This window comes from Pseudomonas sp. 9.2(2024), assembly GCF_039695385.1.
Lineage (GTDB): Bacteria > Pseudomonadota > Gammaproteobacteria > Pseudomonadales > Pseudomonadaceae > Aquipseudomonas > Aquipseudomonas paraglycinae.
This window is the reverse complement of the sequence record NZ_CP155585.1, coordinates 3,610,410-3,668,080: the sequence shown is the minus strand read 5'-3', so window position 1 is coordinate 3,668,080 and position 57,671 is coordinate 3,610,410. Positions and strand designations below refer to the sequence as shown.

Here is a 57,671-nt window from a genome sequence, read left to right as displayed (position 1 = left end):
GCCCGGTCAGCCAATAGCGGCTGATGCGGTAGGCGCCGGTTTCGTTGACCAGCACATAGGCGTCATCGGGGCCGAGCGTCACGCCGTTTGCGAATTCCAGTTTGTCGAGCAGCACGACGGTTTTGCCGGTCTGGAAGTCATAACGCAGCAGGCGTCCGTCGCCGCCATGCTCGATGATCGCTTCGCCATCGTGGCCGTAACCCCAGCGACTCGTGGCATCGCTGAAGTAGGCGTAATGCCCGGACTTGTCGATGGCCACGTCATCGGTGAAACCGAACGGCAAGCCATTGGCCTCGGTGGTCAGCGCCACCAGTTGACCCTGCGCATCGAGCGACAGCAAACCCTTGACCCCGTCGGCGATCACCAGCAAACCGTTGGGATGCCGCGCCAGCCCCAGCGGCCGGCCGCCGGTATCCGCCAGCACCTTGCGCTGCTGACCGTCGAGACTGGTGCGCAGCAGGCGTCCGTCGTGCAGCCCGGTGATCAGAAAGTCGTTTTCCAGCAGCAGCGCTTCCGGGCCTTCGATGTTGCTCGGGCCGACTTGCGCCGCACCCTTGAGCCGCTGATTGTCAGCGTACTGGCCTTCGGTCAGCGAGGGCGCCGGTTGCGGCGTCCAGGCCACGGGCTCGACCTTGGTCGGCATCAACAACAAAAAGGCCAGAACGCCGACAATCAGCAGCAACAGCAGATAACGCCATCTCACACGTGGGCTCCCGCGAGAGCGAGGTGCCGGGTCGCCATGTCACGCAGGGCCAGCATCGAAGCCGCCGATTCGCGCTCGATGCGAGGCTTGAGCAGCAAGTGGTTGGCAATGCGCAGGCCAATGCCCTCGAACTGATAATCGAGGGTTCGCACAAACCGAGTGGCATCGTTGTGCGCCGAGCATTCATAGGTCAGCCGCAACGACAGACCCTGATCACTTTGGGCCCGGGCACACCAGCGCCGGCCCGGCAGGTATTCGGTGACCTCCCAGCGCAAATGCCCCTCACGCCCGCCAGCGTGAATGTCCTCGTCGAATCGCGCACCGGCATGTAGCGCACCGCTGGGGCCGTCGATCTTCAGTGAAGACGGGTGCCACTCCGGCCAGCGACTGACGGTGGCGGCGTAAGCGAGGACGGCGATCGGATCGCCGGCAATGTCGACGGTGTGCTGCATGCGGGTCATCGGCGTTCTCGAATCGGTCAGAGGGGCGGTTTCCGGCTCCCAGTAGAGGGTGCCGAACAGGTAGTCCATCAGCGGAAAAACGATATTGAAATTACGCTCCTGCATGCGCTCGCGACGGTGATGCAGCTCGTGCAGACGGCGCATCTGGCGGATCCACGGCAGGCGGGTCAGCGGGTTCTGCGGCGGCAGATGCTCGCAGGCGTGAAACACTTCATAGGTCAGGTAACCGAACACCATGCAGCCGCCGAACAGCCCGGCCACATTGCCGTTGATCTGCGCGAACAGCCACCACAGGGGCAGGGTGATCACCAGCGTGTGCAGCACGATCAGCCAGGCGGGGAACAGAATCACCCGCCAGTCGCGGGCGCCGTCGTAGGTCATGTGGCCGGGGGTGAAAAAGCTGTGATGGTCGCCGGCATGTCGGGCGTAGAACATCCGCGCGAAGCTCTTTTTATGATGGCCGAGGTGGCGGTGAACCATGTACACGCCGAAATTGAAGAACAGCAGGGTCAGCGGCACGGTCAGCCATTCCAGCGGTTGCACCTGGTGCACGCTGCTCCAGAACGCGCCGATGGCCAGCACGCCGAACAGCAGCACGAACGCACCGTGCAGCCACGGGTTGTAGCGGGGATGGATCGCCGCACGGTAGCGGCTGCGAAAAGCCTCGGTGGTCTGCCTCACTGCGGTCACCTGCGGATATTGTCGTTATCCCGGCAGCGTAGCCGATCCCGCCGTTTGTGCAGGGCCAACCTTCAGGTCACAAGTGCCATGCTCCGGTGCATAGCGGCCGTCAGCTCAACGGGTTCCAGCGCTGCGACCAGTCGTCATCGGCCCTGATCACCTCGCGCAGCAGGTCGAACGCCTGTTGCAGGATCGCCGAGTCACGGTCGCGGGAGTAGACGAGGTAGGTCGGGTAGCCGAATTCCGGGGCTTTGGTCACCGGCTCCAGCGCGCCGCTTTCCAGGTAGGTGCGCACGACCCGGGTCCGGAAATAGCCGCTGCCGCCGTTCTCGAGAATGTATTGCAGGGCCAGCGGGCCGAGGTTGAAGCTCAGGGCGGCCTTGGCCTTTTCCGGCAGGGCGGCGTCGTGCTGGCGGCGGAAGTCCGGGCCCCAATCGATGTACACGTAGGGGGCAGGGCGGCCGGGCGTGGTCACCAGAATCAGTTTCTCCTCCAGCACCTGCTCGACCTGCAGTCCTGGCCAGTATTCCGGTTGATAGACCAGCGCGGCATCGAGTACGCCTAGTTCGAGCTGGCGCAGCAGGTTTTCGCCGTCGCGGATGTCCATGCGCAAGGCGTGGCCGGGGATTTTCTCTCGCAGCTCGGCAGCCCAACTGAGCATCAATGGGTTGCACAGGCTGACCTCGCCGCCGATGTGCAGCACGTTGTGATAGCCCTCGGGCAAGGGCAGGTCGCGGCGCGCGGCTTCCCAGGTCTGCACCAGCTGATTGGCGTAGACCACAAAGGCCTCGCCGTTGGCGGTCAGCCGCGCACCGGCGCGGTTGCGCACGAACAGCGTGCTGCCCAGCTGGCTTTCGAGTTTCTGGACGCGGGCGGTGATTGCCGTTTGCGTGACGAACAGCTTTTCCGCCGCCGCGGCGAGGCTGCCGTGGCGGACGATTTCCAGAAAGGTGCGGGCGAGGTCGATGTCCATGGGCGGGCCGGTGGTTGAGGTGCGCGCATTGTAAGGCAAAAGCGCCCTCACCCTAGCCCTCTCCCCGAGGGAGAGGGGATCGACCGAGTTGTCTTGCGCTATACATCGACCTGAAAGACCGAGTCGATTATGGATTCAAAGCAGATATTCCAAGTCGATGTATCTCGTCAATATCCCCGGATCAGTTCCCTCTCCTGGGGGAGAGGGCTAGGGTGAGGGGAAAAACAGGCACCGCCGATCAACTGACCAGATCGGTCTCAACCACCCGCGCCCATTCCTCCACCAACCGCGCCGGCGTACAGCAAGTCTTTCGCTTGTACACAAAGTTGCGGCACTTCTCGGCAAACTGATTGCGGTTGTACAGCATGTCTTCCTGCATCTCCTGCAACTCGGCTTCGCGGCACTGACGAATCAACACATGATCGACCCGCAACTTACGCTCCCGCACCGCTGCATAAGTCGGATCGCTCAGCACACTGTTGGCCCGTTGCAGCAGCCACAGCGAGAACTCGTCCGGGCAGCGCGGGCCGATTTCCTGAACCATGCCCAGTTGCAGCGCCTGCGCAGCGCTGACCGGCAGGCAGGCCTGGGTCAATTGTTCCGCCATGGCCGGGCCGACGGCGCGGGGCAGGCTGTAAGTCCAGTATTCCGAGCCGTACAGGCCCATGCTCTTGTAATGCGGGTTGAGCACGATGTCAGCACGGGCGAACACGATGTCAGCCGCCAGGGCGAGCATCACACCGCCAGCGCCGGCATTGCCGGTAACCCCGCTGACCACCAGTTGCCGTGCGCTGAGCAATTCTTCGCACACATCATCGATGGCCTGGATATTGGCCCAGGCTTCGGCACCCGGATCTTCGGCGGCCTGGATCACGTTCAGATGCACGCCATTGGAAAAACTGCCGCGTCCACCCTTGATCAACAGCACCTGAGTGTCGCGTGATTTGGCCCAACGCAGCGCCTCGACCATGCGCCGGCATTGCTCGGTGCTCATCGCGCCGTTGTAGAACTCCAGCGTCAACTCGCCGACCCGGCCTGACTCGCGATAACGGATCGGCTGATACGGCTCGTCGCTGAACGGTGCGTTGGCAATCGACCAGTCCAGCACCGGCACGTGCGCCAGTTTTCCGGCCAGCACATGCCGCGCCGGACGCTTGAAGGTTTCTTCGCCCGATTGCGGTTTGCGTCGCAGCGAGCCGATCCACAGGCTGTGATCACCGGTCGCCACCAAGACCGCGTCGTCGTGTACCGCGAGAATCTCGCCGGGCATGCCGGTGCGCTGATCGAGGTGCGCGTCGTACACGTAATACTTCCCGCCGGCGAGGCTGGCAAGTACGCCGGGCTGGCCGTCCGCCGCGTCGATGCAGCGCTTGATGAAGCGCGAACAGTCGTGCCAGCTGAAGGTGCGGTCGTCCTGTTTCATGTTCGGCTGCAAGCGCCCGCGCACTGTCGGATCGTTGTAATCCAGCGCCACCGGCTCGAAGCCGTCGATGAATTTCTCCACCACTTCACGGATGCAACGGATCGCCGCGTCGCTGACCCGACCGTTGTACAGCTCGGATTTACGCAGGCCCGTTGGCAAGTTGAATTCAAAGGTGGCCCAGACCGGGCCGGCGTCCATTTCCTCTACCGCTTGCAGGGCGGTCACGCCCCAGGACGGCAGCTCGCGCATGATCGCCCAGTCCAGTGCGCTGGCACCGCGATCGCCGACGATGCCGGGGTGAATGATCACCACCGGACGCTGCGGATTGCTCCACAGCGCGTGGGGAACGCGATCCTTGAGGAACGGACAGATCACCAGGTCAGCGCCGCTGTTTTCGATCTGCTCGCACACGGCGGCTTCATCGGTGAACAGCACCACGCTGGGTGAATGCCCGGCCTGACGCAGTTCCAGCCAGGCGCGTTGGGTCAGGCCGTTGAACGCCGACGATAGAAGAATGATGTTGAGTGATCGCATGATTGCTCTTCCTTGAAAGGTCAGCCGCAGGCTCCCGGTGAGCCGTCCGTGGCTATCGATGGAGGCGCAAGGTTAGAGACTGGCGTGGGGGGCGCCACTGATCGAGATCAACGTTGTGTCAGCCAATGTTGCCGTGCCGACGGCGTGCCTTATTCTCAAAGGTTTGTTGATCCTGATTTTTTATTACTTCAAATGTCTCAGGCGCTATAGCACAGTCGCACCCCTGATCACCGCCGGAAGATCCCGGCGTATCCATGGATTTTCGCAGCGGGTGGAGCCCGTTTTCAGGGAGTAAGGCATGGGGAGTCACAACCCGCATTACCAGGTCATCGGGCAAATGTTCCAAAAGGACTACCGATGGTTGTGCGCAGCGGTCAGCCGTACCCTCGGCTGCCCGCATAGTGCACAGGATATTGCTTCGGAAACTTTTCTTCGGGTCCTGGCGCTGCCCGATCCGCTGGCGATTCGCGAACCCCGCGCGCTGCTGACCACGATTGCCCGGCGGCTGGTCTATGAAGGCTGGCGCCGGCAGGATCTGGAGCGCGCTTACCTGCAAAGCCTGGCAATGGCGCCGGAACCGGTGCATCCGTCGCCCGAGGAACGGGAGTTGGTGATCGAAACGCTGCTGGCGGTGGATCGCTTGCTCAATGGTTTGTCGGCCAAGGCCAAGGCTGCGTTTCTCTATCACCAGCTCGACGGCCTGACCTACAGCGAAATCGGCGAACGCCTCGGCGTGTCCACCAGCCGCGTGCAGCAATACATGGTCGAAGCGTTCAAGCGTTGCTATCAGGCGATGCAGGCATGAGGCCGGACGAAACGCTGATCGACGAAGCCGCGCAATGGATGGCACTGCTGCAATCGGGGCACGTCAGCTTGCAGGAGCGTGCGGCCTTCGACGCCTGGCGCACGGCGGATCCACGGCATCAGCAGATCATCGAGCAAATGGGTGGCGGGCTGAATCTGCTGCGCCATTCGAACCTGCGCGGCTTGCCGCGTGAGAGTGTGCTGCACAGCTTGAATGCACCGTCCAGTCGATGCCGATTCCTCAGTGGCAGTTTGAGTGTGCTCGGTATCGCGGTGCTGGCCGGTTTGCTCGGTCGACGTTATGGCTGGTTGCCCGAGGCTGGCGAGTTGTCGACCGGTACCAGCGAGCGTCGGGAATTCACGCTGGAGGATGGCAGCGCTCTGACCCTCAATGCCCGCAGCCGCGTGGTGCCGCGCTTCAACAATCTCGAACGTTTGCTGGACTTGCGCAGCGGTGAGCTGCTGATCGATGTGGCGAAAAATCTGGCCCGACCGTTTGTGGTCGAAACCGAGCACGGGCGGATGCGTGCGCTCGGGACCAAGTTCCTGGTGCAGCGCGGTGACGATTCAACGCGGCTGGTGATGCTGCATTCACAGGTCGAAGTGGTCACCGCCAGCGGCGCGCGGCAAGTGGTGGAGGCGGGCGAAAGTCTACTGTTCAACAGGCAGGAAATCCTCGCGCTGGAACGCAGCAAAGGACAGGAAAGTGCCTGGGTGCAAGGGCGGCTTGAAGTGCGTGATCGCCCTTTGAGCGAAGTCATCGACAGCCTGCGCAGCTACCGTCGCGGCATCCTGCACCTGAGCCCCGAGGTCGCCGGTTTGCGCCTCAGCGGTCTCTATCCACTGGACGACAGCGACCGCACGCTGCAACTGCTGGAGCGTTCGCTGCCGATCCGCGTCACCTGGCACAACCCGTACTGGGTCAGCATCGAAGCACGGTTATAAATCCATAACTTCCCGGTCTATCCGTCCCCCTATAAAAAGCGCCGGCCCGCTGCTCATTCCCTGCAGACGCCTTCAACAGGGAAGCCCCTCGATGTTCTCATTCAAACAACAACAATTGTCCCGCCTGACGCTGGCCATCGTGCTGGCGGCGGGCATTGTCCCGACCACCGTTCTGGCACAAGACGCCGCCACTCAGGTGTTTACCTTCGACATTGCCGCAGGCGCTCTCGACGAGGTGCTGCTGGACATCTCGCGGCAGACCGGCGTGCCGATTTCCTTCAGTCAGAATCTGGTGCAGGGCAAGCGCAGCAGTGCGGTGCGCGGCGCATTGGGTGGCCGTCAGGCGGTAGAGAAAGCACTGATCGGCAGCGGCCTGCAAGTCGAGCAGGGCAGCCAGGGCCTGAGCATTCGCCCCGCTGATGCGCCGGGCGTCGCGCCGGTCAAGGCGGCTGCCGTGGCGCCCGCCAGCAGCGCCGATTACCGAATGGAAAAAGTCACCGTCACCGGCTCGCGGATCGCCCGGGCGCAGAGCGATGGTGCGACGCCGGTCAACGTCATCACCCACGAAGAAATGGAAGCGCGCGGCTACAAGAACGTCTACGACGCCCTCGCCACGCAAACCCAGAACACCGGCATGACCCAGGGCGAAGACTACGGCAACACCTGGCAACCGGCCGCCAGCGCCCTCAACCTGCGCGGTCTCGGGCCCAACCACACGCTGGTGCTGATCAATGGCCGGCGGGTCGCCGATTACCCGACGCCATACGACGGCAAGGTCAACTTCACCAACCTTGCGAACATTCCGTCGGCGATCATCGACCGCATCGAAGTGCTCAGCAGCGGCGCGTCGGCGATCTACGGTTCGGACGCGATTGCCGGGGTGGTGAACATCATCCTCAAGGACAAAATGAATGGCGTCGACGTCAATCTCAAGGGCGGCACCAGCGAGCGCGGCGGCGGTGACAACCAGCGTTTGCAGATCAGCGGCGGCGGCAGTTGGGGCGACTTCGACGGTTTGTTCGGACTTGAACTGACCAACCGCGATCCGATCTGGGCCGATGATCGCGGCTTCATGCAGAGCGGACCGCTGGCGGATGTCGGCTACCGTCGCGACCTGACCAACAATCGCTATCTGGGGCCAGGTTGCGGCGCCTATCAGGGCACGTTCGACAACAAGCTGTTCAACAGCGGCGGACGTTGCCGCACCGACCAGATGTACAACGATTACTGGACGGTGCAGACGCAAAAGGAAAACTACGACGGCTACACCCGTGGCACCTGGCATTTCAGCGACAGCGGCCAGGTCTTCGCCGATCTGATGTACGGCCTCGATCACATCCAGAACAACACCCGTGGCCCGAGCTTCACTTCGCCGGATTTCATCAACCAGAACAGCGGCAATCTGGAGCGTTGGTATCGACGCTTCGGCGAAGAGGAAATCGGTGGGCGCACCAGCAACAACAGCAAGTGGCGCGACACCTCCTGGACCGGCACCCTGGGCCTTTCGGACAAGATCGCCGACACCGGGTGGAACTATGAACTGGCGGCCAACCGATCCGAGTACAAAAGCGTTCGCACCACGCGTTACACGCCGCTGTCGTCGATCCAGGATTTCTACCTCGGTCCGCAACTGGGCACCCGCGACGGTTACCCGGTGTTCGCGCCGGATGCCTCGCGCCTCGACCGGCCCCTGACAACCCAGGAATGGGAGAAGTTTCGCGGCAACCTGACGCAGAGCAGCAAGTCGGTGTCCACGAGTTACAACGCTTCGGTCAACGGCGATTTGTTTGACCTGCCGGCCGGCCCGGTGGGATTCGCCGGGGTGCTGGAGGCGGGCAAGCAGGAATATCGCATCGACCCGGATGACAGCCTCAATGACGGCAGTTTCTACGGCGTGTCCCCGGCGCAAAGCTCCGGCGGCTCGCGCAAGCGTTACGCGGCCGGTGGCGAGTTCAGCATTCCTGTCACCGACACGGTGCTGGCCACAGCGGCAGGGCGCTGGGACCAATACAAATTCAGCGGCCGCACCGAACAACAGAAAACCTACAACCTCGGCCTGGAATGGCGGCCGGTGAACAGCCTTTTGGTGCGCGGCAGCTACGGCACCAGTTTCCGCGCCCCGGACCTGAACTACATCTATCAGTCCGACAGCAACGGCTACTACCCGGCACAGATCGACTATTACGGTTGCAGCCAGGGCGTGGAGGGCGCCTGTGACCGTGGGCGCGTCGATTACACCCAGAGCGGCACGGCGGATCTGGAATCCGAACGCGGCAAATCCTGGACCTACGGTTTCGTCTGGTCGCCGTCGCGCAATTTCGATTTCTCCACCGATTTCTGGCGAGTGGAGATCGATGACCTGCTGACCACCGTCGACGAAAACCGCCTGTTGCAGCAAGAGAACGAATGCCGCAATGGCACCCAGGACATCAACTCGGCCAACTGCCAGTCGACCCTGGCACGCGTCGATCGCAATCCCGGCAATGCCGCCGTCGATCCCAATCAGTTGCAGCGGGTGCGGGTGAACGCGATCAACGCCGCCAGCGAACGGGTCAGCGGTCTGGACTTCAAGAGCAACATCCGCTGGGGCGCCGGGCAGTACGGCGCGTTCAGTTCGGCGCTGGGCTACACCCTGGTGCTCTCGCATTACTACAAGGAATCGGACGAAGCACCGACCCAGGACTGGCGCACCTCGCGCACCAACTACGACTGGCGCAGCAAGGTCAACGCCAGCCTGACCTGGGATTACCAGAAGGCCACGGCAACGCTGATGGGGATTCGTTACGGCTCGGTCACCAACGGCGCGGGCGACGGGCGCCTGTCGCCGTGGACGGTGTTCAACGCCAGTGCACGGTACAAACTCAACGACCGGGCGAGTGTCGGGCTGACCGTGAACAACGTGCTCAATCAGGTCAAGCATGACGACTCGGCGGGCTGGCCGTATTACCCGACCGGCAACTACGACCCGTACGGGCGCCAGTGGTGGCTGGATGTGAGTTATCACTTCGGCAGTTGAGGACGGAATGGCGTCAGGCAGCGTCCTACGGAAGTTGCCGGACTTTGGGCGAAAACGGGGATATTTCCGACGACTTTTTAAGGTTGGCCGTCGGAAGCGTGATCTATAGCATCGGCGATGACATTGAAGTCGTTAACGGCCTTATCACTCAGGCCTCTGATAATGGATTGATCATGCGAACTGCACACCTCGAATACGAAACGCCTGCTTATTCCGCTCGCCATCAGTGGCGCGATGATCGTGCCAGGTGCCCCATGGAGGATGTCGCCTTGCCCAGCGCAAAAATGCCCCGGTTGGCGGGTTTGAAGAAAGTCGAGGGCAAGCCTGTCGAATTGCTCGTGCATGGCCGGAACATCGGTGATGACGCCCTGCTGATTATTCAGCTTACCGATGAGGGTTTCGAGCTGAACGACGTCGTCGACATGCTTTCAACCTCCGAGCTTTATCAGCAAGGCGACATGGTCAAACTCATCACTGGCAAGTCGGTCAGAACGGTAAGGCGGCTGCTGAAGGAAGGCAAACCGGTACGGCTTGACCCGCAGCAGAGTGTCATCGCCTACCAATATGCATTGGTGCTGGAGTTAGCCATTCGGGCCTTCGGGGGGCAACCACGGGCGGAGGACTGGCTGCAGAAACCCTCTACCTATTTTTACGGTCATGTGCCGCTGGGATTGACCCTGCATCCATTGGGTTTTCAGATGGTGGAGCAGTATCTGAGTCAGCTTATCTACGGGGTTTACCCATGAACCCATTGCCGTGGGACGAGCATTGGTATGCGTGGCGGCTGGATCGCGAGGTTTATGGAGGGACGTGGGACAGCGGGATGGGGTCAAAGCTCAGAGGCGGTCGATGGAACATACCAGGACGACGCGTCGTCTACGCATCCGTCGATCCTTCCTCGGCCATTCTTGAGGTGGCAGCCAACCGCAGTTTTGATGCCCTGGACAGCGAACCTTATGTATTGACGTGCTTTGAGGTCATCAGCGACGCAAAGGTGAAAATCGTGCAGCCCGAAGAAGTGCCGAACCCTTACTGGCTGAGCCCTGCACGGCCGTCACCCAATCAGCGATTGTTTGCCGACGCTTTACTGGCTGAACATCCGTTTGTGCTGATTCCGTCGGCGGCAACCCGGCATTCGTGGAACTTGCTGGTGAGTTGTGACCTGGCAGAGGGGCAGTTCAAGATGGTCTCGCAGGAGCGGTTCAGCCTTGATACCCGACTGGTCAGGGAAATGGCGTTGGTCTGATGCAGCGTCATGCTGCATTTTGCATAACCTCAGCACCCAACGGTCTAAATCGCGCTCTATAAATCAACATCCGCCATCGCACATCCCTGCATAAACCAAAACGCAGGGATGGCTGTTCATGATCCATTTTTCACCCGTTAAATCCCCTTTGAGCCTGGCCTTGCTGCTGGCGATCAACACGTTGCCGGCCATCGCTGCCGACAGCACGGCCAACGAGCCGACCACCCAACTGCAACGGGTCGAAGTCACCGGCACCGCGATTCGCCGGGTCGATGCTGAAACCGCTGTGCCGGTCACCATTCTGCGGGTCGAGGAGTTGCAGAAGCAGGGCGTGACCACCACCGAAGAGCTGGTCAACCGCATCTCGGCCAACCAGTCTTCGGTGGGCTCCGGGCGCTCGGTGGGGTCGAGCAGCGGCGGGGCGTCTTACGCCGACCTGCGGGGAATCGGCCCGAACAAGACCCTGGTGCTGCTCAACGGTCGGCGCCTGAGCAACAACGCGACCAATGCGATAAATGGCTCCGGCGTCGATCTCAACACCATTCCGTTCGCCGCCATCGACCGGGTGGAAGTGCTGCGCGACGGCGCCTCGGCGCTGTACGGTACCGATGCCATCGGCGGGGTGATCAACTTCATCACCAAGACCAGCCTCACCGAAGGTCAGATCAGCACGAACTACGACACACCGACCCATTCCGGTGGCGGTGAAAGCCGCAACTTCAGCGGCAGCTGGGGTTTTGGTGATTTGCAGGACGATCGCTTCAATGTTTTCGGTGTCGTGAGTTATGACAAGCAACAACGGCTGGCCGCCGAAGATCGCGGTTATACCTACAACTACCAACCGGGGCGTGGTCTTGATTACACCTCCGGCACGGCATCGCCTGCCAACTGGAGCCAGGGCAGCAACGCCACCAACCCATTGGCCGGTTCCGGTTGCAATGCGCCGGGGCTGCTGTCGCGCAATGGTATCTGCCGCCAGAGCCTGTGGAACTACCTCGATCTGGTGCCGGAAACCGAGAAGACCTCGGCCTTCGCCAAAGCCACCGGCAAGCTGTCGGACGAACACAACGTCAGCCTCGAATACTTCTGGGCCCGCAACGAAAACCGGACGCAGATCGGGCCCGGCACTCTGATGGGCAATCAGGTCAATCCTGGCACCGCGTTCTATCCGGGGAACGGCATTACGCCCGGCCCGAGCGGTTTTGCCCTCGACCCGACGCAGCCAGTGGACGTGAACTGGCGTGAAACCGCCGTCGGTGCCCGTCAGCATGAAGATGACAACACCGGTCAGCGTCTGCTGTTGAGCTTCGACGGCACGCTGGTGGGGTGGGATTACAACCTCGGCGCGTCGTACAACCAGAACAAGGTGGTCAACACGATTCGCAGTGGTTATGTGAACGACCGCGCCGTCAGCCAGGGCATCGCCGACGGTGTGATCAACCCGTTCGGCCCGCAGACGGCTGCGGGTTCGGCGTTGCTGGCGGCCAATGAGGTAGACGGCGATTACGCGACGGCGGTGGGCCGGGTCAAGGCGATTGACGGGCGTATCAGCCGCGAGATCGGCGACTGGTTCGGTGCAGGGCCTTCGGCACTGGCGCTGGGCGGTGAGTACCGCAAGGAAGACTTCCATCAGGATTTCGCCGCGTTTGCCGGCGACGTGCAGAGCCTGGGTGTGGATCCCAACGGCAGTGTGCAAGGGGATCGTAGCGTCTCGGCGCAGTACGCCGAAGTCAACGTGCCGGTGCTCGACAGTCTTGAATTGTCCGCCGCCGTGCGCCACGACAAATACAGCGACTTCGGCAGCACCACCAATCCGAAATACTCGTTCCGCTTCCAGCCGTTCAAGGAGCTGGTGGTTCGCGGTGCCTACAGTGAAGGCTTCCGCGCGCCGTCGCTTTACGAGTTGTACAACCCGAACTTCACCACGTTCACCGTGGCCAATTACAACGACCCGCGGCTGTGTGCCGGTGGCAACCCGAGCAACGGCGGGATTGCCAACCGCGACTGCGCTCAGCAGTTCTATAGCCGGACCGGCGGCAACCAGGATCTGAGCCCGGAAACTGCGCGCAACGTCACCCTCGGTTTCGTTTATCAGCCATTTGATCGCCTGACCACCGGGCTGGATTTCTGGTGGATTGACATCGCCAACCAGATCGCCGAATTCCCTGAATCGGCGGTGTTCGAGAACCCGGAGCTGTACCCGGAGCGCCTGATTCGCAAGCCTGATGGTTCCATCGATCACATCGTCACCGGCCTGGCCAACCTCGGCAAGATCAAGACCAACGGCGTCGACGTGAGCTTCGACTATCGCCTGCCGAGCACACCGTACGGCGATTTCGGCATCGGTCTGCAAGGCACTTACGTCACTCGCTACGACTATCAGCAGCAGCTCAAGGGCGACTACATCGACAAGCTCGGCGATTTTCGTGGCGGCGACTTTGCCTCGGCCGGCGCCGTGGCTCGTTGGCGTCACAGCCTGACCGGCAGCTGGAACTACGGCCCGCTTGGCGCGAGCCTGACCAACCGCTACACCAGCGGTTACCACGACTCGGATCGCGAGACTCACGATTATGTCGGTTCGTACAACGTCTGGGACGTGGCCGGTACCTACACCTGGCGCAAGACCCTGGCGGTGACCCTCGGGGTGAAAAACCTGTTCGACCGCGAGCCGCCGTTCAGCAACCAGACCTACACGTTCCAGAGCGGCTACGACCCGAAATACGGCGACCCGTTTGGCCGCACGTTGTACACGCGGGTTAATTACAAGTTCTGAGAATGATCGGTCAGGGCGGGTTTTAGTAACACATCGTTCTAAACCCCGCCCTATAAAAAGGCCCGGCCTGTTGCACATCACAGTCAGGCAGGCACGTGGTGAAAGGATCTGCCCATGTTTTCCAGAGTCATTCTGTTCAGCGTCGGTCTGTTGCTGAGCCCGGCGCTGTTTGCCGCGCCACAACACGCCCTCACGGTCTACGGCGAAGCCCCGAAATACGCCCCGGACTTCCAGCACCTGGCCTACGCCAATCCCGACGCGCCCAAGGGTGGGACCTTGCGCCGCTCTTCGCTGGAGAGCGGCCCGTTCGATCACCTGATTCCCTACATCGACAAAGGCACCGGCGTTGCCGACATCGACGGCTGGCTCTACGCGCCGCTGGCCTATCGCAGCAAGGACGAGCCGTACAGTGTCTACGGCCTGGTCGCCCAACGGATGGAGCTGGACGCGGACCGGCGCTGGCTGCGTTTTTACTTGAACCCCAAGGCGCGGTTCGAGGACGGCACGCCGATCACCGCTGAAGACGTGCGCTACACCTTCGAGCTGTTCACCACTCAGGGCAGCCTCAAGTATCGCCAACAGTTTCGCGATGTCGCCGAGGTGCAGGTCGAGTCGCCGACCCAGGTGCGTTTCGTGTTCAAGAACAACGAGAGCCGTACCTTGCCGCTGGATCTGGCGACGTTGCCGGTGTTGCCCGAGCATTGGTGGCGTACACGCAATTTCGCCGATGGCGCAGGCTTCGAGATTCCACCGGGCAGCGGGCCGTACAAGGTCAGCGCGGTGGACGCCGGGCGCAGCGTGAAATTTCAGCGGATCAAGGACTGGTGGGGCAGGGTTCTGCCGATCACTCGCGGGCTCTACAACTTCGATCAATTGAGCGTGGAGTTCTTTGCCGACACGGACGTGTCGCGACAAGTGCTCAAGGCCGGTGGCTTTGATTACAACCGCGAGTTCTCCGCCACCAGTTACACCATCGGTTACGCCGGGGCGGCGCTGGAGCAGGGCAAGTTGCTGCGCGAACACCTCGCACCCGGCGCCGCGCAAGGTGCCCAGGGGTTTGCGTTCAATCTGCAGAAGCCGATGTTTCAGGATCGTCGGGTGCGGCAGGCGATTGCCATGCTCTGGGATTTCGAATGGAGCAACCGGCAGATGATGCGCAGCATGTACCTGCGTCAGCGCAGCTTCTTTTCCCACAGCGCGTTGTCGGCCACCGAACTGCCGGATGCCGAAGAACTGAAAATCCTCGAACCGTGGCGCGGCAAGATTCCCGATGAAGTCTTCAGCCAGGTGTTCGAGGCGCCGCGCACCGACGGCAGCGGCAACATCCGAGCGCAGCAGTTGCAGGCCCTGAAATTGCTGGAGTCCGCCGGCTGGAAACCCCGGGGCGATCAACTGGTGAATGCCGCCGGCGAGCCGTTGCAATTCACCTTTCTCAACGGCCAGAAGGGCTTCGAGCGTCTGCTGCTGCCGTTCAAGCGCAATCTGGCGCAGATTGGCATCGGTTTCGATATTCGTCAGGTCGACACCGCGCAATACACCAACCGCGTACGCAGCCGCGACTACGACATGATCGTCGTCGGTTACCCGGTGAGTCAGGCGCCGGGGCGCGAGCTGTTCAATTATTTCGGTTCCGACGGCGCCGATGATCCTGGCTCCAACAACTACATGGTGCTGCGCGATCCGGCGGTGGATGCGCTGCTCGAAGGCGTGGTCCAGGCCGACAACCGTGAAAGTCTGCTGCGCCACGCCCATGCTTTGGATCGGGTGTTGCAGTGGGGCTACTACTGGATTCCCAACTATTACCCGCCGGGGATTTCCACGGTGTGGTGGAACCGTTTCGGTCGCCCGACGATTGCGCCGCTGTACGACGCCGGCCTCGACACCTGGTGGGAAATCAGCCCGACCGCGCTGACCGCGACGCAAATGCAGCAACAGCAAAAGGAGTACGCCCATGTGGGGTTATAGCCTGCGGCGTCTGCTGCTGATCGTGCCAACCTTGCTGGCGATTCTGCTGGTGAACTTCGTGATCGTGCAGGCCGCGCCCGGTGGCCCGGTAGAGCAGGCCATCGCCCGATTGCAGGGGATCGGTGTCGGCGCGCCGGTGGGTGCCAGTCATGTTGAAAGCGTTGGCGGCGAGTCCCGCGCGACCCGTGGCCTGGACCCGAAACTGGTGGCCGAGATCGAGCGCCAGTACGGCTTCGACAAAAGTGCCGGTGAACGCTTGTGGCTGATGCTCAAGAGCTACGCGCAACTGGATTTCGGCAAGAGCTTCTTCCGTGGCGCGTCGGTGACCGAGCTGATCTGGCAGAAGCTGCCGGTGACCCTGTCGCTGGGTTTGTGGGCGACGCTGATCACTTATCTGGTATCGATTCCGCTGGGCATCCGCAAGGCGGTGCACAACGGCTCGGCGTTCGATGTCTGGAGCAGTGCGGCGATCATCATCGGCTACGCGATGCCGGGTTTTTTGTTTGCGCTGCTGCTGATCGTGGTGTTCGCCGGCGGTACGGCGCTGGACTGGTTTCCGGTGCGCGGGCTGGTCTCGGACAACTTCGCCGAGCTGTCGCTGTGGGGCAAGGTCGCCGATTACTTCTGGCATCTGGTGTTGCCGGTCAGTGCGCTGGTGATCGGCGGTTTTGCGACGCTGACGATCCTGACCAAGAACAGCTTTCTCAACGAGATCTCACGGTTGTACGTGGTCACGGCCCGGGCCAAGGGCCTGAGTGAACGACAGGTGTTGTACGGGCATGTGTTTCGCAACGCGATGCTGCTGGTGGTGGCCGGATTGCCTCAGGCGTTGGTCACGGTGTTTTTCGGCGGCTCATTGTTGATCGAAGTGATCTTCTCCCTCGACGGGCTCGGCCGCCTGAGCTACGAAGCGGCGGTGTCGCGGGATTACCCGGTGGTGTTCGGTTCGCTGTTCATTTTCACCCTGTTCGGGCTCTTGATAAAACTGCTGGGCGACCTGTGTTACACGCTGGTCGATCCGCGCATCGACTTCACCGCGAGGACTGCCTGATGCCGACGCTTTCTCCAATCGGACAGCGCCGGTGGGCGCGGTTCAAGGCTCATCGACGCGGCTGGTGGTCGTTGTGGCTGTTTCTCGCGCTGTTCGGCCTGAGCCTGGGCGGCGAACTGGTCGCCAATGACAAACCGTTGCTGGTGACGTATCAGGGCGAGTGGTATTTCCCGGCGTTCAAGCGCTACACCGAGCAGGATTTCGGCGGCGAGCTGCCGTTCCAGCCCGACTACCGCAGTGCCCAGGTGCGTGAATTGATCGAGGGGCAGGGCGGGCGGATGTGGTTTGCGCCGATCCCGTTCGGCTACGACACGGCCAACTACGACCTCACTGAACCGGCCCCGAGCCCGCCCACCGCTGAAAACTGGCTGGGCACCGACGATCAGGCGCGGGACGTGCTGGCGCGGGTGATATTCGGCACGCGGGTCTCGCTGTTGTTCGCCCTGGCGTTGACGGCGGTGAGCGCGTTGATCGGTATCGCCGCCGGTGCCTTGCAGGGCTATTACGGTGGTTGGGTCGACTTGCTCGGGCAGCGTCTGCTGGAGGTCTGGTCGGGGCTGCCGGTGCTCTATCTGCTGATCATTCTGTCGGGCTTCGTCGAGCCGAACTTCTGGTGGTTGCTGGGGATCATGGCCCTGTTTTCGTGGCTGAGTCTGGTGGACGTGGTGCGCGCCGAGTTCCTGCGCAGTCGGGGGCTCGAGTACGTGAAAGCGGCGCGGGCGCTGGGTGTCGGCGATGCACAGGTGATCGTGCGGCACATTCTGCCTAACGCCATGAGTGCGACGTTGACGTATCTGCCGTTCATTCTGACCGGGGCGATTGCGACGTTGTCGGCGCTGGATTTCCTCGGCTTCGGCATGCCCGCCGGCAGCGCTTCGCTGGGGGAACTGATCGGCCAGGGCAAAAACAATCTGCAAGCACCGTGGTTGGGGCTGACGGCATTTTTTGCCCTGGCGCTGATTCTTTCATTACTCGTATTCATCGGCGAAGCCTGCCGAGATGCCTTCGACCCCAGGACTTGATATGCGTGAACATCTGATCGAAATACGCGACCTGCGGGTGGCGTTCAAAGGGCAGGAAGTGGTGCATGGTATTGACCTCGACATTTGCCCGGGCGAATGCCTGGCGCTGGTAGGCGAGTCGGGTTCCGGCAAGTCGGTGACGGCCCACAGCATCCTGCAACTGCTGGATCCGGGCATCACGCAGATCGACGGCAGCATCCGTTATGGCGGCGAAGAATTGCTGGGGGTGCACGAGCGCTATCTGCGGCAACTGCGCGGCAACCGCATCGCGATGATTTTTCAGGAGCCGATGAGCTCTCTAAATCCGTTGCACAACATCGAGCGGCAACTCGGCGAAAGCCTGGCGCTGCACAAAGGCCTGGCGGGCGCGGCGGCGCGCAAACGGATTCTGGAACTGTTGGAACTGGTCGGCATTCAACGACCGCGCGAGCGGCTGAAGGCGTATCCGCATCAACTCTCCGGCGGGCAGCGGCAGCGGGTGATGATCGCCATGGCGCTGGCGTGCGAACCGCAGTTGCTGATCGCCGATGAGCCGACCACGGCCCTCGACGTCACAGTGCAACGCAAGATTCTGTTGCTGCTCAAGGAACTGCAACAGCGGTTGGGCATGGCGCTGCTGATCATCAGTCACGACCTGAATCTGGTGCGCACCATCGCCCAGCGAGTGGCGGTGATGCGCGCGGGCGAAATCGTTGAGCAGTCAAGCTGCGAGCAATTGTTTCGCGCGCCGCAGCATCCCTACAGCATCGAATTGCTCAACGCCGAACCCGGCGGCGCGGCGCTGTGCCGTGATGCGGCGGAGGATTTGCTCGAAGTTCGCGATCTGCATGTGCGTTTTCCGTTGGGTGGCGGATGGCTGCGGGCCAAGTCGTATCTGCACGCGGTCAATGGCATCGATCTGAACCTGCAGCGGGGCAAGACGCTGGGCATTGTCGGTGAGTCCGGATCGGGTAAATCCACGCTGGGTCAGGCGATCCTGCGCCTGATCGACGCCGACGGCAGCATCCGCTTCAAGGGTGAGTCGCTTGAGCAACTGAGCGGCAAACAATTGCGTCCGTTGCGCAAACGCCTGCAAGTGGTGTTTCAGGACCCGTTTGGTAGCCTTAGCCCGCGCTTGTGTGTGGAGCAGATCATTGCCGAAGGTTTGCAGGTGCACAGCGACTTGAATGCGCAGGCGCGCGAGCAGGCGGTGATCGATGTACTGAAGGAAGTCGGGCTCGATCCGGCGACGCGTCATCGCTATCCCCACGAGTTTTCCGGCGGGCAACGGCAACGCATCGCCATCGCTCGGGCGCTGGTGCTCAAGCCGGATCTGATTTTGCTGGATGAGCCGACCTCGGCGCTGGATCGCACGGTGCAGAAACAAATCGTCGCGCTATTGCGCCGGTTGCAGGAGGAGCACGGGCTGACCTATCTGTTCATCAGTCATGACCTGGCGGTGGTGCGGGCGCTGGCCCACGATCTGATCGTGATGAAGGATGGCGAGGTGGTGGAGCGTGGGGAAACGGCCGGGTTGTTTCATTCGGCCCGACACCCGTATACGCGGGAGCTGCTGGCTGCATCGTTTGTGACACCTATCACGGCAGAGACGGGCAGGCAGGAGGCCAGCCTTTCGCCCACAGGGCAGATCCGGTAAATTTCGCGGTTCCGCTCATACAAGGATGTAGATGATGGCAAAACCTGCCGCGCGCCTCAGCGATCTCAATGCCTGCCCGATCACTGGACACGGTACCAACCCCAGCACCAGCGGTTCACCCAATGTGAACATCAATGGCATGCCCGTGCTGCGAGTCGGTGATACCACCGCCTGCGGTGACTCGGTCACCGAGGGCATCGGCAACATCCTGATCAATGGCAAGCCAATCGCCTTTCTTGGTAGCGCCACAGCCCATGGTGGAATGATCATTACCGGCTCCGGCGACGTTTTCGTCGGCACGCAGGTCGGTTCCGCGCCTTTCAGCCCGATTGTCACCGTGCCAAAACACAGTGAACGCTTCCAGCTGGTGGACGAAACCACCGGCGAAGCAATTCCCGACATGCTCTATTGCATCGAAACCGGCGATGGACAGCGCCTGGTCGGCCATACCGACAACCATGGCAATGCTGCGAGGGTATTCACTGCCGATCCGACGTCCATTGTTGTTCAGTGGGGCAAGGAAGCGGCCGCCCATCTGGATGCCCTGGGCATCGACTATTAAGGAGGGTGACGCGTGGCTGCACCAAAGAAGAAACAGGCCCAGACCACTGAGCAGCATGCGACGACTCAGGTCACGGGAACGCTGGCCCAGGACTATGTGACGGTGGTGGGGGCTTCCTACATGTCGACGATAGAAAACTGGCGCGGGCAGAAGGGCAATAAAATGCGCTTCATCAATCAAGGCATCCGACAACTGACGAAGTATCCCGAAGGCACACCAAGTTTTTCGAAACAGCGCGTCTTTCTGATTTTCAAGGATGACTACCCGCAAAACCTGCTGGCGGCCTTGAAGCTGGTAGTCGAGCGCGATCATGGCGCGCAATACCGGGAACTGGATTCAATATCCGGCCTAGTGGATTTCATCTTTACCCGGCAACGTCGCGGCAGAGAAATCAAACAGCTCGATTTTTTCTCCCATGGCGTAGTGGGTGCAATCGAGCTGGGATACGAGCTGGATAAGCGTGAAAGTTACCGATTGCGTGATGCCCAGGCAAAAATGTTCAAGCCGGAAGCGTTTGCATACGGTGCAAAGATTCACTCTTATGCCTGTCGCACCGGGCTGGGCATCAACGCCGAGCGTTGGGTGCTCGAGGGCGAAGACCCTCACTATGAACTCAGCCTCGCGCAGATCATGGCTAACGCCACCCGGACAACCGTCATGGCGTTTCCGCGACGCAGCAATTACGACACGACTTATGGCACCAACGCGGAGCGGCAATCGGTGCCCGGCACGCGTCAGCGGATGGCCTCCGACAGGGAGGCGATGGAAAGCTACACCCGCAAGAATATCGAGTATCAACGAAAGCTTGCAGAACACCGCAAGACAGCGAAGAACCCGACGGCTGAGCTTCCAGATGAAAAGGCTCCGCAAAAACCCCTTTCAACGGTTACTGATGAGGAGCGCAAGTTGGTAGCACATGAGGACAGCCGCAGTTTTCACGAGAAAACCGTGGGTTATCCGCTGGATGCGTTGGGTGCGCATCGTGATGTCCGTTCCGGGGATACCCCCACGGGTGTGCCCGCTCACCTTCTTGAGTACAGACCCGCTTGAGCATGCTGCGTCTATCGAGAAAGAACAGCCTCCTGCTCATCTTGCTGGCGGTGTTCATCACTACGGTTTTTTTTTATTACAGCAAGGAAGATCAAATGTCCGCCAGGGTAATGATGTATTACGGCGACTGGAGCCCTGAAGAAACGCGCTTTGACGCGACACGATGGTTCAGCTCGGGAATGTATCGACCGCGTTTGATGGGGACGCCTTCCGCACAGAGTCCTGTCACCATGCTGCGCACCAGTCCTGATCCGTTGAGGGGCATTTCGAATGACGAGTTTCTGACCAAAGTGCTGGTTGCGATGGAGGAGCGTTATCCGAAGGTGGATACAGAGGGGCTGGTTCTCGATACACCTGATCTTCGTCGCCAGATCCGATATGCCTACAGCGCGTTCTCCGAACCGGACAGACCTGTGGACTCTTATTGGTTGTTCGTGACTGTAGGGGGCGACACGTTTGTCATCACGATTGACTGGGATGTCAACGACAAAAAGATGCTGACTGGGTCGATGGCTGAGCATCTGGCTGAAGGAAGTGAAGCGGCCATTGCGTTTCGAGATATTCAGCGAGAGCTGGAAAGAGCGCCGGGTTCAACACGTTGATGGTTAGAGAAATCATCGGTCTCTGGAAGCACGAATCCCGCCAGAGGCGGGATTCGTGAATTGCTTCCGGGCGTTTATGCCGGGAACAGCTCGGACAGTTTCATCGACAGCATCATGTCGCCTTCAACGCGCAGCTTGCCGCCCATGAAAGCCTGCATGCCGTCGGTTTCGCCGCTGACGATACCTTTCAGGGTTTCGCTGTCCAGCACCAGCGTGCAGTTGGCGTCCGGGTTTTCGCCTTCCTGGATGTCGCAGGTGCCGTCTTTGACGATCAGGGCGTATTGCTTGTCTTCGTCAGTGATGTTGAAACCGAAGACCAGATCCAGACCGGCAGCGGCGGCTGGGTTGAACTTGGCTTGCATTGCTTTTACGGCATCAGCTACGGAGGTCATGGTTCGATCCTTTTTGGTTGATTGCAGCAGGGTCACAGTAATCCGGACTCAGCGAAACGTGATGAGTTCCGGGGCCTTCAGCAGTTGCAAATGTGCATGACTGTTGAAGGAAGCCAGAGCCACCTCGCGACCGCGGAACTTCAGCTGGTTGAGCGAGGTGTTGACGATTTGCCAGTTCAGTTCAAAGGCCTGTCGGGCAGGCATTTGAGTAATGAGGTGGAGCAGGGCGGTGATGGTGCCACCGGAGGTGAACACCGCGATTTTCTGGGTGTTGTCAGCCTGTTCGAGAATCCGCTGCAGTCCGGCCTGTACCCGTTCGACGAAACCCACCCAGCTTTCCAGGCCCGGTGTGTCGTAGGTGCCGGCGAGCCAGCGCTCGATGATCAGGGCGAAGATGCGCTGGAATTCGCCACGGTTTTGCGCGGCGTTGCGCAGGATTTCCAGTGCTTCGGGCTCTTCCGGCAGCATGGCCGGGAGCAGGGCGCGGATCACGGCGTCGGCGTCGAATTCGTTGAAGGCCGAATCGATTTCCAGTGCCGGAACCGGCAGGCCGGCGGCGGCGAACTGTTCCAGCGCGCTGTTGGCCGTGTGTTGCTGGCGGCGCAGGTCGCCCGACAGGCAGCGGTCGAAGCTGATTCCGAGTTCGGCGAGATGGCGGCCGAGGATTTCTGCCTGGCGTACACCGGTCGGCGACAGGACGTCATAGTCGTCTGCACCGAAGGAGGCCTGGCCATGTCGAATCAAGTAGATGCTGCCCACGTCCGCGTCATCCCGGTACGTTGAAGGTTGTGGCGAGGTTATGGGGATGACGGTGAGCTGTCAATGAAAAAACATACGCTTGTTTGAAATGCCCGTTCCAGCCTTGTTGCCAGAGGTTTCACGGCTGGCCGACCGGCTGGTGCATGGGTATGCTGGAGCCAATTCCCGCGTGTGTTTCATGACCGCGCATCGTTTGAAGGAGTCACTGTGGAGTTTTTCACTGAATACGCCAGTTTCCTGGCCAAGACCGTGACGCTGGTCATCGCCATTCTGGTGGTGCTGGCGAGTTTTGCTGCGTTGCGCAGCAAGGGCCGGCGCAAATCCGCGGGCCAGTTGCAGGTCAGCAAGCTCAACGATTTCTATAAGGGCCTGCGTGAGCGGCTGGAGCAGACCCTGCTCGACAAGGATCAGCTCAAGGCCTTGCGCAAGGGCCAGGCCAAATCCGAGAAGAAACAGAAGAAGAAACCCGACGCCAAACCGCGTGTGTTCGTGCTGGACTTCGACGGCGACATCAAGGCTTCGGCCACCGAAAGCCTGCGCCACGAGATCACCGCGCTGCTGACCCTGGCCACGCCGAAGGACGAAGTGGTCCTGCGTCTGGAAAGCGGCGGCGGCATGGTCCACAGCTACGGTCTGGCCTCGTCGCAACTGGCCCGCGTTCGTGAAGCCGGCGTGCCGTTGACCGTGTGCATCGACAAGGTCGCGGCCAGCGGCGGCTACATGATGGCGTGCATCGGCGAGAAGATCATCAGTGCGCCGTTCGCCATCCTCGGCTCCATCGGCGTGGTGGCGCAGTTGCCCAACGTCAACCGCCTGCTGAAAAAGCATGACATCGATTTCGAAGTGCTGACCGCCGGCGAATACAAACGCACCCTCACTGTATTCGGCGAAAACACCGAGAAGGGCCGGGAGAAATTCCAGGAAGACCTGGACATCACCCACCAGCTGTTCAAGAACTTCGTCGCCCGTTATCGCCCGCAACTGGCGATCGACGAGGTCGCCACCGGCGAAGTCTGGCTGGGCATCGCGGCACTGGAAAATAAACTGGTCGACGAACTCAAGACCAGCGACGAATACCTGGCCGAGCGTGCCAAACAGTCCGAGGTCTATCACCTGCACTACGCCGAGCGTAAGAGCCTGCAGGAGCGCATCGGCATGGCGGCCAGCGGTTCGGTGGATCGCGTGTTGCTGAGCTGGTGGAGCCGGCTGACTCAGCAACGCTTCTGGTAAACACCTCACACGCTCGTGAGCAATCAAACTCGCGGGCGTGCTGCATTTTCAGCGGAAGAAAGTGCGGTACATAGATATTTTATAGTTGCGTATTGTTGTTGTTTTACAGGTTGATTCATCAACTAATCAAGCTGTATTGAAAGAGTCTGAAACTTTATTCTGGATGCCCCTTTCAGAAATAAAGTTGCTAAACATGGATGTTGAAAAGAGTAAATTGATCTTGCCAGTCATGACGCCCGCTCAACAGGGTGTTTTTTTTGAATTGTATGAAAAACAGATTCCTGACTGGTTGCTTAAATCTTCAGAAACCGTTCGAAACGATCTCTATGAAAGTTTCAAGGCCAGTTTCAAATCCCGTCATGCCGCACTTGAGCAATTGCGCGCACTGAAATCCCCGCAGAGTTTTTGTACGCCACTGCTGGCCAAAGCCATGGCTGAGAAACTGGGCGAACCTTTCGAGGTCGAAGGGGCGATTTTTCAACATGTACGCTCAAAGTCCAGCCTGTTGGGATTGCGCAGGAAACTGGTGCTGCCGATCAATCGTGATTTGCTGACCGCTGCCTGTGAAAATTTCGAATTGTCGGAAACTCTGGCCAGCACCTATCACGAGAGTTCATTGCTGTATATCCCGCAGCGGATAACCGGGCGAAACAATAAGGTGTTGTCGATACAACCTCACGAGTTTGCCAGACTTTGTCGTTATCTGGATCTCGGTAAGCAATATCAACAGCACGTGGGGGATTTCTTCGGCACTGATAGCCAAGTCGCCAGTTTGCAGGAATCGTCTGTTGCCTGTTCCAGAGACCAGTTTGATGTCGAGCGGCATATCGCTTACATGCGTGGCCATATCAGTCTGGATGTGTACCGCATGCTTGAGTCGGTCAAGAACTCGGATTCTTCAATCACACTGGGCAACAACACCCTGGGTTATCAAAGCCTTGAAATGCTTGAGGTGCAGCTCAGAGGGCCGATGTTCATCGGCCCGGTCAGCGAACATGCGGATGGCGATTACCGTTGTGTGATCTATATGCCTGGTGATCCCGATCATCCTCTCAAAGAGTATCCCAGTTTCCAGAAGTTCGAGGTCGAGTTGAGCGGGCGTTTACGCGGCTCGCAGTTTCGCAGTTTTTTCACGCGCTTCATCCCGATGAAGGATCGCTCGGTTTTCCTTAACGGACTCGATGTACGTTTGTTGAAAGCGCGACCGAACCAGTTTCCCGTTTCCACGACCTTCCTTCCGCTGACAGGGCTCGATCTCCAGGGTGACGCAAGACACAACCTGTTTCTCGCGATCTTCCAGCACCGCGCGGCGCAGGTTCGGGCCGATACTCGCCTGCTGGTAGTGCCGACGGATGATGAAGATGAGAAAACCCGCCTTGCCAGGCAAGAGTCCTATAAAGCCATCGGGCTGAATACGCTGTTGTTCTTTGTGTCCTTCGTGCCGGTTCTCGGCGAGGTCATTTGTGCCGTCGCCGGAATACAGTTGCTCGGTCAGATCTACGAGGGCATCGACAGTTGGGCCCACGGTGATCAGGAACATGCCACCGATTGCCTGTTCGACACGCTTGAGAATCTGATCCTCATGGCGGGTTTCGCTGCCGGCGGTGTCGCGGTGGGTAAGGCTTACACCGTCGTGCGCTCGTCAAGTTTCATGCAGGGACTACGGCGGGTACCAGTTGGGCCAATGTCTTATCGCCTGTGGAATCCGGACATGACGGCTTACCGCCAGCGCGAGTCTTTGCCGCGCAGTTTTGCTGCGGATGCGCAAGGGCTGGTATGGCGCGCAGACAACCGCTATTTGCCGCTGGGTGCCAATGCGTACGCGGTGCGTCCGGTTACCGGCACCGGTTTGTGGGAGGTCCATGATCCGCACTTGCCCGGGCGTTATTCACCATTGCTTGAGACCAATGGAGCTGGCGCCTGGCGTCATGACTCCGAATTGCCTCACGAGTGGAGTTCGTTGACCTTGTTCCGTCGCCTGGGTTTTCGTGAAGAAAAGATTTCAGACCCCCGTGCCTTGCAAGCCATTGCAGTAAGCGGGATCGGCCAGGCAGCCATGCGCAAACTGTTCGTTGAACGCGGCAAGCCTATGGCGATGCTCACGGACTCGGTGAGACGCTTTCGTGCCGACTCCGACGTCAGCCAGTTCATGACGCAAATTGATACGCCCGCATCTGCGCCGCTGGCGGATGCCGATCTGCAACTGTATTTGCTGACAGGAGCAGGTCGCTGGCCACAGGACATGGCAGTCATTGTGAAAGACATCTTTGGTAATGAAGTGACACGCTATGGCGCAGACGAGGCTGTCCGCCAGGTCAACCTCACAGAGGGCGCGCTGCGCAACGGCCAGTTTTATACCCCTGTTCTGGCAGCACTCAGCGACAGTGAGCGTTCACACTTGCTGGGCTCGGCCACTGTGGAGTCGAAAAATCAGATAGCGTTATTGGGCAAACATATTGCCGGGCTGGCGCCGCGGATGCGCATGGCGATGATGGACCGGTTGTTCCGGCGAAGCGACGTCTGTGAGCTTTCCAGAGGCGAGCCGATCATCAAGGCATTCCCGGGGCTTTCAGCCAGTGTCGCCGACGAACTGGTGCAACATGCCGATGCGCGTGAGTGGGCGCAGCTTGAATCCGGCACCGTACCGTTGCGTCTGGCCGAGGAAGCCAGGCGCTATCAGCAGGTCCAGCGATTGAATCGCGCGTACGAGGGGTTATATCTGGACGCCGCCAGTGGGCGCGATGCCGACATGCTGGTACTCGACACCTTGAGCCATTTGCCGGGCTGGCCGGGCGATGTATTTGTCGAAATTCTGGACTGGGGTGTGTATGCCGATCAGCGGGCCGTCGTTGGCCCGAGCGATGCCCCACACAAAGTGCTTGTCGAAGCCTATGCCGAGCGTTATCAGGTCCAGGATGCGCGCAGCAATAGCGTCTCCAGTCATCCGTCACGCGACCGTGCGAATTTTTTCCAGGCACTGTGGGAAAGCCTTCCGGCCCACAGTCGCAAGGCCATCGGCGTTGAAACGGACATCGACGGCACGGGCTTGCGGGAGAAAATCACCGCATTGGCGCTGCAGCGGCGCGAAGCCTTCGCCAAGGTGCTGGAAATTGCACCGGCACACTCGAGTTACCGCTCCCCGATGGGGCTGGCAGATCAGCGGATCGAACAGGTCACCGTCGAGCAATCGGCACCTTCAAGCCCTTCTCAGGGCGTTTCGCCCGCGCTCGTGCGTCGGGCGCAGGAGTTGTATCCGACTCAATCAACCGCACAGATCAAACGTTTTGTGACCTCTCTGGGCGCCGACGAAGTATTGGCTATCAGGTCGCTTGAACGGTTGCGCGAGCAATACAGGACGATGGTGGAAACCCTGGAGCGCTGGACCCACCGCGATACGTATTATCAGGGTGAGGAAGGTCCGAGGCTCAAGGTCCCCGCCCATAGCAAGGCGCGGGCAATGCAAGCCATTTTGCGCGCGTGGCGCAAGGAAACCCGTCACACGGCGCACTCGGGGCATCCGACCTACAGCCTGACGCTCGATGCGGTGCCGTTAGGGCAGATGCCGGTTCTTATCGGCGATTTTTCCCACATCACCGCGCTGGAAATGAGCGGCGTGGGCGCCAGTGCAGGTCTGAATACGTTTCTGCGCAATTTTCCCGGACTCAGGGTGCTGAACCTGTCAGGTAACGGACTGACACGCATCCCTGTCGCGATCGGGGACATGCCGGGGCTGACAGGTCTGGATCTGAGCAACAACCGTATCCGGCTTACTCAGCAGACGATTGTAGAGCTGGCCGGCAAGCATCACCTGCGCACACTGGATTTGGGCTTCAACCCCCTCCTGGGGCGTACTCCGGACGTCAGTGCAATGCGTAAATTGCGCCACTTGAGCCTGCGAAACACCGGCATCACCGAATGGCCCGGAAATACCGATGCGCTTGCGCATCTGGAATCTCTGGATCTGCGCAACAACAGGATTGTCGAGATCCCGACGTCCGTCTTCACCTCCCGCGCTGTACTGAATCGCGGCACTACGATCGATGGCAATCCGCTGTCGACCGAGAGCCTGCAAGCCATCGCTGCGTACCAACAGTCACAAGGCATAAGTCTGGGCGTCATCACCACCGAGTACACCAGCACCGCACGACTGGCCGGTGACCGGGAAGGGGCGGGATGGGTAAACGGCTTGCCGACGGTGGAGATCGGTCGGGCCAAGCAAGTGTTGTCGTCACTGTCGGCTGACCCGGATTCCCGGGATTTTTTTGAAGTGCTCATGCAACTGCGTGAAACGGCCGATTACTCCAGAACCCGCGAACAGCTCGGGCAGCGGGTATGGAATGTGCTGGAAGCGGCCTGTGAGGATGATTCGTTGCGTCGCGCGCTGTTTCGCATGGCCCGCACAGGCTGGGTCAGTGCGCCCAATGTTGCGGGACTGTTCAGCGATCTGGAGGTCAGGGTTCTGTGTTATCGGGCAGCGGCGGCGGCCCGCACCGGTACCCAGACACTCGAAGGCGATCTGGTTCGTCTCTTGCGCGGGCTGTTCCGGTTGCAGCAGGTAGAAAAACAGGCGTTGCTCGATATCGCGCGCCGATCCCGCGCAGGAACTTTCACTCAACGCCAGGCACTGGATATCAGCCTGATTTATCGGGTGCGACTGGCGCAGCGCCTGGCGTTGCCGGCACAACCCACAGAGCTGAATGTGCCACTGGATGCCGAGGTGACGGACGCGCAGATCGATCACGCCTATCTGGAGGTCGTCAGGGCCGAGCAGACGGCGCAACTCTCGGAGTCAGTCAGCAGGCAGGAGTTCTGGGCCGAGTATTTGCTGGCGACACGCCAGGATGCGTTTACCAGCGTTCTGGATCGCAGTGCTCACGCGTTCGCGCGCCTGGAAGCGCAGGTCGGACTGTCCCGTGAAGCAGCCAGTCAGCAAATGACGACGATCTTTGACAACTTCAGGAATGAAAGCCTGGAACTGCGCAAACAGCTGACCAATGCGGCGCTGGCGAGGCATCCGGGTTTGACGTTGCCGGTCACGCCGGGGCCCGGCAGACTGGGAACGAGAGAGGGATAAAGCAGCGACCTCGAGCCCGCCAATGCGGGCTCGAGGTAGACGTACGATCAGCGGCGACGGAACAGCGGCAGCGGTTCGTCAGTGGCGGCCTGATAGGTCACCGAGAAGTCCTTGAGGCTTTCAAGGGCGTCGTACGGGTCTTTGTCCGCGCGCAGGGCGAAGGCATCGAAACCGCAACGGCGCATGTAGAACAGCTGGTCGCGCAGTACGTCGCCAATCGCCCGCAGTTCACCTTTGAAACCGTAGCGGTCCCGCAGCAGGCGGGCGTTGGAGTAGTTGCGGCCATCGGTGAACGCCGGGAAGTTCAGGGCAATCACCTGGAACTCGTTCACGTCGTCACCGATTTCTTCGGCTTCTTCGTCGGCGTCCAGCCACACACCCAGACCGCCGTCGCGGGCCTTGAGCATGCGGGCGTGTTCACGCCACAGCTGCAGCGGGACGATCAGGTCGTCGCAGTTGCTGATTTCGTCGATGTTGAAATCCTTGGGCAGCAGGTGCCAGGTTTCGTCGACGACCTCGTTGTTCTTAATGATTCGCTGCATAGACGCGTTCCTTGAAGAGGTCGATGCCAATACGCTGGTAGGTGTCGATGAAACGCTCGTCTTCGGTGCGTTGTTCCACGTACACGTCGATCAGTTTGGAGATCACGTCCGGCATGTCTTCCTGAGCGAAAGACGGGCCGAGGATCTTGCCCAGGCTGGCGTCACGGCTGGCGCTGCCACCGAGCGAGACCTGGTAGAACTCTTCACCTTTCTTGTCCACGCCCAGAATGCCGATGTGGCCGACGTGGTGGTGACCGCAGGCGTTCATGCAACCGGAGATGTTCAGGTCCAGTTCACCGATGTCGAACAGATAGTCCAGGTCGTCGAAACGGCGCTGGATCGATTCGGCGATCGGGATCGACTTGGCGTTGGCCAGGGAGCAGAAATCACCGCCAGGGCAGCAGATGATGTCGGTCAGCAGGCCGATGTTCGGCGTGGCGAAGCCACCTTCACGCAGTTCGCCCCACAGGGTGAACAGCTGGCTCTGCTCGACGTCGGCCAGAATGATGTTCTGCTCGTGCGAGGTGCGCAGTTGGCCGAAGCTGTAGCGGTCCGCCAGATCGGCGACGGCGTCGAGCTGCTTGTCGGTGATGTCGCCCGGTGCAACGCCGGTCGGCTTCAAGGACAGGGTCACGGCCACATAACCCGGCTTCTTGTGCGCCAGGGTGTTGCGGGTACGCCAGCGGGCGAAGCCCGGATGCTCCTTGTCGAGGGCGGCCAGTTCGGCGTCTTGATTGCTCAGCGCCTTGTAGTCCGGGTCGACGAAGTGTTTGGCGACGCGATGAACTTCGGCTTCGGTCAGCGTGGTCTGGCAGCCGCGCAGGTGTTCCATCTCGGCATCGACTTTCTGGGCGAAGACTTCTGGAGTCAGCGCTTTGACGAGGATCTTGATCCGCGCCTTGTATTTGTTGTCACGACGGCCGTAGCGGTTGTAGACCCGCAGGATCGCGTCGAGGTAGCTCAACAGGTCCTGCCAAGGCAGGAATTCGTTGATGAACGCGCCGACCACCGGGGTTCGACCCAGACCACCGCCGACCAGCACGCGGAAACCGAGTTCGCCAGCAGCGTTATGGACCGGCTCAAGGCCGATGTCGTGAACTTCGATGGCCGCACGGTCGGAGGTCGAACCGTTGACGGCGATCTTGAATTTACGCGGCAAGTAAGCGAATTCCGGGTGGAAGGTCGTCCACTGACGAACGATTTCGCACCAAGGACGCGGGTCAATTAGCTCATCGAACGCAACACCGGCGAACTGGTCGGTGGTGACGTTGCGCAGGCAGTTGCCGCTGGTCTGGATGGCGTGCATCTGCACGGTGGCCAGTTCCGCGAGGATGTCCGGGATGTCTTCGACCGCCGGCCAGTTGAACTGCACGTTCTGCCGCGTGCTGATGTGGGCGTAGCCCTTGTCATAGTCGCGGGCGATTTTTGCCATCATGCGCGTCTGACGCGAAGTCAGCTGGCCGTAAGGCACCGCCACGCGCAACATCGGCGCGAAACGCTGGATGTACAGGCCATTTTGCAGGCGCAGGGGGCGGAATTCTTCTTCGCTCAGCTCACCTGCCAGATAGCGTCGGGTCTGATCACGGAACTGCTTGACGCGGTCCTCGATGATCCGCTGATCGTACTCGTCGTATACGTACATATAAGTCCTGTTCTCAGGCTTTGGCCACTCGGAAAACGCTGCGTTTTCGCTTGCTGGAGTCCGATGGTTCCTCTGCAATTCTGCGCGCACGGCCGCGCACTCCCTGACGGAGCCGGGGCAATATACCCGTTTGCAGTTATGCGCAAAAGTGATGTTTGAGTATATGGAAAGAACCAAAACGCCTAACGAGAATTCCTTTCACCTAACCCACATTTGTCGTGCGGACAATCATCGTCTTAACTGTGGTCGAGTCTTTCTGCAATCACCGATAAAACCGACAAGAGGCGATGCAATGAGCAACCCAACCAAGGCAAGGAAAAGCGATAGCAGTGTCGATGCATGGGCCATTCTGTTCCTGATCATTCTGGTCGTTGGAACGGCGGTGTTCTGGGTCAGCCATCAGTAAAACGACTCGTCCGGGCCCCGCTTGCGACGATTGTCGGACAAAAGGCGGGATCAAGCGCCAAAGGCCAGGTGATCAATGGCTATAATGCGCGGCCATTTTTCCTTGGGCCCGGATGATTCATGTTCAAGCTTTTCCAACTCAGCCTGCTGCTGTTCGGCGCGGTTTTCGGTACCTGCGCGCGTGCAGAGTCGGTGCTGTTCCTGAATCCCGGCTCGACGCAGGAAGCGTTCTGGGTCAGCTACTCGCAATTCATGCAGGCTGCCGCCCGGGACCTGGGCATCGACCTGCGCATTCTCTACGCCCAGCGCCAGCCGGAATTGACCCTGGCGCAGGCGCGACTGGCCCTGCAGGGGCCTGAGCGCCCGGATTATCTGGTTTTCGTCAACGAACAGTACGTGGCACCGCAGATTCTGCGGATGGCCAATGGCAGCGGGGTGAAGCTTTTTATTGTCAACTCGGGTCTGACGCCCAACCAGCAGGCGCTGGTGACAGAGGCCGCGGATCGGATAGGCAGCCTGGTGCCCAACGACGAGGAGGGCGGCTACCTGATGATGAAGGAGCTGATTCGCCTGCATCCGCCCGTGGCGCCCGGTGAAAGCATCGATCTGCTGGCGTTTTCCGGCCTCAAGATCACGCCATCGGCGCAATTGCGCGAAAAGGGCATGCAGCGAGCGCTGGCGGAGAATCCGCAGGTGCGTTTGCGGCAATTGGTCTATGGCGGCTGGACCCAGCAACGGGCTTACGAGCAGGCGAAGCAGTTGCTGGTCCGCTATCCCGACGTTTCATTGGTATGGGCAGCCAATGATGAAATGGCCTTCGGCGCGATGCGTGCCGCGTCCGAGGCCGGCAAGGTGCCGGGCAAGGACGTGCTGTTCAGTGCGGTCAACACTTCGCCCGAAGCGTTGCAGGCGGTGGTCGACGGGCGCCTGAGCGCATTGCTCGGCGGCCATTTCACTTTGGGTGGCTGGGCATTGGTCGAGCTGCATGATCATGCGCAAGGCGTCGATCTGAATCAGTATGGCGGCCGTGACCGGCAGATTCCGTTGCTGCAACTGATCGACAGGGATCATGCCCGGCGAATCCTTGCCATGGGCGCCTCGCCGGACTACGGCGTGCACTTTCGCAAGCTCTCGGCGAAGGGCCGTCCGGTGTCGTATCGCTACCCGTTCAATCTGCAGACCCTGATGCATTAAGCCGTCAGACGCCCGCCAGATGCACCACCAGTTGCACAATGCCGAACAGCGTCAGGGCGAACACCGCCGTGAACGCGATGCCCAGAAAGATGAAATGGCTGGGCTTGCCGTGGGTGAAGTCCCTTGCCCGGTTCTTGCCGCTCTGCACCCCGAACGCCGCCGCCATGACGCTGTGCAGCATCTGCCAGAAGGTCGGTGGCTTGTTGTCGACTGGATCGTCCATAAATCCCTCGTCTGAAAAGTGTACCTCTTGAGCTTAGCCAATCCTGCGAATCGTGCGGAGCCGGTCACGCCAGAAGAAATCCATGGCAACAAATCGTCGCCCGTCGCGATAACTATCTAACGCAGTCCGGTTCGCCTGGCATGGTGTTCTGATGCTTTCATTCCAAGGAACGAGAGCATGTCTGAAACCTTTCAGCCGGATTCGAGCAGCGTCAAGCCTTCACGCCAGCACGTCACCCAAAGCATTCACGCAGCAATGCTCGAACAATCCATTCCCGACTGGCTGACGGAGGCTGCTTCCCATCGTCGTGCGTCGTTGAGAAACGCCAATGCCATTTTGCCGGACTGGTATCGGAAGGCCTCGTCTGGACAACGCAATGTTCTGAACGAGAGTTTTACGGCGAGCTTTCGCGCCCAGACACGATTGGACCACGCGTTGGCCGACATGCAGGGCATCCATGCGTTTGGCAAAACCCTGCTGTGCGCGATGCTCAAGGATCGTTTCAATGTCGAACTGGATGTCGAAGACACGTTTTTGCAGCTGATTCAACCGATCAATGCAGGAATATGGTCCACGGAGATCGGCACCTTCGAGGTGTCGAAAATGTCATTGCTGGAAGCCGCGCTGCACAATTTCGAAGCGGCCGAATGTGAGAGCGGTGCGTTTCACAAGCGGTCGGGATTTCTCGCCCGATTGCCGGCGGGGACTTTCAAGGCTGTGCGCACTTCGATGTCCGTCCGGCAATTCATGGTCGCCTGCCGCGCGCTGGACATTGGCGGCCAGTACCAGCGATACCTCAAGCATTATCTGTATTCCGAAAATCAGCCAGCCCATCAAACCCTGCGTGAACTATTCACAACGGCGCGCAGAGCAGCCTTGCGTGCGGCCGCCGAGCAGGCACTGCTGCAAGGAGATATCGAGCCTGCGGATCATGCATCGATCCAGGAAATCCTCGATGGGGAGCGCCAGCCCCTGCTTGGCGGCCGGCGTATCTGGTTCTGTGAAATGAGCCTGATGAGGCGTCGCCTGACCGGTTGTCTGTGGTTCGCAATCAGTGAGAGGTTCGAGGACCCTGAAGAACTGATTCTGTACATTCCCGATGATCCGCATCACCCCCTGAAGCGATACAAGACCTGGCAACTCGAAGCCTCCCTCAAACGGCGATTCACGGCCCGGAAAAGCGCGTCGTCCGATGACGGCTCGCCGACGCAATATCAACGATTTTTCAGCAGATTCGTAGCCTATGCCGACCGTGCGTACTACTTCAGTCAGTTCACTGACAATGCACCGGATGCCTCGTTCAGCAGCAGGGTCATGTCTTATCTTGCCCGGATCAATGACTGGATCAACGGGCTGAGCCCTTTACCAAACCCACTTGTCGATCTGGTGCCACCCGCGCCCGCGATCAGACAGGTTGCCAACCAGGATCCGTTTCTCGCCCCGGTCAACATGCCGTTCAAGGGGCAGCGCTTCTGGGATGACAACATCGACCTGTGGGATTACCTGTTCGAACGTCATCGCGAGCAACTGCTTGAAGATGCACGCAGTTACGCCGTGCCCGTGGAGGATGTCGATGCAAATGCTCGCAAGGCGCTGTTCGCGAAATTGCTGAACAGCGGCATGCTCGTGTTGAACACGGTTTCGATGCTTGTGCCCGTGCTGGGCGAAGTGATGATGGGGGTCATGGCTTGCCAGCTTCTGGAAGAGTCCATCGAGGGCGTGATCGAGGGGAGCGAAGGGGATCGACAGGCTGCCACCGCGCATCTGGTGGATATTGCAAGCAATCTGGCGTTGATCGCTTTGATGGGAGGCGTGGCAAAGGGGGCGGCCCGACTGAAGCCGGTCGATGCTGCCCCGGTTATCGAGGATCTGCATCCCGTCACGCGTCCTGATGGCCATGCGCGATTGAGAAAGTCCGATCTCGGAGGATATGAAAGCACGGTCCGCTTCGATCCAGGTGTCCGGCCCGATGCGTTGGGGCGTTACGAGATACAGGGCAGACACTTCATTCGGATCGAGGGCAAGACCTATGAGCAGGTGTATGACCGGGCGCTGGGGCGCTGGTGTATCAGGCACCCCGACAATCCGCATGCGTACCAGCCTGTCCTGACTCACAACGCGGCGGGAGCGTGGCGCCATACGCTCGAGAACCCGCTGAAATGGAGTCGGCAGACCTTGTTGCGGCGCATCGGACACATCACTGAAGCGTATACAGACGAACAACTTCTCACGATCGGTGAGATCAGCGGGGTCAGCGACAACGCGTTACGCAAGATGCACATGGATAATCTTTCGCCGCCTCCGGAACTCATGGATGCCTTGCGACTGTTCGATACTGATCGTGGTGTTGTGCAAGTCATCGAGCAATTGGCAGGCGATCTGGACATCGATCATCGCTATTTACACGCCTTGCCCTTGATCATCGAACTGCCGGGCTGGCCTGTCGGGCGCACTTTGAAGGTCTATGACACCCCCGACTTTACCGGGCCTTCCACCCGTTATGGTTCGGAACATCCAATGGAGGAGGTGGCGAATAAACCACCGATCCGGCTGAGCTGCAGCCATGTGCTCAATGGTGAGTTACCCGCCAGAATCCTGTCTGCCCTCGATGAGTCCGAGATATCCGCGTTATTCGGTGACAAGGAGGCGGGTGACCGGGTATGGCGACCTCAGGCTTTTCGGGATCTGCTGGCCGATTACGCCCGGACGAATCGTTCGACGCTGTTCGAAAGCCTGTACCAGGGCAGTGCCATCGCGGATCCCATGGTTGACAGGTTGCAGCGCGCTTACGCCGGACTCAGCGACGCCGCGGCGCAAGAGATTCTTCGCCACGTCAACGCTGACGACATGGCGATTTTGTACAGCACCGGGCGTATGCCGGACGCAATGCTGGAGGAGGCGCGATGGTATGCGCGGCGCGGTCGACTGGTTCGCGCGCTTGCCGGGCTGCACATGGAGCACATGATGTCGGCTGACACACGTCGTCTTGCCCTGCACACTTTGAGCAAGTTGCCTGGGTGGTCCGCTGATATGCAGCTCGATATCCGTGAGGGCCGCGTCGATGGCAGACAGATCGATTCCATCGGTCGCGAAACCGCGACTGTGCGAGGCAGCGTGGTCAAGAAGGGGCCGGTCTATCAGGCATTCAATGAACATGGTGTCGCGCTCAATGAGCTGCCGGTCTCGGGAAACGGTTTTTACGCTTCGGTCTTGCGCCTGCTGCCCGAGCCCTTTCGAAAGGCCCTCGGCTTGTCTGAAGCCGCCCGCGGGAGTGATCTTCAGCGAGCCATCACTGCTTACGCTATGGAGCATGCCGGCGATACGGCCACGATGCTAGCGCTGCACGGCCGCAGGACACTCAAGTTCAAGCCACCGCAGCGGATCAGAGAGCATCTGGTGGGTTACCACGCAAGCGGCGAAGGAGCGGTCGGGCTCTCCGGTCTGAACGCTTCGCTGGTCGTGAGATTGCTCAGCCTTTATCCGGATCTGAGCATTTCCAGGGCCAACGGCGTGCTCCTGAAGATGATTCGGACAGGCAAAAGCGATGCGCACATTCTTCAATTGCTGGAGGATCTGAGGCATCAATGGCTGGAACTTGAACAAACCCTGGACCATTGGGCCAATACCGGACCGAACCGGGCGCAAAAAGACCGGATCGCGACCCGCCTCAAAAGGTGCTGGCGAAAAAGGCCATTCGCCGAAGAAAACCCGACGTTGCGCCACCTGGATCTGGCCACTGATGAAGCATTGCCCGGTTTCTCGGCGGACTTCTCCCATGTCACGGTGATGCGACTTCAAGCGCCCCACGCCACCCTCGGACAGATGCGCGGATTCCTGCGCAATTTTCCCGAACTTGAATTCCTCGACCTCAGTGGCAACCACCTGGTCACCAACCCGATCCCTCGGGAGTGCTCTGCACGGCTGCTTGAGCTGGACCTTTCCGACAATCCCGTGAGTCGCCTGGATGTCACCGGGATGTGGCGTCTCGAATTGCTCGATTTGAAGGGGACGCGTCTTCAGGAATGGCCGCTCGGCGCTGACAATCTGCGCAACCTGAGATGGCTGGACCTGAGTAATACGTTGATTTCCGACATTCCACGGCAGGCCCTGGCCCGCGATGAGTGGGTGCTGAACATGAATCTGACAGGGACGCCACTGACCGATGACGCACGCTTGCAGTTGCGGGTCGCGCAGCAGCGATGCGAACTGGCGCTGGATCTGCCGCAGGGGTCGCTGGCGCAATTCATGCTCGAAGATGTGCCCGAGCAGGACAGTCGGCCGCTAGAGAACGGCACTCTGGTGGCTGGCCGGTTGATGCGTATACCCGCGCCAATACCATTCACGGATCATGTTCCGGCGTTTACCCGGCGTTTGCGCAGGGTGCATCCATCCCTGACCGAAGAAAAGGCCGAGGAAGTGGTCGAGGGTTTATTGCAGGACGCAAGCGTCGAACAGGTTAATGCGCGGATCGAAGACTGGAATCAGAGATTGGAGTCAATGACACGCCAGCTCAATGGCTGGATCTTTACGCGTCGATCAGGAAACACACTTTTTGGAGGGCACTGGTCGACGTCACAGGGTCGCCGGGAGGCCTCGCTCAGAATCATGGAGTGCTGGAGGAAGGGGCTGCTGGGGGCGGCGGCGCGTAGCGATCGAACGCTGGATCTGGCCAATATCTCCAGATTGGGAACACTGCCTCGACTGTCTCCAGAGTTTGCACACGTGGAAGGGCTTAGCCTGAGGGGGCTCGGTTTGAGCGGAGCAGACGTTCAAGAGTTTCTTCAGGCTTTTTCCCGGATACGCTGGGTGGATCTTGGTCTCAACGAGCTGAGTGCAGTGCCGTCGGTCATTGCTGGCATGGAGCGACTGGAAGAACTGGGGCTCATCGGTAACCGGTTCAACGATTTCCCGGCTCTTGTCGACGCATTGGGTCCCATGCCGCGGCTCAAATGGCTGAAGCTGAACTACAACCGTCTGACGGTTTTCAATGGAGTCACGGCCGAGCAATTACCGGCGTTGCGCTGGCTGGAGTTGAGCTTCAATCATATGAGGCAGTTCAACGGGCCTGTTAGCGCAACACTGGAAGTCCTTCATTTGAATGGCAATGACTTGCGCGAGTGGCCGGAAGGTGTGTTGCAGGCTGAGCGCCTGCTTTCGCTGAACCTGGAAGACAACCCGATAAGAGAGATTCCGCCAAGGGCGTTTGACGGAAACCACGACGTTTTGCTGGCGGGTACGCGAATGTCGCCCAACTGGCGTTCCTTGATGACGGACAGTCTGATTCGACTCAGGGCTCATCTCGACAGAGTGGGTGGTGAGCAGGTTTTGGGTATCAAGCGGGAGACGCTCGATTTTTGGCTTACCGATACCGAATTCGATCAGTTTGTTGGCTGGTCCGGCAGCGAGTCCGAACCTGGGGAGGAAGTCGGGTAACCCGAGCGTCACGGAGTCGAGCCCCTGTCTCAGTGCATCCGAGACAGGGGCTCTATTGCGTCAATCAGTTGTCGTAGCCGAGGTTCGGCGCCAGCCAGCGTTCGGTCAGGCTCAGTTCCTGGCCTTTGCGCGAGGTGTAGCTCTGCACCTGATCCTTGTCGATTTTGCCCACGGCAAAATACTGCGCCTGCGGATGGGCGAAGTACCAGCCGCTGACCGCTGCCGCCGGGAACATCGCGTAGTGCTCGGTGAGGAACACGCCGCTGCGACCGGCGCGCATTTCCTGGGCCTCAGGGTCGAGCAGGGCAAACAGCGTGGCCTTCTCGGTGTGATCCGGGCACGCCGGGTAGCCAGGGGCAGGGCGGATGCCGGAATACTGCTCTTTGATCAGCGCCTCGTTGTCGAGGACTTCATCCTTGGCGTAGCCCCAGTGCTCTTTACGCACCTGCTGGTGCAGCCACTCGGCGCAGGCTTCGGCCAGACGGTCGGCCAGGGCCTTGACCATGATCGAGTTGTAGTCGTCGCCAGCGTCCTGATAAGCCTTGGCCACTTCTTCGGCGCCGATGCCGGCGGTGGTGATGAAACCACCGACATAGTCGGTCACTTCGCTGTCCTTCGGCGCGACGAAGTCGGCCAGGGAGAAGTTCGGTTTGCCGTCGGTCTTGATGATTTGCTGACGCAGGTGATGCAGACGGGCCATAGGCTTGCCGTCATCGCCGTACAGCTCGATATCGTCGTCGTGCACCTGATTGGCCGGCCAGAAACCGAACACTGCACGGGCACTGATCAGCTTCTCGTCGATCAGCTTGGTCAACATCTCGCGGGCGTCCTTGTACAGCGAGGTCGCTGCTTCGCCTACCACTTCGTCTTCGAGGATGCGCGGGAACTTGCCGGCCAGATCCCAGGAGATGAAGAACGGCGTCCAGTCGATGTATTCGGCCAGTACGTTGAGGTCGATGTTGTCCAGCACGCGGGTGCCGGTGAAAGTCGGCTTGACCGGGGTGTAGGTGGCCCAGTCGAACTGCGGTTTTTTCGCGATCGCGGCGGCGTAGCTCAGGCGTTCGGTACGGGCGCTGCGGTTGGCGGTGCGTTCGCGGACGTCGATGTACTCTTCGCGGGTCTTCTGGACGAAACCGGCTTTCAGTTCCTTGGACAGCAGCTGTGTCGCCACGCCCACGGCGCGGGAGGCGTCGGTCACGTAGACCACCGCGTCGTTGCTGTACTTCGGCTCGATCTTCACCGCCGTGTGCGCCTTGGAGGTGGTCGCGCCGCCGATCATCAGCGGCAGGTGGAAGTCCTGGCGCTGCATCTCGCGGGCTACGTGGACCATTTCATCCAGCGAAGGAGTGATCAGGCCGGACAGGCCGATGATGTCGCATTTCTGCTCCTTGGCCACCTGCAGGATTTTCTCGGCCGGGACCATCACGCCGAGGTCGACGATGTCATAGCCGTTGCAACCCAGCACCACGCCGACGATGTTCTTGCCGATGTCGTGCACGTCGCCTTTCACGGTGGCCATCAGGATCTTGCCCTTGGCTTCCGGCTTGTCGCCTTTTTCCAGTTCGATGAACGGGATCAAGTGGGCCACGGCCTGTTTCATCACACGGGCGGATTTCACCACCTGTGGCAGGAACATTTTGCCGGCCCCGAACAGGTCGCCGACGATGTTCATGCCGGACATCAGCGGGCCTTCGATCACTTCGATCGGGCGCGCGAACGACTGACGGGATTCTTCGGTGTCTTCGACGATGTGGGTGGTGATGCCCTTGACCAGCGCATGCTCCAGACGTTTGTTGACGTCCCAGCTGCGCCATTCTTCGGTCTCGGCTTCCTTGACGCTGCCGTCGCCCTTGTACTTGTCGGCGATGGCGAGGAGGGCGTCGGTGCCTTCCGGCGTGCGGTTGAGGATCACGTCTTCAACGGCGTCGCGCAGTTCCTGCGGGATCTGGTCGTAGATCTCCAGCTGACCGGCGTTGACGATGCCCATCGTCAGACCGGCGCGGATCGCGTACAGCAGGAATACCGAGTGAATCGCCTCGCGCACCGGGTTGTTGCCACGGAACGAGAACGACACGTTGGACACACCGCCGGAGCTCAGGGCGTACGGCAGCTCGTCGCGGATGTAGGCACAGGCGTTGATGAAGTCCACAGCGTAGTTGTTGTGTTCTTCGATGCCGGTGGCTACGGCGAAGATGTTCGGGTCGAAGATGATGTCTTCCGGCGGGAAGCCGACTTCGTTGACCAGAATGTCGTAGGAGCGTTTGCAGATTTCTTTCTTGCGCGCTTCGGTATCGGCCTGGCCGGCTTCGTCGAACGCCATCACCACCACGGCGGCGCCGTAGCGCTTGCACAGTTTGGCGTGGTGGATGAACTGCTCGACGCCTTCTTTCATGCTGATCGAGTTGACGATGCCCTTGCCCTGAATGCACTTGAGGCCGGCTTCGATCACTTCCCACTTCGAGGAGTCGATCATGATCGGTACGCGGGAGATGTCCGGCTCGCCGGCAATCAGATTGAGGAAGGTCACCATGGCCTTCTTCGAATCGAGCATCCCCTCGTCCATGTTGATGTCGATCACCTGGGCGCCGGCCTCGACCTGTTGCAGGGCGACTTCCAGGGCTTCGGTGTAGTTGTCTTCACGGATCAGGCGGGCGAATTTTGCGGAACCGGTGATGTTGGTCCGCTCGCCGACGTTGACGAACAATGAGCTGCGATCAATGGTGAACGGTTCCAGACCCGACAGGCGGCAGGCCTTGGGAATGTCCGGAATCTGCCGTGGCGCGTAACCGGCGACAGCTTTGGCGATGGCTTCGATATGGCCCGGCGTGGTGCCGCAGCAACCGCCGACAATGTTGAGGAAACCGCTCTGGGCGAATTCTTCGATGACTTTGGCGGTGTCCACCGGCAGCTCGTCGTACTCGCCGAATTCGTTCGGCAGGCCGGCGTTCGGGTGCGCCGAAACGTGGGTGCTGGCCTTGTCCGACAGCTCTTCCAGGTACGGACGCAGTTCGCGGGCGCCGAGGGCGCAGTTCAGGCCCACCGAAATCGGCTTGGCGTGGGCCACGGAGTTCCAGAACGCTTCGGTGGTCTGGCCCGACAGGGTCCGGCCGGAGGCGTCGGTGATGGTGCCGGAGATCATGATCGGCAACTCGAAGCCCAGTTCTTCGAACACGCCTTGCACGGCGAAGATCGCGGCTTTGGCGTTGAGGGTGTCGAAGATGGTTTCGATCAGGATCAGGTCGGCGCCGCCCTCGATCAGGCCTTTGGTGGCCTCGGTGTAGTTTTCCACCAGCTCATCGAAGGTGACGTTGCGATAGCCCGGGTTGTTGACGTCCGGCGACAGCGAGCAGGTGCGGCTGGTCGGGCCGAGCACGCCGGCGACGAAACGCGGCTTGTCCGGGTTCTCGGCGGTCTTGGCGTCAGCGACCTTGCGCGCCAGTCGTGCGCCTTCTACGTTGAGTTCGTAGGCCAGTTCTTCCATGCCGTAGTCAGCCATGGAAATGCGGGTGGCGTTGAAGGTGTTGGTCTCGAGGATGTCGGCGCCGGCATCCAGGTAGGCTTTCTCGATACCGCCGATCACGTCAGGACGGGTAATGACCAGCAGGTCGTTGTTGCCCTTGACGTCGCTCGGCCAGTCGGCGAAGCGTTTGCCGCGATAATCCTGCTCTTCGAGCTTGTAGCTCTGGATCATCGTGCCCATGCCGCCGTCGAGAATCAGGATGCGCTCTTTGAGAGCTTGCTTGAGATCTTGAAGGCGAACGCTGCGATCGGACATTGGGACTACTCGAAAAAGACCATGACGAAGGGCCGGGATCATAACAAACCTGTGCGGTTTTAGAGCATGTCGAGCTTTTGCATGAATATCGCTCATGTTGGTACGGGCGTCATAACGGTAGAATCGCGGCGTTTTTCTTCAGGATCAGGATCAGGGACATGTCGTACCGCGTCATCAGCATTGCATTGCTGTTTTTAAGCTTTGGCGCGGCGGCGCAGAGTCCCGCTATTTCTTCTTCTATCTCCTACACCCGAGACATCCAGCCGATCTTCACCGAGAAGTGCGTGGCCTGCCATGCGTGCTACGACTCTGCCTGTCAGTTGAACCTGGGCAGCGGCGAAGGCGCGGCCCGTGGCGCGAGCAAGATGCCGGTCTACGATGGCGAACGCACCCAGGCGGCACCGACCACGCGGCTGTTCTACGACGCCTTCGGCAAACGCGCCTGGCAGCAAAAGGACTTTTATTCGGTACTCGACGCCCAAGGCAGTCAGGCCGCTCTGATGGCACGCATGCTGGAGTTGGGACACAAAACGCCGCTGACACCCAACGCCAAACTGCCGGAAGACATCGTGCTGGGCCTCAACCGCGAGAACCTGTGCGCGATGCCTGCCGAGTTTGACGGCTACGCCGGCGCCCATCCGAAAGAGGGCATGCCGCTGGCGGTGACCGGCCTGACCGATCAGCAATACCAGACGCTGCAACGCTGGCTGGCATCCGGCGCCCCTATCGACGAGCAAGGTCTGGCGCCGAGCACCAGGGAAGCGATGCAGATCGTCCAGTGGGAAAACCTGCTCAACCAGCCCGGCGCACGGGAAAGTCTGGTCGGGCGCTGGCTGTACGAGCACTGGTTCCTGGCGCACCTCTATTTCAAGGACGGCGAGCCGGGGCATTACTTCCAGTGGGTGCGTTCGCGCACGCCGACCGGCCAGCCGATCGATCTGATCGCCACGCGCCGCCCGAACGACGATCCGGGCACCCAGGTGTATTACCGCCTGTGGCCGGTGCAGGGCGTGATCGTGCACAAGACCCACATCACTTATCCGCTGAGCGCGGCGAAGATGGCGCGGGTCAAAAGCCTGTTCTACAACGGCAACTGGCAGGTCAATGCCTTGCCGGGCTATGGGCCGCAGAGCCGGGCCAACCCGTTCGCGACCTTCGAGGCGATCCCGGCGCAGGCGCGTTATCAGTTCATGCTCGATAACGCCGAATACTTCGTGCGCACCTTCATTCGCGGCCCGGTGTGCCGTGGGCAGATCGCGACCGACGTGATCCGCGACAACTTCTGGGCGCTGTTCCAGGCACCGGAACACGACCTGTACATCACCGACCCGAACTATCGCGGCCAGGCCACGCCGTTGCTGGCCATGCCGGGGCAGAACGACGATGTCGGCAGTGTCCTGAGCCTGTGGCACAACTACCGCAACAAGCGAAACCAGTACGAAGCCCTGCGCCGTGACAGCTACGCCGACCTGCCGGCGCCGAGCTGGTCGACCCTCTGGGCCGGCAACGACAACGCCTTGCTCAGCATCTTCCGCCACTTCGACAGCGCTTCGGTGACCAAAGGCTTGATCGGCGAAGTGCCGCAGACCATGTGGCTGTTCGACTATCCGCTGCTGGAGCGCACTTATTACCAGCTGGCGGTGAATTTCGATGTGTTCGGCAATGTCTCCCATCAGGCGCAAACGCGCCTGTATTTCGACCTGATCCGCAACGGCGCAGAACAGAACTTCCTGCGCCTGATGCCTGCCGATTCCCGCGAGAGTTACCTCGACGATTGGTACCAGAGCAGCGGCCAGTTCAAGATGTGGCTCGATTACGAAGCCATCGACGACGACAAGCCGACTGCGTTGAAACTCGACGAGAAAGACCCGAAACGCGATTTCGCCATGCAATTGCTGGCGCGTTACGGCGATCTCAACGCGCGTCCGGATCCGATCAACCGCTGCGAAGATGCCTATTGCTCACGCCCGAACATCGACCCGGCCCTGCAGAACGCCGAGCAGGCGCTGAGTCGCCTGACCTCGCGCCCGGCAGCGGGCCTGAAAGTGATCGATCAATTGCCGGAAGCGACGATGCTGCGGGTCGAAACCCGCAGCGGCAAACGCGAGGTCTACAGCCTGCTGCGCAACCGCGCCCACAGCAACGTGGCGTTCCTGCTCGGTGAATCCCTGCGTTATCAGCCGGGGCTGGACACGCTGACGATTTATCCGGGCGTGCTCAGCAGCTACCCGAATTTCATGTTCAACATCCCGGCGGATCAGGTGCCGGCGTTTGTCGACGCCATGGAAAGTGCAAGGGACGCGGCGCAGTTCGAGAAAATCGTCGAACGTTGGGGCATCCGCCGCAGCCATCCGCAGTTCTGGTTCTATTTCCATGACCTGAGCCAGTACATCCACGAAACCGATCCGGTGGAAGAGGGCGTGCTGGACATGAACCGGTACGAGAATCTTTGATCGTTTGAGCGATGGCGGTTGTCCCAATCCTGTGAAGTACGGGATCGGGAGCGCCATCGATGTTGATTTCAGTGCAGGCCCTGCGAGCGCTCGCCGCGTGGGCGGTGGTCTGCCATCACTTCATGCAGATTTTCTTCGATTTCGAGGCGCGCGGGCCAATAGGGCAGCTGTTCATCGACAAGGGCGCCGTGGGCGTCGATATCTTTTTCGTGATCAGCGGGCTGGTGATTTTCCTGTCCACCGAAGGCAAGGCACTGCCGCCGGCGCGGTTTCTGTTGTATCGACTGTTCCGTATTGTCCCGGCGTATTGGCTCTACACGGTGCTCATGGCGTTGCTGGTGGTGTTCGCCCGGCCGTTGCTGCCGGATCAGACGGTGGACTGGAGTCATTTGCTGCTGTCGTTGCTGTTTATCCCGACGGAAAACCCCGGCGGCTACGGGATCTATCCGACCCTGAATGTCGGCTGGACCCTGAATTACGAAATGCTGTTCTACGTGCTGTTCGCCTGGGCGCTGCTGTTCCGGCTGCAAGTACGTTTGCTGGTGGTTGCGGCGCTGCTGTTTGCGGTGTGTCAGGCCTGGACCGGGTTTGGCTGGGTCAGCGAGTTTTATCGCTCGGACATCGTTTATGAGTTCCTGCTGGGGATCGGCATCGGCATGCTTTACCGTCGCGGCTGGATCGGGCCGGCGCTTTGGCTGCCCTTATTGGGGATCGGCGCGGCGTTGCTGGCGATCTATCACCTGCCGCCGGAACCCCGATTGCTGAACTGGGGCGTGCCCAGTGCGGTGCTGGTCATGGCCAGTATGGCGCTGGAGCGGCATGTCGAGCGCAACAGGCTGCTCAAGCTGCTGGGTGACTGTTCGTACTCGGTGTATCTGATGCACGTGCTGGTGCTGTCGGCCGGCGGTTATCTGGCCCGACGCTACGGGATCAACCCGTATTTGATGTTTGTCGTCTGTGCGCTGGCCATCGCTATCGGTTCGTGGCTGAGCTACGAATGGGTGGAAAAACGCAGTTATCAATGGCTTAAAGCGCGGATTGACGGTGAACCTGGCACCTAGCCGATTTGCGAACTATTCCTACGTAAATACTAGGACTTTGTGCCGCGCGCCGATTGGCGTAAACTCCGCCTCAAGCCTGCGAGGAGTCTCCATGACCGCTATTACCATTACCGACGCCGCCCATGATTACCTGGCCGATCTGCTCTCCAAGCAGAACACCCCGGGCATCGGCATCCGCGTTTTCATCACCCAGCCTGGCACCCAGTACGCCGAAACCTGCATTGCCTACTGCAAGCCGGGCGAAGAGAAACCTGAAGACACGGCGCTGGGGCTGAAAAGCTTCACCGCTTACATCGACTCGTTTAGCGAAGCGTTTCTCGATGATGCCGTCGTCGACTACGCCACCGACCGCATGGGCGGCCAGCTGACCATCAAGGCGCCAAACGCCAAAGTCCCGATGGTCAACGCCGACAGCCCGATCAACGAGCGCATCAACTACTACCTGCAAACCGAAATCAACCCGGGGCTGGCCAGCCACGGCGGTCAGGTCAGCCTGATCGACGTCGTTGAAGACGGCATTGCCGTGCTGCAGTTCGGCGGCGGTTGCCAGGGCTGCGGCCAGGCGGACGTGACCCTGAAGGAAGGCATCGAGCGCACCCTGCTCGAGCGTATTCCGGAGCTCAAGGGCGTTCGCGACGTGACCGACCACACGCAGAAAGAAAACGCCTACTACTAAGGTGTTCGCTGCGGCATGAAAAACGGCGCCCCGTGAGCGCCGTTTTTTTATGCGTGAGATTCAATTGATCGTTCCCACGCTCTGCGTGGGAATGCAGCCGTGGACGCTCCGCGTCCCATTCACGGTCTGTACAGGTGCGCATGCCCCGCGCGATACAGCGACGACTCGCTAAAGTGATCGCTACCCAACACCCGCCCTACCAGAATCAACGCCGTACGCCGAAACCCCTTCGCCGCCACCTTCTCGGCAATATCTTCCAGCGTCCCTGTCACCCAGTCCTGATCCGGCCACGTCGCCCGGTGAATCACCGCGATCGGGCAATCCGTGCCGTAATGCGGCAGCAGTTCGGCAATGATCTTCTCCAGATGATTGACCCCCAGATGAATCGCCATGGTCGCCCCGTGCTGCGCCAGGTTGCCGAGCTCTTCGCCGGCAGGCATCGCGGTCTTGTCGGCATAACGGGTCAGAATCACGCTTTGCGAGATGTCCGGCAGGGTCAGTTCGGCGCCCAACAGCGCGGCGCACGCGGCGGTGGCGGTCACGCCGGGAATGATCTCGAACGGAATATCCAGCTCGCGCAAATAACGAATCTGCTCGCCAATGGCGCCATACAGACTCGGATCCCCCGAATGCACCCGCGCCACGTCCTGGCCCTTGGCATGGGCGGTCTTGATCAGGTCGATGATCTGTTCCAGGTGCAGCTCGGCGCTGTTGACCAGGGTTTCAGCGCAATGACCTTCCAGCACCGCCGTCGGCACCAGCGAACCTGCGTAGATGATCACCGGGCAACTGCGGATCAGCCGCTGGCCTTTGACAGTGATCAATTCCGGGTCGCCGGGGCCGGCGCCGATGAAGTAAACGGTCATCGTTGGATCCTGTAGAAAAGGGGCAGGGCGGTGCTTCACAAGCCTTTCAGATGAAGAATGCTCATGATCGAAAGCGGGGATTATCGGGATTTTACGCCGCGCCGGCCAATGCCAGAGTTGCCTGAGCGTACTTTTGCCGGGAAATCAGCAGTTTTGCCGGGCCGCTGATCAACTGTTCGGCGAGCGCCAGAGCAGCACTTTCCGCTACGCCGTAGCAACCGGTGCGTTCGAAGGCGATCTGCGAATGGTGACTCAAACGTTGCTGATAACTGGCCAGTTCCTCGCTGCTGAAATACAGCAACGGCAGCGCCAGTTGGGCGGCGAGTTCCTGCAAACCGGGTTCATCGCGCTTGAGGTCGATGCTGGCGAGCGCCTTGACCTTCTCAAGATCAATTCGATGCGCCTGCAACGCCTGATCAAGCAATGCACGCAGCGTGCTGGCCGGGCAGCCGCGCTGGCAGCCCAGGCCGACCACGAAGGTCGGCGCTGCGCTGTCATTGGTCATGCGTGGTACTGACCTTCGCTTTTGCGGCGGAACAACCAGGCGCTGATCAGGCCCAGGGCCAGCCAGAACGCGACGTTGGTCAGCTGCGAAGCGATTTTGAACTGGGCTTCGAGGGCTTCCGGGGCGAGCATCGAATGCACTTCCGGTTGCGGCGCGCCGATCACGTGCGGCACGGCAAGGATCGCCACGCCGAGGATCTTCATCAGCCAGTTACGGCTGAACGCGATCAAGGCCAGGCCGACAGCGGTGGAGGCCGCAGTGCCGATCCACCACATCTGCCGCGAGGCCAGATCCGCAGCGGCAGTGCCCGGCAGCTCAGGTGGCAGGCCCATGGTCGGGGCGAGCACGAAGGTCGCGTAACCGGCCAGGCCCCAGAGCAGGCCTTGCGAAGTCTTGGTCGGCGCACGCAGGGTGTACAGGCCCGCCAGCATCAGGGCGAAACCCACGGCAACCACCAGATTGCCGCCGGTGGTGGAGACCACGCGCTGCCAGCCGTCTTCCGGCTCCCAGGCTTCGGCATCGTGGGTGTGGGCGGCGGTGCCGGCGGCGTGTTCGTGAACTTCGGCAACCGGTTCGGCTTTCTCGAAGGTTTCGGCCTGCAAAATCAGCGGCGAAACCCAGAAGCTTTGCAGCAACGTCAGGAGCAGGGCGGCCAGAAGGCCGGTGAAACCTGCGGTCTGCGCAATACGCTTGATCATGTCGTCAGGTCTCAGTGGCACGGGAACGCGGCGCTGTGGCGGGTATCGTGGGCGGCGTTGTGTACCGCTTCGATGTGCGAGAAACCGGCGAAATACACAAGGCACGCACCGAGAATCGACGCGCAGACGGCGGCGGTCAGGCGTTGGCTCAGGGTGGTGGTGCTGGAGATCTTGTCCGAATTGCTGCCGGTGCTGCTGATGATCGACATGGCGCTTCCCTCTGGAGTGTCAGCGGGTGAATAGAGCGCATGAAAACCCCTGCGGCCGGGCACGCAGAGGTTCGAACAGCGCCCGCCCACCGCGGGTTTGTTATGTTCAGTAACGCAAGACGCGCACTGTGTGTTGCGGGCCGGTCTCCGGGCTCACGAGGGGTTGGCGTCTGGCCGACCTGCAAGCGTCACCTTCCCATGCCTGTGGGCACAGTGGATCTGACGCTTCGCTCGCTTACCGTTGCGGGGGCAGCACCGGACTGACATGGCTTTAGAGTAAAGCACATGATTCACCGGTTTCCCGTTTCACCCTGTGAAGGGCACCCGTAACAAGTTGTGTAGGAGACCATGGGTTGGGGAATTTAGTCAATTTTGTGGGCAGATCCGTTGCTGTGGTAACGGCCTCTTAGGGTTCCGCCCTTACGGCGGGTCACTTTTGGCAAACGCCCCAAAAGTAACCAAAAGGTCTCTAACCCTGACGTACGGCCCCTCGCTGAGGCTCGTGGTTCCTTCGCTCCGGGATTGATCCGGGGGCATCGCCTACGGTTTGCTTCGCTGCACCTCCTCTCGATGTGTTTGGCTTCGCCAAACGGTCGCTACGCTCCCACCCCCGGATCAATCCCTCCACTCAGCCTGCCGACGGGCCCTGCGATCAAAAGCGGTACTCGAGCTAACGCTCATCGTGTTGAGTGGTGAGGGGCGGGTGTTCGGCTTTGGTTTTTTGGTGGGTTTACCCCTCACCCCAGCCCTCTCCCCGAGGAGAGGGAGCCGATTTTTGTGCTTTTCAAAGCCTGAGGTCGACTCGGTATTGCACGTCGGCGTAGCTCCCGCAAGCACCTCGGTCAGTTCCCTCTCCCTCCGGGAGAGGGCTAGGGTGAGGGGGCTCTTGATCTGGCTTTTGCTCTAGCTCTGGCTCTGGCTCTAGCTTTTGATCTTTAGCCCCTTCGGCAGGCCGAGCGGAGGTGTCCATCAGGGGGTAGGCGCGCAGCGCCGTGCGGCGAAGCCGCATACATCGAGAGGAGGTGCAGCGAAGCAAACCGTAGGCGATGCCCCCTGATGGACACCGTAGCGAGGGAACACTGAGCCTAAGCGAAGTGCCGTACGCCGGGGCTCAGCCTTTTTGGTTACTTTTTCGGCGTTTGGAAAAAGTGACCCGCCGTAAGGGCGGAACCCTAAGAAGCCGTTACCGCAGCAACGGATATGCTCACAAATCCCAAAACCAAAAAACAACGGCCATTGACCCATCACGAACCCATGCGTAGCCTTGCGCTTTCGAGGTTCTTCGGCCCACGCCGAAGCTAAGAAGGGAACGCGGTCCAAGCCGCGGCTGCCCCCGCAACTGTGAACGGTGCTGTTCGCTGCCACGCCACTGCCAACTCAATCCAGAGCCAGCGGGAAGGCGCAGCGAATACCGGGCCAAGGCCCGAACACCGTCAGCCAGGAGACCTGCCTCGTCACAGATTCTCACTTTCAACCGGGCGGGGTGATCCGGTGGCGAACTCTCCAGGCACGCACCCGCGTTGCCGGTCTCGTCCCGTATGCCCGCCACCTTGCCAAAGGGCATCCGATGAAAACACTGGCCAAACTCCCCGTCACCATCGTCACCGGCTTCCTCGGCTCGGGCAAAACCACCTTGCTGCGGCACATGCTCGACAATGCTCAGGGCCGCCGCATCGCGGTGATCGTCAACGAGTTTGGCGAGTTGGGCATCGACGGTGAAATCCTCAAGCAATGCACCATCGGCTGCACCGAAGAAGAAGCCACCGGCCGCGTCTACGAACTGGCCAACGGCTGCCTGTGCTGCACGGTGCAGGAAGAGTTCTTCCCGGTAATGCGCGAACTGGTGGCCCGTCGCGGCGACCTCGACCACATCCTGATCGAAACCTCGGGTCTGGCCCTGCCAAAACCGCTGGTGCAAGCCTTCCAGTGGCCGGAAATCCGCAGTGCCTGCACCGTCGACGCGGTGATCACTGTGGTCGACAGCCCGGCCGTGGCCGCTGGCACCTTCGCCGCGTTCCCGGATCAGGTTGATGCCCAGCGCAAACTCGATCCGAACCTGGATCACGAATCTCCGCTGCACGAACTGTTCGCTGACCAACTGGCCAGCGCCGACCTGGTGATCCTCAACAAGGCCGACCAGACCAGCCCTGAAGACCTTGCGCGGGTCCGTTTGGAAGTCGCCGAAGAGCTGCCGCCTGCGGTGAAAATCATCGAAGCCAGCAACGGTAGCCTGCCGCTGGACGTGCTGATCGGCCTCGGCGCCGGCTCCGAAGAACACATCGACAGCCGCCACAGCCATCACGATCACCACCACGGTGAAGGCGATGACGATCACGATGACCACGATCACGACGCCTTCGATTCGATCTCCATCGAACTGCCGCAAGCCGACGAAAGCCTGTTGCTCGACGCGCTGACGCAACTGGTGGTTCAGCACGGCATTCTGCGGGTCAAAGGCTTCGCGGCGATTCCGAACAAGCCGATGCGTCTGCTGATCCAGGGCGTGGGTACACGTTTCGACAAGCACTTCGACCGTCAGTGGGGCGCCGATGAGGTGCGCGTGACGCGTCTGGTGTTGATCGGTCAGGAACTGGATGCCGCTCAACTCGAAGCGCAACTACGCGCCGCGCTCAGCGTTTAAGCCATGCACCTGCTCAGGACCCAGCCCGGCGGTTTCGTGTCGGACGACAACATTGCCGACCTTGGACAAACCCCCGCCGAACTGGTGATCCTGTGCAGCGGCGATTCCAGCCTCGCGCTGCTCGCCGAAGCCGCGCAGCAACTGCCCGAGGATTACCCGAGCGTGCGGCTGGCCAACCCGATGCAGGTGCAGAACCATGCGTCGGTCGACCTGTACGTCGATGAAGTGCTGCGCCACGCCAAGGTGATTCTGATTTCGCTGCACGGCGGCATCGCCTATTGGCGTTATGGCGTCGAGCGGCTGGTCGAGTTGTCCGAGCGTGGCGTGCAGGTGATTCTGGTGCCGGGCGATGATCGGCCCGACCCGGAGCTCAGCGACCTGAGCACCGTCGGCGCGGAAGACCGCGACCGGCTCTGGCAGTTTTTGCGTCAGGGCGGCATGGGCAATGCGCTGGATTTCTTCCGCTGCCTGGCCAATCGCTGGCTGGCGCGGGATTACGTGTGGGGCGAGCCGCAAGCGCTGCCGCGCACGGCGATTTATCACCCGAATAAAAACACCGCCGCACTGAGTGACTGGCAAGCCGATTGGCTGCCCGGTCAACCGGTCGCGGCGGTGTTGTTTTATCGCTCGCATTTGCAAGCGGCGAACACGGCGTTTATCGACGTGTTCTGCCAACGGCTTCAGGTGGCGGGACTCAATCCGCTGCCGATTGCCGTGGCCAGTTTGAAAGAGCCTGGCTGCTTGTCGGTGGTCGAGGACTGGCTGGATGAGGTCCAAGCCTCGGTGATTCTGAACACCACCGGTTTCGCCCAGTCCAGCCCGGAAGCGCCGCATCTGCGGCCATTCCGTCGCAACATTCCGGTGATCCAGGCGATCTGCGCCCAGGACAATGAACCCGGCTGGCGCGAGAGCGAACAGGGCCTCGGTCCGCGGGATCTGGCGATGCACATCGCATTGCCGGAGCTGGACGGCCGGATCATCAGCCGACCGATCAGCTTCAAGGATCTGGCCTGGCGCAGCGAGCGCAGTCAGTCCGATGTGGTGTGTTATCGGGCCCAACCCGAGCGCATGGATTTCGTGGCCGAACTGGCGCGCCGCTGGGTCGAACTGGCGCGGGTGTCGAACGCTGAAAAACGCGTCGCGCTGATCCTCGCCAACTACCCGACCCGGGACGGACGCATCGGCAACGGTGTCGGCCTCGACACGCCGGCTGCTGCGCTGAATATCCTGCGGGCGTTGCAGGCCGAAGGTTATCCGCTGCCGGCCGAACTGCCGGACAGCGGCACCGAACTGATCCGGCAATTGCTCGGCGGCGTCAGCAATGACCTCGACACCCTTGATCAGCGCCCGTGCCAGCAAAGCCTGGCGATGAACGACTACCTGACGATGTTCAACGCACTGCCCGAAGCCAATCGCGCGGCGGTGCTGGAACGTTGGGGTTCGCCGCAGAACGATCCGATGTGCCGTGACGGGCGGATGATGATCGCTGGTCTGCGTTTTGGTCTGACCTTCGTCGGGATTCAACCGGCGCGGGGTTATCAGGTCGATCCGAGCGCGGTGTATCACGACCCCGATCTGGTGCCACCGCACGCGTACCTCGCGTTCTATTTCTGGCTGCGCCGGACCTACGGGGCTCATGGCGTTATCCACGTCGGCAAGCACGGCAACCTCGAATGGCTGCCGGGCAAGGGCGTGGGTCTGTCGGAGAATTGCTGGCCGGACGCGCTGCTCGGGCCGCTGCCGAATATCTATCCGTTCATCGTCAACGACCCGGGCGAGGGCGCCCAGGCCAAGCGTCGCACTCAGGCGGTGATCATCGATCACCTGATGCCGCCGCTGACCCGCGCAGAAACCTACGGCCCGTTGCGCAATCTGGAGCTGTTGGCGGACGAGTATTACGAAGCACAATTGCTCGATCCGCGCCGCGCCCGGGAATTGCAGCGCGACATTCTGCAACTGGTGCGTGACACGCAGATCGATCGCGAACTGCAACTGGATGCCGCCCTCGACAGCGATGCCGACGCGGCGATCTGGCTGCCGCGCCTGGACACCTATCTGTGTGACTTGAAGGAGTCGCAGATCCGCGATGGTCTGCACATCTTTGGTGAGTCGCCGACCGGGCGTTTGCGTATTGATACCTTGCTCGCGTTGCTGCGCATCCCGCGTGGCGATGGCAAAGGGGCGCAGTCGAGTCTGTTGCGGGCGTTGGCCAAAGCGTTTCAGTTGGGGTTCGATCCGCTGGATTGCGCACTGGCTGATCCCTGGGCCGGCCCGCGTCCAATGGAGTTGCTGTCGGTCAGCGACGAGGTCTGGCGCACGGCGGGGGATACCCGCGAGCGTCTGGAGCTGTTCGCGGCGCAATTGATTGAGCAGACACTCAACCAAAATCAAGCCTTGCACAATCCCTGTGGGAGCGGGCTTGCCCGCGAAGGCGTCGTGTCAGTCAATATCTCTTTCACTGACATATCGCTTTCGTCGGATCGCCGCCCGGGGGCAAGCCCGCTCCCACAGGGACCGCGCTGGGTTGAAGTCGGTGCAATCCTCGACAACCTGCGCGAAGTGATTGCCCCACGCCTCGATGCCTGCGGCCCGGCCGAAATGCACGGCTTGCTCGACGCGCTGAGCGGCCGTTTCGTCCCCGCCGGCCCGAGCGGGGCTCCAAGTCGCGGTCGTCTCGACGTACTGCCCACCGGGCGCAATTTCTATTCGGTGGACGTGCGTAATCTCCCGACCACCACCGCATGGCGAATCGGCTTCCAGTCGGCAACCCTGATTCTCGAGCGACACCTGCAGGATCACGGCGATCACCTGCGCCAACTCGGCCTCTCTGTTTGGGGCACGGCAACCATGCGCACCGGCGGCGATGACATCGCCCAGGCCATGGCGCTGATGGGCGTGCGTCCGGTGTGGGCCACCGGTAGTCAGCGGGTCGATGATTTCGAGATTCTGCCGCTGAGCCTGCTCGACCGACCTCGGGTCGATGTCACGCTGCGGGTCTCCGGATTTTTCCGCGATGCGTTTGCCAACCTGATCCGCCTGTTCGACGCCGCCGTACAAGCCGTGGCGGAGCTGGACGAGCCGGACGACCTCAACCCGCTGGCCGCCAAAGTGCGTGCCGAACGTGAGGCGCTGCGCCAGTCCGGGCTGGATGAAGACGCTGCCCGACGTCAGGCCGGCTGGCGGATCTTCGGTGCCAAACCCGGTGCTTATGGGGCGGGTGTGCAGGGGGCCATCGATGGTCGGCTCTGGCAAACCCGCGAGGATCTGGCCGAGGTCTACCTGAACTGGGGCGCCTATGCTTACGGTGGTTCCGACGAAGGCACTGCCGCCCGCGAGCAATTCGTCCAGCGCCTGAGCCAGGTGCAGGCCGTGCTGCAAAACCAGGACAACCGCGAGCATGATCTGCTCGATTCCAACGACTATTACCAGTTCCAGGGCGGCATGCTCGCTGCCGTGGAAAGCCTGCGCGGCGAAGCAGCGGCCAGTTATCACGGAGATCACAGTCAGCCGGATCTGCCGAAGATCCGCACCTTGAAAGAAGAACTGAACCGGGTCATCCGCTCCCGGGCGGCGAACCCGAAATGGATCGACGGGATCAAGCGCCACGGCTATAAAGGCGCGTTCGAACTGGCGGCGACGGTCGATAACCTGTTTGCCTTCGACGCCACCACGCAACTGATCGATGATCACCAGTACGCGTTGCTGGCCGATGCGTATCTGCTGGACCCGGCGACCCGCGACTTCGTGCGCGAGCATAATCCCCACGCCTTGCGCGACATGACCGAACGCATGCTCGAAGCGCAGCAACGCGGGATGTGGCAGGAACCGGGCGCCTACAAAGAGGCGCTGGAAAACCTGCTGCTGGACATAGAAGAAGAGAGCTGAGACTGAACATGACCGACACCCCGCATTTCCCGCTCTCCGCCGTGGTCGGCGCCGATGACCTGAAACTGGCGCTGTACCTGACAGCCATCGATCCGAAGATCGGCGGCGTGCTGATCGAAGGCCCGCGTGGCATGGCCAAGTCCACGCTGGCCCGGGGTCTGGCGGATCTGTTGGCCAGCGGTCAGTTCGTCACCTTGCCGCTGGGGGCGACGGAAGAGCGACTGGTCGGCACGTTGGATCTGGACGCGGCATTGAGCGACGGTCGTGCGCAGTTTTCTCCGGGCGTGCTGGCCAAGGCTGATGGCGGCGTGTTGTATGTCGATGAAGTGAACCTGCTGCCGGATCATCTGGTGGATTTGCTGCTTGATGTGGCTGCCAGCGGCACCAACCTGATCGAGCGTGACGGGATTTCCCATCGGCATTCGGCGAAGTTCGTATTGATCGGCACGATGAACCCGGAAGAGGGTGAATTGCGTCCGCAATTGCTGGATCGCTTTGGTTTGAACGTCGCACTGAGCGGTCACACAGCGCCGGTCGAGCGTGGTCAGATCATTCGTCGTCGGCTGGATTTCGACAGCGATCCGCAGGCGTTCTGTGCGCAGTGGGAAGCCGAGCAGCAAGCGCTGCGTCAGCGCTGCGAGAACGCCCGCAAGGTTTTACCGGGTATTCCGCTGGATGATGCGGCGTTGGCGCAGATCACCGAGCGCTGCTTCGCGGCTGGCGTCGATGGTTTGCGCGCCGATCTGGTCTGGTTGCGTGCGGCGCGGGCTCATGCGGCGTGGCGCGGCGCTGAAGTTATCGCCGAGCAGGACATTGATGCTGTGGCTGAGTTCGCCTTGCGTCATCGTCGCCGCGAGCAGTCTTCATCCCCTGCACAGCCACCGGCGCAATCGCCGTCTGGCACTAACGCCGAGCCGAGCGAAGGGCAGGGCCAGTGGGGCGAAATGCCGGCGCCGGCACTGGCTACCGGCGCACGCCGCGAAGTCCCTGTCTGGCCAAAAAAGCCTTAGGCATTCGCCCCCGGTCCGACGCGGGGGCGAATGCCAGACCCCGCGCCGGACGCCTCGATAACGGTCGCCAGGGCAAGCGTCACGCGGCTCGCAGTGGCTCGGTGAACTGGCCCGGAACCTTGCTCAATGGCCGTCCGAAAACAAGGGCGGATCTGCTGTTTCAACTGCGCACCCGCACGCCCCATGAACTGTGGCTGGTGATCGTCGACGCCTCGGCCTCGACCCGTCGCCATCAAGCCTTGATCGATGCCAAGGGCGTACTCGCGCAACTGTTCGACGACGCTTATCGGCAGCGCGCGCGTCTTGCGTTGTTGACCGCGAGCGGCGCGGCGCCGAAATGGCAGGTGCAAGGGCTGAAGGCCTCCAGCGGCTTGCGCGCGTGGCTCGATGGATTGGGCGCGGGAGGCGGCACGCCACTGATGGCGGCGCTGACGGAAGCCGGGCATTGGCTGGCGGTGCGGCGCAAGCGTTTCCCCGCCGAACAGCAACGGTTGCTGCTGATCACCGATGGCCGGTTGAAAGACTGTCCGGAACTGCCAGGGCTTGCGTGCCCGGGCCTGTTGATCGATATCGAGCGCGGGCCGATTCGCCTGGGCCGCGCGAAACAATTGGCGACAGCACTGGACGCCGATTACCGGCATATCGACGAGTTGTTGTCGGTCTGAGAGCTATGCTGCAGTGAGGCCAAATCACAGGGAGTGAATCATGCGCGTACTGGTCGCCAATCCGCAGGACGATTTTCGCGTCAAGGCCTACGCCGGCACCAACGGCGTGCTGCTCGCCATGGACCTCGCCGAACCCCGGCGCAAAGGCCTGCTGGGGTTTGCCATCGAAAAGCAGCAGGGCGACAAGCCGTGGCTGTTCCTGTTCAACAGCCTGACTTTTCCCGGCAAGGTTCACACGTTCCCGCAGTTTCACGCCACGCCGAGCGACAAGGCACCGTTGCAGAAATTTCGCTGGGCCGATTACGCGGTCAATCCAGGCATGACGATTAACTATCGCGTGCACCTGGCGTATGGCTCGCCGGATGCGCCGCAACTGGGTGAAGCGCTGGAGCTGACGATTTGTTCCGACGACGGTCATCCCGCCAATCAGTGCGTGATCTTCAACCGCGCCGTGGCTGCCAGTCAGGCGTTTCAGCGCAAATTTCCCGATCTCGACGCACAGATCAGCGCCAACAAAAACATGCCCATCGAAGCATGGCCCGATGCGGCGCGTCAGTGGCTGGAGAACGGCCTGCTCGGGCGTCTGCAGGGGTTTATCGAGCGTGCGGTGGACGGGCAGTGGGCGCTGGACATCGCGATCTACGAATATCAGTTACAAGCCATCATCGACACGGTGAACGCGGCGTTCGAACGAGGTGTTCAGGTGCGCGTGCTGTATCACGCCCGGCCCGACGACGAAGACACGACGATCAACGAAGCGAGCCTTGCGAAACTGCCGTCGACCAGCAAGCGCGGGCGGGTCACTCATAACATTTTCCATAACAAGTTCATCGTCCTCAGCCGCCTGGACGGAGGCGGTGAGCGCCAGCCGCAAGCGGTGCTGTGC

Annotated in this window: 39 protein-coding genes and 2 riboswitches (2 of these 41 cut by a window edge); of the genes, 25 read left to right on the top strand and 14 right to left on the bottom strand. The window is 60.8% G+C overall.

Annotated features, from left to right (window positions below):
* The 4 genes from ABFB52_RS16345 to ABFB52_RS16330 all read right to left on the bottom strand — a co-directional run.
* Positions 1 to 703, bottom strand: partial view of an SMP-30/gluconolactonase/LRE family protein gene (locus ABFB52_RS16345; RefSeq protein ID WP_129973521.1) — the 5' portion only. 374 nt of this gene lie to the left of the window's left edge; only the first 703 of its 1,077 coding nucleotides appear in the window; its start codon is at positions 701 to 703; its stop codon lies off the left edge, out of view.
* Positions 700 to 1,845, bottom strand: a complete 1,146-nt coding sequence (locus tag ABFB52_RS16340; RefSeq protein WP_129973520.1) for a sterol desaturase family protein — start codon at positions 1,843 to 1,845, stop codon at positions 700 to 702. The genes ABFB52_RS16345 and ABFB52_RS16340 overlap by 4 nt, the downstream gene beginning before the upstream one ends.
* A 109-nt stretch (positions 1,846 to 1,954) precedes the next feature.
* A complete protein-coding gene (locus tag ABFB52_RS16335; RefSeq protein WP_085610473.1) occupies positions 1,955 to 2,818 on the bottom strand; it encodes a LysR family transcriptional regulator in 864 nt (287 codons plus the stop codon).
* A 238-nt stretch (positions 2,819 to 3,056) separates the two neighbouring features.
* Complete coding sequence (locus ABFB52_RS16330; protein WP_129973519.1) at positions 3,057 to 4,775, bottom strand: hydrogenase maturation protein; 1,719 nt, start codon at positions 4,773 to 4,775, stop codon at positions 3,057 to 3,059.
* Between the two features lie 298 nt (positions 4,776 to 5,073).
* On the opposite strand from ABFB52_RS16330, the gene ABFB52_RS16325 reads away from it, so the two are divergent.
* The 13 genes from ABFB52_RS16325 to ABFB52_RS16265 all read left to right on the top strand — a co-directional run bounded on the left by ABFB52_RS16325 (position 5,074) and on the right by ABFB52_RS16265 (position 21,447).
* Complete coding sequence (locus ABFB52_RS16325; RefSeq protein WP_085745475.1) at positions 5,074 to 5,580, top strand: sigma-70 family RNA polymerase sigma factor; 507 nt, start codon at positions 5,074 to 5,076, stop codon at positions 5,578 to 5,580.
* The gene (locus ABFB52_RS16320; RefSeq protein WP_129973518.1) at positions 5,577 to 6,524 is read left to right on the top strand and encodes a FecR family protein; all 948 of its coding nucleotides are present in this window, start codon (positions 5,577 to 5,579) and stop codon (positions 6,522 to 6,524) included. Before ABFB52_RS16325 ends, ABFB52_RS16320 begins: the two co-directional genes overlap by 4 nt.
* Before the next feature lie 91 nt (positions 6,525 to 6,615).
* Positions 6,616 to 9,540, top strand: a complete 2,925-nt coding sequence (locus ABFB52_RS16315; protein WP_129973517.1) for a TonB-dependent receptor — start codon at positions 6,616 to 6,618, stop codon at positions 9,538 to 9,540.
* A gap of 254 nt (positions 9,541 to 9,794) precedes the next feature.
* The gene (locus tag ABFB52_RS16310) at positions 9,795 to 10,286 is read left to right on the top strand and encodes an antitoxin Xre/MbcA/ParS toxin-binding domain-containing protein (protein ID WP_085745851.1); all 492 of its coding nucleotides are present in this window, start codon (positions 9,795 to 9,797) and stop codon (positions 10,284 to 10,286) included.
* Complete coding sequence (locus ABFB52_RS16305; RefSeq protein ID WP_102687613.1) at positions 10,283 to 10,786, top strand: RES family NAD+ phosphorylase; 504 nt, start codon at positions 10,283 to 10,285, stop codon at positions 10,784 to 10,786. Before ABFB52_RS16310 ends, ABFB52_RS16305 begins: the two co-directional genes overlap by 4 nt.
* Before the next feature lie 118 nt (positions 10,787 to 10,904).
* Positions 10,905 to 13,559: a TonB-dependent receptor gene (locus ABFB52_RS16300; RefSeq protein ID WP_129973516.1), complete on the top strand. Its 2,655-nt coding sequence runs from the start codon at positions 10,905 to 10,907 to the stop codon at positions 13,557 to 13,559.
* Between the two features lie 114 nt (positions 13,560 to 13,673).
* Positions 13,674 to 15,524 carry an extracellular solute-binding protein gene (locus tag ABFB52_RS16295; RefSeq protein ID WP_129973515.1) on the top strand — a complete coding sequence of 617 codons (1,851 nt, stop codon included), beginning with the start codon at positions 13,674 to 13,676 and terminating at the stop codon, positions 15,522 to 15,524.
* Positions 15,511 to 16,575: a microcin C ABC transporter permease YejB gene (locus ABFB52_RS16290; RefSeq protein ID WP_129973514.1), complete on the top strand. Its 1,065-nt coding sequence runs from the start codon at positions 15,511 to 15,513 to the stop codon at positions 16,573 to 16,575. The genes ABFB52_RS16295 and ABFB52_RS16290 overlap by 14 nt, the downstream gene beginning before the upstream one ends.
* Positions 16,575 to 17,597 carry an ABC transporter permease gene (locus ABFB52_RS16285; RefSeq protein ID WP_085745482.1) on the top strand — a complete coding sequence of 341 codons (1,023 nt, stop codon included), beginning with the start codon at positions 16,575 to 16,577 and terminating at the stop codon, positions 17,595 to 17,597. Before ABFB52_RS16290 ends, ABFB52_RS16285 begins: the two co-directional genes overlap by 1 nt.
* A gap of 1 nt (position 17,598) precedes the next feature.
* A complete protein-coding gene (locus ABFB52_RS16280) occupies positions 17,599 to 19,233 on the top strand; it encodes an ABC transporter ATP-binding protein (protein WP_129973513.1) in 1,635 nt (544 codons plus the stop codon).
* A 34-nt stretch (positions 19,234 to 19,267) separates the two neighbouring features.
* Positions 19,268 to 19,795 (top strand): PAAR domain-containing protein, encoded by a 528-nt coding sequence (locus ABFB52_RS16275; protein WP_102687618.1) that lies wholly within the window; start codon positions 19,268 to 19,270, stop codon positions 19,793 to 19,795.
* Between the two features lie 12 nt (positions 19,796 to 19,807).
* On the top strand, positions 19,808 to 20,845 hold the full coding sequence (locus tag ABFB52_RS16270; protein WP_102687619.1) for a hypothetical protein: 1,038 nt from the start codon (positions 19,808 to 19,810) through the stop codon (positions 20,843 to 20,845).
* 2 nt (positions 20,846 to 20,847) lie between these two features.
* Positions 20,848 to 21,447 carry a hypothetical protein gene (locus ABFB52_RS16265; protein WP_102687620.1) on the top strand — a complete coding sequence of 200 codons (600 nt, stop codon included), beginning with the start codon at positions 20,848 to 20,850 and terminating at the stop codon, positions 21,445 to 21,447.
* Between the two features lie 74 nt (positions 21,448 to 21,521).
* Here ABFB52_RS16265 and ABFB52_RS16260 read toward each other — a convergent pair whose 3' ends face one another.
* The gene (locus ABFB52_RS16260; RefSeq protein WP_007959502.1) at positions 21,522 to 21,839 is read right to left on the bottom strand and encodes an SCP2 sterol-binding domain-containing protein; all 318 of its coding nucleotides are present in this window, start codon (positions 21,837 to 21,839) and stop codon (positions 21,522 to 21,524) included.
* Positions 21,840 to 21,887: 48 nt separating this feature from the next.
* Complete coding sequence (locus tag ABFB52_RS16255; RefSeq protein ID WP_102687621.1) at positions 21,888 to 22,598, bottom strand: histidine phosphatase family protein; 711 nt, start codon at positions 22,596 to 22,598, stop codon at positions 21,888 to 21,890.
* Between the two features lie 207 nt (positions 22,599 to 22,805).
* Between ABFB52_RS16255 and sohB the strand changes: the two genes are divergently transcribed.
* Positions 22,806 to 23,828, top strand: a complete 1,023-nt coding sequence (sohB, locus tag ABFB52_RS16250) for a protease SohB (RefSeq protein WP_102687622.1) — start codon at positions 22,806 to 22,808, stop codon at positions 23,826 to 23,828.
* Positions 23,829 to 23,913: 85 nt separating this feature from the next.
* The gene (locus tag ABFB52_RS16245; protein ID WP_129973512.1) at positions 23,914 to 28,902 is read left to right on the top strand and encodes an NEL-type E3 ubiquitin ligase domain-containing protein; all 4,989 of its coding nucleotides are present in this window, start codon (positions 23,914 to 23,916) and stop codon (positions 28,900 to 28,902) included.
* 47 nt (positions 28,903 to 28,949) lie between these two features.
* Here the strand turns inward: ABFB52_RS16245 and ABFB52_RS16240 are convergent, their stop codons facing one another.
* Both ABFB52_RS16240 and ABFB52_RS16235 read right to left on the bottom strand, forming a co-directional pair.
* Complete coding sequence (locus ABFB52_RS16240) at positions 28,950 to 29,444, bottom strand: DUF934 domain-containing protein (protein WP_007959510.1); 495 nt, start codon at positions 29,442 to 29,444, stop codon at positions 28,950 to 28,952.
* Positions 29,428 to 31,086 (bottom strand): nitrite/sulfite reductase, encoded by a 1,659-nt coding sequence (locus tag ABFB52_RS16235; RefSeq protein ID WP_129973511.1) that lies wholly within the window; start codon positions 31,084 to 31,086, stop codon positions 29,428 to 29,430. Before ABFB52_RS16235 ends, ABFB52_RS16240 begins: the two co-directional genes overlap by 17 nt.
* Before the next feature lie 525 nt (positions 31,087 to 31,611).
* Between ABFB52_RS16235 and ABFB52_RS16230 the strand changes: the two genes are divergently transcribed.
* Complete coding sequence (locus ABFB52_RS16230) at positions 31,612 to 32,685, top strand: ABC transporter substrate-binding protein (RefSeq protein ID WP_102687624.1); 1,074 nt, start codon at positions 31,612 to 31,614, stop codon at positions 32,683 to 32,685.
* A 4-nt stretch (positions 32,686 to 32,689) separates the two neighbouring features.
* On the opposite strand, the gene ABFB52_RS16225 is transcribed toward ABFB52_RS16230, so the two are convergent.
* On the bottom strand, positions 32,690 to 32,908 hold the full coding sequence (locus tag ABFB52_RS16225; protein WP_007959515.1) for a DUF2970 domain-containing protein: 219 nt from the start codon (positions 32,906 to 32,908) through the stop codon (positions 32,690 to 32,692).
* A gap of 177 nt (positions 32,909 to 33,085) precedes the next feature.
* Here ABFB52_RS16225 and ABFB52_RS16220 point away from each other — a divergent pair, with 177 nt between their 5' ends.
* Positions 33,086 to 38,341, top strand: coding sequence for a leucine-rich repeat domain-containing protein (locus ABFB52_RS16220; protein ID WP_129973510.1), 5,256 nt, complete (start codon positions 33,086 to 33,088; stop codon positions 38,339 to 38,341).
* 64 nt (positions 38,342 to 38,405) lie between these two features.
* On the opposite strand, the gene metH is transcribed toward ABFB52_RS16220, so the two are convergent.
* Positions 38,406 to 42,116 (bottom strand): methionine synthase, encoded by a 3,711-nt coding sequence (metH, locus tag ABFB52_RS16215; RefSeq protein ID WP_129973509.1) that lies wholly within the window; start codon positions 42,114 to 42,116, stop codon positions 38,406 to 38,408.
* A gap of 158 nt (positions 42,117 to 42,274) precedes the next feature.
* On the opposite strand from metH, the gene ABFB52_RS16210 reads away from it, so the two are divergent.
* From ABFB52_RS16210 to nfuA, 3 genes are all read left to right on the top strand, one after another.
* Positions 42,275 to 44,569, top strand: a complete 2,295-nt coding sequence (locus tag ABFB52_RS16210; RefSeq protein ID WP_129973508.1) for a fatty acid cis/trans isomerase — start codon at positions 42,275 to 42,277, stop codon at positions 44,567 to 44,569.
* A gap of 59 nt (positions 44,570 to 44,628) precedes the next feature.
* A complete protein-coding gene (locus tag ABFB52_RS16205; protein ID WP_085745493.1) occupies positions 44,629 to 45,630 on the top strand; it encodes an acyltransferase in 1,002 nt (333 codons plus the stop codon).
* Between the two features lie 91 nt (positions 45,631 to 45,721).
* On the top strand, positions 45,722 to 46,306 hold the full coding sequence (gene nfuA / locus ABFB52_RS16200; RefSeq protein WP_007959519.1) for a Fe-S biogenesis protein NfuA: 585 nt from the start codon (positions 45,722 to 45,724) through the stop codon (positions 46,304 to 46,306).
* Positions 46,307 to 46,425: 119 nt separating this feature from the next.
* Here the strand turns inward: nfuA and cobM are convergent, their stop codons facing one another.
* The 4 genes from cobM to ABFB52_RS16180 form a co-directional block, all read right to left on the bottom strand.
* Positions 46,426 to 47,172 carry a precorrin-4 C(11)-methyltransferase gene (gene cobM, locus ABFB52_RS16195; protein WP_129973507.1) on the bottom strand — a complete coding sequence of 249 codons (747 nt, stop codon included), beginning with the start codon at positions 47,170 to 47,172 and terminating at the stop codon, positions 46,426 to 46,428.
* Positions 47,173 to 47,263: 91 nt separating this feature from the next.
* Entirely contained in the window at positions 47,264 to 47,677 is a 414-nt protein-coding gene (locus tag ABFB52_RS16190; protein ID WP_085745495.1) for a cobalamin biosynthesis protein, read from the bottom strand.
* Entirely contained in the window at positions 47,674 to 48,375 is a 702-nt protein-coding gene (locus ABFB52_RS16185) for a CbtA family protein (protein ID WP_115078119.1), read from the bottom strand. The genes ABFB52_RS16190 and ABFB52_RS16185 overlap by 4 nt, the downstream gene beginning before the upstream one ends.
* A gap of 11 nt (positions 48,376 to 48,386) precedes the next feature.
* The gene (locus tag ABFB52_RS16180; RefSeq protein ID WP_007959524.1) at positions 48,387 to 48,584 is read right to left on the bottom strand and encodes a CbtB domain-containing protein; all 198 of its coding nucleotides are present in this window, start codon (positions 48,582 to 48,584) and stop codon (positions 48,387 to 48,389) included.
* Positions 48,585 to 48,704: 120 nt separating this feature from the next.
* Positions 48,705 to 48,927, bottom strand: a riboswitch (cobalamin riboswitch).
* A 915-nt stretch (positions 48,928 to 49,842) separates the two neighbouring features.
* A riboswitch (cobalamin riboswitch) is annotated at positions 49,843 to 50,053 on the top strand.
* Between the two features lie 98 nt (positions 50,054 to 50,151).
* Between ABFB52_RS16180 and cobW the strand changes: the two genes are divergently transcribed.
* The 5 genes in view from cobW to ABFB52_RS16155 are tightly spaced (at most 40 nt apart) and all read left to right on the top strand, a layout consistent with a single transcriptional unit that may run on beyond the window.
* Positions 50,152 to 51,225 carry a cobalamin biosynthesis protein CobW gene (cobW, locus tag ABFB52_RS16175; RefSeq protein WP_129973284.1) on the top strand — a complete coding sequence of 358 codons (1,074 nt, stop codon included), beginning with the start codon at positions 50,152 to 50,154 and terminating at the stop codon, positions 51,223 to 51,225.
* A 3-nt stretch (positions 51,226 to 51,228) separates the two neighbouring features.
* Complete coding sequence (gene cobN / locus ABFB52_RS16170; RefSeq protein ID WP_129973283.1) at positions 51,229 to 55,110, top strand: cobaltochelatase subunit CobN; 3,882 nt, start codon at positions 51,229 to 51,231, stop codon at positions 55,108 to 55,110.
* Positions 55,111 to 55,118: 8 nt separating this feature from the next.
* Positions 55,119 to 56,120, top strand: coding sequence for an AAA family ATPase (locus ABFB52_RS16165; RefSeq protein WP_129973282.1), 1,002 nt, complete (start codon positions 55,119 to 55,121; stop codon positions 56,118 to 56,120).
* A complete protein-coding gene (locus ABFB52_RS16160; RefSeq protein WP_165369541.1) occupies positions 56,102 to 56,785 on the top strand; it encodes a VWA domain-containing protein in 684 nt (227 codons plus the stop codon). The genes ABFB52_RS16165 and ABFB52_RS16160 overlap by 19 nt, the downstream gene beginning before the upstream one ends.
* Before the next feature lie 40 nt (positions 56,786 to 56,825).
* A protein-coding gene (locus tag ABFB52_RS16155) for a phospholipase D-like domain-containing protein (RefSeq protein WP_129973280.1) crosses the window boundary here: on the top strand, positions 56,826 to 57,671 show its 5' portion. Its footprint extends 801 nt past the window's final position; only the first 846 of its 1,647 coding nucleotides appear in the window; it begins with the start codon at positions 56,826 to 56,828; the stop codon falls past the right edge of the window.

What these genes read in the sequence shown, in the direction of transcription:
- ABFB52_RS16335 (WP_085610473.1), bottom strand. Translation starts at nt 2,818, where the DNA reads ATGGACATCGACCTCGCCCGCACCTTTCTGGAAATCGTCCGCCACGGC.
- ABFB52_RS16330 (WP_129973519.1), bottom strand. Translation starts at nt 4,775, where the DNA reads ATGCGATCACTCAACATCATTCTTCTATCGTCGGCGTTCAACGGCCTG.
- ABFB52_RS16325 (WP_085745475.1), top strand. Translation starts at nt 5,074, where the DNA reads ATGGGGAGTCACAACCCGCATTACCAGGTCATCGGGCAAATGTTCCAA.
- ABFB52_RS16320 (WP_129973518.1), top strand. Translation starts at nt 5,577, where the DNA reads ATGAGGCCGGACGAAACGCTGATCGACGAAGCCGCGCAATGGATGGCA.
- ABFB52_RS16315 (WP_129973517.1), top strand. Translation starts at nt 6,616, where the DNA reads ATGTTCTCATTCAAACAACAACAATTGTCCCGCCTGACGCTGGCCATC.
- ABFB52_RS16310 (WP_085745851.1), top strand. Translation starts at nt 9,795, where the DNA reads ATGGAGGATGTCGCCTTGCCCAGCGCAAAAATGCCCCGGTTGGCGGGT.
- ABFB52_RS16305 (WP_102687613.1), top strand. Translation starts at nt 10,283, where the DNA reads ATGAACCCATTGCCGTGGGACGAGCATTGGTATGCGTGGCGGCTGGAT.
- ABFB52_RS16300 (WP_129973516.1), top strand. Translation starts at nt 10,905, where the DNA reads ATGATCCATTTTTCACCCGTTAAATCCCCTTTGAGCCTGGCCTTGCTG.
- ABFB52_RS16295 (WP_129973515.1), top strand. Translation starts at nt 13,674, where the DNA reads ATGTTTTCCAGAGTCATTCTGTTCAGCGTCGGTCTGTTGCTGAGCCCG.
- ABFB52_RS16290 (WP_129973514.1), top strand. Translation starts at nt 15,511, where the DNA reads ATGTGGGGTTATAGCCTGCGGCGTCTGCTGCTGATCGTGCCAACCTTG.
- ABFB52_RS16285 (WP_085745482.1), top strand. Translation starts at nt 16,575, where the DNA reads ATGCCGACGCTTTCTCCAATCGGACAGCGCCGGTGGGCGCGGTTCAAG.
- ABFB52_RS16280 (WP_129973513.1), top strand. Translation starts at nt 17,599, where the DNA reads ATGCGTGAACATCTGATCGAAATACGCGACCTGCGGGTGGCGTTCAAA.
- ABFB52_RS16275 (WP_102687618.1), top strand. Translation starts at nt 19,268, where the DNA reads ATGGCAAAACCTGCCGCGCGCCTCAGCGATCTCAATGCCTGCCCGATC.
- ABFB52_RS16265 (WP_102687620.1), top strand. Translation starts at nt 20,848, where the DNA reads ATGCTGCGTCTATCGAGAAAGAACAGCCTCCTGCTCATCTTGCTGGCG.
- ABFB52_RS16260 (WP_007959502.1), bottom strand. Translation starts at nt 21,839, where the DNA reads ATGACCTCCGTAGCTGATGCCGTAAAAGCAATGCAAGCCAAGTTCAAC.
- ABFB52_RS16240 (WP_007959510.1), bottom strand. Translation starts at nt 29,444, where the DNA reads ATGCAGCGAATCATTAAGAACAACGAGGTCGTCGACGAAACCTGGCAC.
- ABFB52_RS16235 (WP_129973511.1), bottom strand. Translation starts at nt 31,086, where the DNA reads ATGTACGTATACGACGAGTACGATCAGCGGATCATCGAGGACCGCGTC.
- ABFB52_RS16230 (WP_102687624.1), top strand. Translation starts at nt 31,612, where the DNA reads ATGTTCAAGCTTTTCCAACTCAGCCTGCTGCTGTTCGGCGCGGTTTTC.
- ABFB52_RS16225 (WP_007959515.1), bottom strand. Translation starts at nt 32,908, where the DNA reads ATGGACGATCCAGTCGACAACAAGCCACCGACCTTCTGGCAGATGCTG.
- ABFB52_RS16220 (WP_129973510.1), top strand. Translation starts at nt 33,086, where the DNA reads ATGTCTGAAACCTTTCAGCCGGATTCGAGCAGCGTCAAGCCTTCACGC.
- metH (WP_129973509.1), bottom strand. Translation starts at nt 42,116, where the DNA reads ATGTCCGATCGCAGCGTTCGCCTTCAAGATCTCAAGCAAGCTCTCAAA.
- ABFB52_RS16210 (WP_129973508.1), top strand. Translation starts at nt 42,275, where the DNA reads ATGTCGTACCGCGTCATCAGCATTGCATTGCTGTTTTTAAGCTTTGGC.
- ABFB52_RS16205 (WP_085745493.1), top strand. Translation starts at nt 44,629, where the DNA reads ATGTTGATTTCAGTGCAGGCCCTGCGAGCGCTCGCCGCGTGGGCGGTG.
- nfuA (WP_007959519.1), top strand. Translation starts at nt 45,722, where the DNA reads ATGACCGCTATTACCATTACCGACGCCGCCCATGATTACCTGGCCGAT.
- cobM (WP_129973507.1), bottom strand. Translation starts at nt 47,172, where the DNA reads ATGACCGTTTACTTCATCGGCGCCGGCCCCGGCGACCCGGAATTGATC.
- ABFB52_RS16190 (WP_085745495.1), bottom strand. Translation starts at nt 47,677, where the DNA reads ATGACCAATGACAGCGCAGCGCCGACCTTCGTGGTCGGCCTGGGCTGC.
- ABFB52_RS16185 (WP_115078119.1), bottom strand. Translation starts at nt 48,375, where the DNA reads ATGATCAAGCGTATTGCGCAGACCGCAGGTTTCACCGGCCTTCTGGCC.
- ABFB52_RS16180 (WP_007959524.1), bottom strand. Translation starts at nt 48,584, where the DNA reads ATGTCGATCATCAGCAGCACCGGCAGCAATTCGGACAAGATCTCCAGC.
- cobW (WP_129973284.1), top strand. Translation starts at nt 50,152, where the DNA reads ATGAAAACACTGGCCAAACTCCCCGTCACCATCGTCACCGGCTTCCTC.
- cobN (WP_129973283.1), top strand. Translation starts at nt 51,229, where the DNA reads ATGCACCTGCTCAGGACCCAGCCCGGCGGTTTCGTGTCGGACGACAAC.
- ABFB52_RS16165 (WP_129973282.1), top strand. Translation starts at nt 55,119, where the DNA reads ATGACCGACACCCCGCATTTCCCGCTCTCCGCCGTGGTCGGCGCCGAT.